Genomic DNA, 56,329 nt, shown 5'->3' on the forward strand with positions numbered 1-56,329 from the left:
GGCTACGCGACCGTTGGGGCGTGCTGGATTCCTGGCTCTACTGGCTGACGGCGTTCGCCTTCCGGCTTTCCTGCATCGTCTATCCCCTGCTCTACTGGTATTTCGGGGTCATCGTGGTCGATGCCGACATCAACGGCATCCTCGCCCATTTCATCCCCTATTACCTCGCCTCGATGCTCTACATGAACTTCGTGTCGCGCGGCATGTTCGTGCCGCTCATCAACGACATCAGCCAGCTCGTCGGCGCCTGGGAGATCTCGCGGGCTGCCGTCATCGGCTGGCTGAGGCCGCACGGGCATGCCTTCAAGGTCACGATGAAGGGGGGCGAGCGCAACCGCGTCACCGTCCACTGGTCGATCCTGCGGCGGTTCCTCGTCCTCTTCGTGCTGACGCTGTTCGGGCTCGTGATTGGGCTTTTGTCCGACTATGCGTTCGACGNTCCTCGCCGGAACGATCCTCGTCTGCATCGACCTGCCGCGCACCGCCTCGATCCTGCGCTCCAACCCTGAGCAAATCCGCGTTCTGCTGCCCTCGGGCGAGCGCCAGGCCTGGCTCGTCGACGTCCATCAGGAAGCGCTGCGCCTGCGCGGGCTCGACCTGGCCCCCGGCACGGTCTTCACGGCGATCGTGCCCGAAATCGGCGCGGTCGAGGCCGAAGTGACCCAGGTCGTGGGCGCAACGCTCGATGCGCGGCTCGATCTCGGCTTTGAAGCCCGCGAGCGCCTGATCGGCAAGCTTCACACCAAGGCGGGCGCTCCAGGCACGGGTGTCGTGGCGGCCGCGAGCCTCGGCGCCGGCCTCATCCGGCGCGTCATCGCAGGCACCATCAGGTGAGCTAGCGGGAGGCCCCCTCGCCGGGGCCCGATTGCAGGCGCACCACCGCTTCGCTCAGCGTGTTGACCTCGCGGAAGCGCGTGTGCTCGCGCACGTAGCCGACAGGTTCGCCCTTGGCGAGCTTGAGGAGCATGTCGGCGAGCGTGCCGAGGGGGCGCAGCAGCGAGATGAGGACGAGCGCAAAGGCGAGGATGGCCATCAGATAGGCGAGCACGGCGCCGAGCGCCATGGTCGACATGAACTGCCGCTGCGCCCCGAAGACGAAATCGGGATCGATCCGCGCGACGAGCCGCCAGCCGAAATCGGGCAGCGTCTCGTAGCCGAACTGCGGCACGATGCGGCTGAAATAACTCTGCCCGTCCGGCCATGTCTCGCTGTAGGTGCCGTCGACCCCGAGGGTGGCGGCGCGGAACACGGAGAGCTGTCCGGTCGCATCGCTGATCGAATCGGTCGCGAGGATGATGGTGCCGGCGCTGTTGACGATGAAGGCGTCGAGCTCGAGCTCCGCCGCCGCCTCGGTTACCAGCGAGCGCACCCAGCGCCAGTCGACATGCGCCCCGAGCACGCCCGTCACCTGTCCGCCCGGCCCGAGGATCGGGGCCGAAAAATCGACGAAGCGCAGGGGCTCTCCACCATCGTTGCCGAGCAATTGCGCAAGCAGCACCGCCTCGTGCACATCGCCTGCGAACGGACCCTGGAGCCCCGCCTGAAACCAGGGGCGCTGTGCCACATTCTGCCCCACGAGCAGCCCGTCGCGCGCCGAGACCACCGTGCCATCGGCGCGCGCAACCCCGATCCAGGAGACCTTGCCCTCGTCATCGGCAAGCGCGTCGAACCGGACCTGCAGGGCCTCGGGATCCTCATTGATCGCGATCTGGCCCGCCGTCAGTTCGACATCCCGCCACTCCTCATAGAGCGCGCGCGAGAGGAAGGTGCCGAGCGCCTGCGCGCGCACCTCGACCGCCCGCACCGCAGTCGCCGTGCCATAGTCCTGAAGCCCGCGCTGGAAGAACACGCCCAGCACCAGCATCGCCGTTCCCAGCACCAGGGCCACGATCAGCACGATCAGCGATTTCAACGACATGGCACACCCGCTCCTTGCTCGCGCACGGCGCGCCGATGACGGGCCGTCCAGTCTCCTGCACTGGCGCGATAGTCTTAAAAACGTCTCGCTGGATCAAGGGCCGAGAAGGCGTCTTCGCCGCGCGCAAGAGCCTTTCGCCCCATCTTCGGCAGATCCACGACGCTCCGCCACGACGTCCGCATCTGCCGGTCAGACTGTCACAGCGTTGCACACAAGGGCCGAGACTGTGTACGGTTTAAAACAGAACGCAGTCGAAAACGGAAACAGAGCACGCGTCGAAACGGAAGGCCCATCGATGACACAGTCTCGCCTGCGGCCAGTTCTTGGTGCCAATACTCAATATTCTGCGCGAATGATCGTCGCCTATCGCTATGGCGCCCTGGCGATTGCCGGGGTCGGCGTTGCATGGGCTCTGGTCTTTGGCGCGATGGGCTGGTGGTGGGTGGTTGCACTCGACATCGGCATCATCGCCTCCGGGCTGGCAATTTATCTGCTCATCCGGAAGGGCCATTTCACGTTCGGCCTCCTCGCTGCCCAGGCTGCGTTGATGGTGATCGCCATCGTCATGGGGCTCCTGCTCGATGTCCCGACCGAGGACGCGCCGCGGGTCAGCCACCTCTATTTGCTCGTCGTTGCCGCGCTCGGCTATCTCAACTACCAGCGCAACAGGTCCCGGATGCAGCTCGTGCTGATCGGGCTCTGTCTTTTCGCCTTCGTCGTCTTTGCGAGCGCCCCCCTCGCCTCGCCTTATGACGTGACGATGCCACCACTCGTGCGCAGCATCGGCACCTGGGCGAATGCCGCGCTCGCCACCGCCATGCTCGCGGCCTGTACGCACGCCATGCATGCCGATTTCGTGAGGCGCAACAGCTTCAGCCGCGATCTGGCGGCTGCGCTCTGGAATGACGAATTCCAGCTCGCCTACCAGCCCCAGGTTGACCTTAAAAAGGCAACGATCGGCGCGGAAGCGCTCCTGCGCTGGACGAGCGCGCATCGGGGAGCGGTCTCGCCCGCGGAGTTCATTGCTGAGGCCGAAAAGCTCGGCCTCATGGTTGGGATCGGTGGCTGGGTGCTCGAGCAGGGCTGCAGCGTTCTTGCCCAATGGGCAAGCGTCCCGCATCTGCGCCACCTCACGCTTTCGGTCAATGTCAGCCCCAGCCAGCTGATGCATGACGAGTTCGAAACGCTTGTCGGGGACACGCTCGCCCGCACCAGGGCGGATCCCCGGCGGCTGACGCTGGAGCTGACCGAGAGCATCCTCGTCACCGACATGGACCTCGTCGTCGCAAAGCTCGATCGCCTCCACGCCATGGGCATCACCTTCGCCCTCGACGATTTCGGCACAGGCTATTCCTCGCTCTCCTATCTGCGGCGCCTGCCGATCCAGCAGATCAAGATCGACCGCGGCTTCGTGCAGGACGCGGCCAGCACTGCGCGCAGCGCCGGGCTCGTGCGGAACGTCATCCGGATCGGCGCGGACCTCGAGCTCGACGTTCTGGCCGAAGGGGTGGAAACCGAAGAGCAGCACGCGTTGCTCGCGGCCGCCGGCTGCAGCCAGTTCCAGGGCTTTCTCTATGGCAGGCCGATGCCCCGGGCCACGTTCGAAGAGCGCGTCGCAGCAGAGGCACTGGCGGAAGACGCGGGCTCGGCGGCCTGACCGCCTGCCATCGCTAGCCGGCCTTGACGATATGGAAGCCTTCGACTTCCGCGACGACCGGAAGCCCCTTCCAGCGCTCGATATCGTGCAGGATCACGAGGCGCTCCATCTCTCCGGCAAGCTCCTTGTTGATCTTGTCGATGGTCTTGAGCTGCTCCCAGACATTGCCGGTGGCGTTGTTGAGCGGAACGTAGACGCCATCATTGCCACGCCCGGTCAGCTGCAGGCGCGAATAGACGCAGTCCCCGGAGATGACGAGCCTGCCGCGCGCGGTTTCGATGGTGACGAATTGCTGGCCCACCGTGTGGCCGCTCCCCAGCCGCACATGCAGACCGGGCAAGACGTTGTCGCAATCCCCGTCGATCAGCATCACCCGGTGCTCGATCGAGGCATCGAGCGCGGAGCGCAGATTGTCCGGATCGATGATGGCGGTCAGATAACCGAATTGTTTGGGGAGCGCGATCGCTTCGTACCAGCTCAGCAATTCGCTCTTTTGCACATGGATGCGGGCCTCTGGGAACTCCCCGACCGAGCCCATGTGGTCGAAATGGCAATGGGTGAGCACGATGTCGGTGACGGCCTCGGGGGCAACCCCGAGCTCGGCGAGGAGCCGCAGCGGGGACACCCAGTCCGGGATGCCGAACTTGTTGGAAAAGCCGTGCTCGTGCTGCATGAAGCCGGTGTCGATCAGGACGTTGCGATCGCCCTGGCGCGCGAGGATGAAGGAGAAGGGCAGGTCGACGCGGCCGTCCTCGTACATGCCCGAGATCAGATCGACCCAGGGCTGGTCCTTGGACCGCGCATACTCCATCACAAAGACGTCCCAGATATCGGCCATGGTTTCCTCCTCAGCTTTCTGCCAGCGACCGGCCGAGGCTCGAGAGCCCCACGGCGACGATCAGGATGGCGCCCTGAAACACATATTGCGAGAAGGTCGGGGCGCCGAAGATGTTGAGGCCGTTGAACCCGAAGGCGATGATCAGCGCGCCGACGAACGTGCCGAGCACGTGGAACTCGCCGTCGCGGAGCGTGGCGGACCCCAGGAACACCGCGGCGAATGCGGTGAGGAGGTAAGAGTCCGCGGCGCTCGCCGTGCCGCTGCCGAGCCGGGAGGCGAGGAGGATGCCGGTCAGGGCCGCGCACATGCCCGAAACGACGAAGCCGAGGATCTTGATGCGGTCGACATCGATGCCGGCAAGCCGCGCCGCGACGGCATTGCCGCCCACCGCCTGGATTTCCTGGCCGAGCCCCGTGCGCTCGACGAGGACCCAGAGCGCACCGAGCACCAGAACCATCACCACGATATTGTTGGGAATGCCGAAGAGCCACCGCCCCAGCGACAGCTGGAGGAAGGCCTCGGGCACGCCGGCGACGATCGGCACGCCGGAGGAATAGGCGAAGGCGAGCCCGGTCAGGATCGTGCCGACACCGAGCGTCGCGATCACCGAATTGACCTTGATCTTGGTGACGATGACGCCGTTGACGAGGCCGATCAGCGCCCCAAGTCCGATGACGATCACGACGGCGAGCGGGATCGGCAGCTGGTCCTGCACGATCAGCCCCGTCACGAGGATGCCGTGAAGGCTCGCGGCAAACCCGATCGAGAGATCGAGCTCACCCACGATGACCGCAAGCGTCAACCCGCCCGCGATGATCATCGCGAGCGAAGCCTGGTTGAGCACATTGGTGAAATTGCCGAGGGTCGGGAAGGCCCGAGGCGAGAGGATGGAGAAGGCGAGGAGCATCGCCAGCAGGCCGAGGATCGTCGCATAGCGCGCGAAAATCCCGAGTCCGGTCTTCATGCCCGGGGTCAGCCTGCGGCCCGACAGGGAACTCTCGCTCATGCCGGCACTCCTTGTCTTTGCACTTCATAGCTCGCCTGGACGATGGCGTTGCGCGACAGCGCCTCGCCGGACAGCTCCTCGACGATGCGGCCCTCGGCCATCACCAGCACCCGGTCACAGAGGTCCGGAAGTTCGTCGGGTTCGGACGAGATCACCAGCACCGCCATGCCCGAGCCGGCGAGCTCGCGGATGAGCTTGTGGATTTCCCCGCGGGCGCCGATGTCGACGCCGCGGGTCGGTTCGTCGAGGATCAGCACTTGCGGTTCGCGCCGCAGCCAGCGCCCGATGACCACCTTCTGCTGGTTGCCGCCGCTGAGCCGGCCGACCGGCTGGTCCACGCCCTGCGTCTTGATCGCGAGGGCCTTGATGGTTTCGGCGCCCATATGGACCTGCCGGCTGCGGCTGAGGAGAGGCAGCGCCCGCCCGATGACGAGGCGATCGAGATTGGCGAGCCCGAGATTAAAGAGGACGCTCTTGGAGAGCACCAGCCCTTCGGCGCGGCGCTCCTCGGGCACGAGGCCGAGGCCGGCCTTGACCGCCGCGGCCGGCGAGCGGGGCGCAAAGGGCTTGCCGGCAAGGGTCATGCTGCCGGCATCGGGCCGATCGGCGCCATAGATCAGGCGGGCAAGCTCGGTGCGTCCGGCCCCCACAAGACCGCCAATGCCGAGCACCTCGCCGCGATGGAGCGCCAAGCTCACGCCCTTGACCCGCGGCATCCTCGTCAGATCGGCGAGTTCGAGCACGGTTTCGGACCCGGTTTCGGACCGTGTCGGCCGAACGGCAGGGGCGAGACCCTTGCCGACGATCGCCTCGACCAGCGTCTGGCGCGTGAGGCCCGCACGGCTGAAGAGGTCGACCGAACGGCCGTCGCGGAACACCGACACCCGGTCGCAGAGATCGAGGATCTCGTCGAGCCGGTGCGACACGTAGAGCACCGTGACGCCCGAGCGCGACATGTCGCGAATGATGGCAAAGAGCTTCTCGCTCTCACTGGCGGACAGGGATGCGGTGGGCTCATCCATGACGATCAGCCGCGACTTGCGCACCAGCGCGCGGCAGATGTTGATCAGCCAGTTCTCGGCCGTGGAGAGACCTTTGACGCTGGCGTTGAGCGGCGCGGTGATGCCGACGCGGGCGGCGATGGGCGCGACATCGCGCGCGATGGCGGCCCAGTCGGTGAGCCCGAAGCGCGAGGGCTTCGGCACGCCCAGCATGATGTTCTGCAACACCGTCATGCCGGGCACGAAGGCCAGTTCCTGGTGGATGAAGCTCATGCCGTGCGCCGCGGCGGCTTGTGCGTTGGCAATCTGAGTGGGTTTGCCGTCGATCTCGATGCTGCCGGCATCGGGGCGGACGAGCCCGGCGAGGATGCGGATGAGGGTCGACTTGCCCGCGCCATTGGCACCGACCAGCCCGTGCACCTCGCCCGGGCGCAGATCGATCGAGACATCCTTGAGCGCCTGGGCGCCGCCGAACGCCTTTGCGATATGGCTCGCCACGATGAACGGGGACGCTTCGGGCGCCCCCGTCACTGGCGATGTGCGCGTCGTCGTGGTCACGAAGCCCCCTGGACCTACTGGATGGCTTCGGGATGCTCGGCGATGAAGGCCTCGACCGTATCCTGGGTGACCAGCACGGCGGGGACTTCGGCGGCGGTGGGCGTCCAGTCGTCACCGGCGGCGATGATCTCCTCGAGCATCTTCACCATCTGGTAGCCTTCGGTGTAGCTGTCCTGCCAGGCGGTCGCGGTCATGTGGCCGTTGCGGATGTTCTCGAGTGCCTGGGCATTGCCGTTGACGCCATAGACGGCGACGTCGGTGCGGCCCTGGGCGCGCAGCGAGCCGATGGCGCCGATCGCCGGATCGTCCCAGCAGCCCCAGATCGCAAGGTTCTCGCTGCCTTCGGGACGCGAGGCGAGCCAGGCATTGGCGTATTGCGCGCCGTCCTCGAAATAGCCCGGAATGCGGACTTCGTTCTTGGTGACGGTGATGTCGGGATATTGGGCGAGGATCTCGTCCATCTGCGTTTCGCGGTTGCGGCAGACTTCGCCCGTGCGATAGGTCAGCGCGAGAACCGAGCCCGTGCCGCCCATCCGCTCGACCATGGTCTCGATGACGGGCACGGCCATCGGCCCGCCCGAACCATTGGTGGCGGCGACGGTCGAACCCAGCCCGCCGCCCCATGTGACGACCGGAATTCCGGCCGAGCCGGCCGCGTCCAGCCCTGCTCCGATCGAGGAGAAGGGGAAGACCATGTCGATGATGGCGGTAGCGCCCAGCTGGGCGAAGTTCTGGATAGCCGCATTGGCCTGGTCGGCATTGCCCGCTGCATCGACGACGTTGACCTGCCAGCCGAGTTCCTCGGCAGCCTTGGCCGCGCCCTGGATGTAGCGGACGTTGTTGGCCTCGGTCGCGCTGATCGAGACGATGCCCAAGAGGGGCTGATCCTGTGCCGGAGCCGCCGCGCTCGAAGCGGCCAGGGCGAGTGCAACCATTCCCAGCGTCAGTGTTCTCATTTCCAACTCCCTTTGCTGGTCGGGCCCTGCCTCTTGGCTGGGGCATCTGGCCAAACCGTTTCGCCAGCGTTCTCCAACTTCGCTCGTCTTGCAACAGAAATCGTACTGGACAGCGGGCAATTTCTTGTCTCAGACTTAGCGAAACGATTAGCTATGGTGGGTCAGTGGCCACGATCAGGGATGTCGCGAAGGCGGCGCGCGTATCGACGGCAACCGTGTCGGCGGTGGTCAACGACACCGCGTTCGTCAGCCCCGAGCTGCGTGCCCGCGTGCAGGCGGCGATACGCGAACTGCGCTACTCCCCCTCGCTCGTCGCCCGCAATCTGCGCCGCGGGCGCAGCCAGCTCATTGCGCTGGCGGTCGCCGACCTCGCCAATCCCTTCTATGCGCGCCTCGTGGCCTCGGCCGAGGCTGCGGTGGCGGGCTGGGGGTATTCACTCGTCCTCTTCAACAGCGACGAGAAGCCCGAACTGGAGCGTCGCATCCTCTCGCGGATCCGGACGCTCGGTTGCGACGGGGCCGTCGTCGTGCCGGTGGGGGCGGCCAACCAGTACCGGCAGCGCGAATTCGCGGATCTGCCGACCGTGCTGCTGGGGCGCGCGCTCGAGGGCGACCCCGCCGATACGGTGACGGTGGACAATCTTTCCGCCGGCCGGCAGGCGGGCAATTTCCTCCTTGATCTCGGGCACACCCGCATCGGCTCCATCACCGGCCCCATGCAGGTTTCGACCGGCAAGGGGCGGCTCGAGGGCCTGCTTGAGGCGATGGCGGCGCGCGGCCTCGCCCCGCAGCCGGGGCATGTGCGTTCGGGCGAGTTTCGCGAGGACGCCGCCTATTCGGTAGCCCGCGACATGATGGGTCAGCCCGATCGGCCGACCGCCCTCTACATCGCCAACGGCATGATGGCGATCGGGGCAATGCGCGCCCTCTCCGACATGGGCCTGCGCTGTCCCGAGGACGTCTCGATCGCCTCCACCGACACCATTTCGGGCGCCGGCGGGATGAGGCCGCGCCTGACGCGCACCGAGCACCCGGTCGCCGACATGACCGATACCGCCCTGCGCATGCTGGTGGAGAGGATCGACAACAAGGTCAGCGACGCCCCCCGCCATCTCGTCTTCCAGCCCGCCCTCGTCGTCGGCGAAAGCTGCGCCCCCATCAGCCGGTGAAACGGGACCGCCGCCACGCCATCATGGCGAGCGGGGAGAGCCAGACCAGGATGGTGATCACTCCAGCGGTGCCAGCGATCGGACGGCTGAAGAAGACCAGCAGATTGCCCTGCGCGATGATCATCGAGGTGAGGAACGTCTCCTCGAGCAGACGACCGAGAACGAGGCCGAGCAAAGCCGGCGCGACCGGAAAGCCGTTCTCCTCCATGAACCAGCCGATCACACCGAAGATCAGCATGACGACGACGCCGGTCAGCGTGTTGTCCATCGCAAATGCACCGACGATACAGAACAGCATGATGATGGGCATGAGGATCTCGCGCCGCACATCGAGGATGTAGCGCGAAAGCTTGATCGCGCCATACCCCAGCGGCAGCATCAGGAGATTGGCGAGGATGAAGGAGAGGAATATCCCGTAAACGAGGGTCGGCTGCGCCGTGAAGATGGTGGGCCCCGGGGTCAGCCCCTTCATGAACAGAACGCCGATGACGATCGCAGTCATCGAATCTCCGGGAATGCCCAGGACGGTCGCCGGAATGTAGCTCGATGAGACGCTGGCATTGTTGGCGGCACCCGCGGAAGCGATGCCTTCGAGCGAGCCCTCGTCGAACTTTTTGGGTTCGCGCGTGAACTTGCGGGCCAGCGCATAGGATATCCACGCCGCGATGTCCGCCCCCGCACCCGGAAGAATGCCGGTCCCGGTACCAACGATGACGCCCGTGCCAATGCTGCGCTTGTATGGCCAGAGCGCGGGGATCAATCCCTTGAAGACATTGCCGATCCGCGCCGTCGTCCGCTGAGCGGCCGGTTCGGTGCTGATGGCGTAGCGCAGGATTTCAGCGACAGCGAACATGCCGATCAGGGCTGGCACGAGGGCGACGCCGCCGATCAGCTCGGTGCGCCCGAAGGTGAAGCGAGGCTGTCCGGTCACCGGAAAGATGCCGACGGTCGCAATGAAAAGGCCCAAGAGCAAGGAGATCACGCCCTTGAGCGGGCTGCCCGGGGAGATGAAGGCTGCGGAGGTCAGGCCCAGGCAGACGAACCAGAAATATTCGAACGCAGAGATGTTGAGCGCCACCCGGGCGATGGCCGGCGCGCCGAATATAAGGACCAGTGCGCCGATCAGCCCGCCCAGTGCTGAGGTGACAAGGCAGGTGCCCAGGACGAGCTCGGCCTTGCCCTGCTTGGTCAGGCGGTGGGCCGCATCGGTATAGGCGGCTGAGGCCGGCGTGCCAGGGATGCGCAGGAGCGTGCCGGGGATGTCGCCTGCGAAGATGGCCATCGCGCTGGCCGAGACGATCGCAGCAATCGCTGCGAGCGGGGCCATGAAAAAGGTTACCGGCACGAGCAGGGCGACAGCCATGGTGGCCGTGAGACCGGGAACGGAGCCGACGAAGAGCCCGAACATGGAGGCCAGGAGGACTGCCAGAAGCACGTCCGGCGCCATCAGGCTCAACAGTGCGGGCCCGATTACCTCCATGAAAGAATCCCCGCGAACGGGCTGAGGACACCGAGTGGCAGCGGGACGAGCAAGAGATCCTGGAAGATGTATTTGACCACGATGACGGCCACGATGGTGACCGCCAACGACATCACCGGCTGACGGGTGAACTGCCAGAGGGTCGCGAAGGTGACCATTGCGCCAGTGATCAGGAAGCCCAGGAAGCCGGAGGCAAGAATATAGACGATCAGGGCGGCGATCACCGTAGCGGCGTTGGCGAGGTGGACGGGCGACCGTGCCCAGGCCCCCATGACGAGCAGGGGACCGGTATCGCGACTACGCCAGCCGGTCCAGGCGAGCATCAATCCCGCCAGAAGCAGACCCGTCCCGATGAAGCCGGGAAAGAAGCCGCCACCATAGCCGCTGCCGAAGATGGGCCGGGGCTGCAGAGTTGCGGCGACCATGACGAGGACGCCGAACAGCGCAATAACCGGACCGAGGATGAGGTCTGACACTTTCACGGGACTTCTCCCCAGCCGGTTATCTGGACGTTGCGCCTTACTCGATGACACCGGCGGCGCGTAGAACCGTCTCGGTGTCCGCCTCGTGGATCAGCATCCAGTCGAGCAGTTCGGCGCTGTTGCGGTATTGCAGGCCGAAGCCGCGGGCGTTCATCGCCGTCTGAAAGTCATCGCCCTGGTAGATCTGCTCGATCGCCTCGGCGAGCTTGGTGGTTACCTCCTCGGGCAGCCCGGCCGGGCCCGCCACCGCACGGAACACGCCGCCCGGCGCTGCGCCTTCGATCTGTTCGCCGGCCGTCGGAATATCGGGGAATGTGTCGAGCCGTTCTTCGGAAAGGACCGCCAGCGTGCGGATCTCTCCCGCATCGAGCATGGATGCGGCCTCGGGAACGGAAGCGGTCAGCACGTCGACGCCGCCTGCAACCAGTTCCTGAAGGCCGGCGGCCGCACCCTGGCTCGGGACCCAGCGCAGGGCGGTGATGTCGATGCCCTGATCGATCAGCACCTTGGAGAAGGCCGAGCTCCAGCTGCTGGGGCAGGTCGCCGCGCAGCCGATGGTCAGCGATTGGGGGTTCTCCTGCAGTGCCGCGATCACCTCGTCGAGGGTCTGGATTTCGCTATCGGCCTTCACGTGGATGGCGGCGCTGTCGAAATTGTACTGGGCGATGGGGGTGTAGGATGCGCTCGTCAGATTGCCCATGCCCAGATGCCGATAGGGCGCATAGTTGAACAGGATGCCGATGGTGTAGCCATCGGGCGCGGCATTGGCGAGTTCGGTAATTCCGGCAATGCCGCCACCCTCGGCGCGGTTCACGACGTTGAAGGGCTGGCCGAAAATTTCCTCGAGATCTGCGGCGAGCAGGCGGGCGGTGGCATCGGTGCCCCCACCGGCACCTGCCGCGACGATCATGGTCACCGGGCGCTCGGGCCAGTTCTGGGCCAGAGCGGCCGAACTCGATGCTGCAACGGTCAGGACAGCCGTGCCGGCGAGCTTGAGCAGAGTATTCATGTGCGAAGTCCTCCTTGAACGTAGGCCGGGTCTAGAGGCGGGGCGGAGTGTGCCACCAATGGTCGAACGGGTTCGAATGGATGATCCCCTCGATCGTCTCGTTCGAGACTTTCGGCAGGGGCGTTCCTTCCACGAAGCGGTTGATGTTGCGCAGGTCGGCCAGAGATTCATCGACCTGGGCGAATGGGAAATCGGTGCCCCAGAAGATCTTGTTGCGATCGGCGATGAGATATTCCTGGGCCGAGATCATGGCCTGATAGAACTGCCAGGGTCGGTAGCAGATGGCCGAGACCTCGGCATAGACATTGGGGCGCTTGCGGGCGACGACGATGCACTCGTCGATCCAGGGATGGCCCATATGGGCCATGATCATCTTGAGATCAGGATAGCGCTGGGCGACGGCGTCGACATGGATCGGACGGCCCGCATCGAGCGGCGTGTCCCGCGCGAAAGTGGTGCCCATATGCATGGTCAGCGGCAGGTCGTTCTTCTGGCAGTAGGCGTAGACCGGATCCATGCGCGGGTCGTCCAGCGACACGCCATTGTAGATCGGACCGAATTTCACGCCCTGGAGCTTGAGCGTGCCCACGGCGTGCTCGAGCAGCTCCATATAGTCGGGGCGCCTGGGGTCGACGCAGGCGAAGCCGACGAACTTGTCGGGATACTTGGCGACGGCGGCGGCCGTCACCTCGTCATTGCCATCAATGCCGACTGAATCCTTGTACCGGGGCGAAAACAGGATGGCTTTGTCGACGCCCTGCAGCGCCTCGTAGATCGTGTCGGCATCCGCCAGCATCGGCACGCCGCCAGGGCGCGCGGTACCGGTGAGGTCGACTGCAGGCGGCGTGAACTGGTCACGCTCGAAGATATTGACATGACAGTCCACGATCATTGCTGCGGCTCCGGCTGTTGGATTGGGGATCGGGGCAGCGCGCCGGGGCCGGACGCAAGGTCCGCGGCAGTTGCTTGGCAGCAGATCATCGAGGAGGCCTCCCTGATCGTGTCGCGGCGCGCGCCGCAAGGCGGCGTTGCCCATCGATTGATTTAACGATACATCTTTTAGGTGGCTTGTCAAACGGTCGCAGGCAGGGGCGCGATGGCAGGAAAATCAGGTGTGTGCGCGCGTGGACCGGCCCGGCTGGAACGTGACGGGCAGCACGAGTTCGGATGCCGCGAAGGCTCCAACCTGGAGCCGATCGATGAGCAGTTCTCCGGCCCTCTCCCCAAGCAGATGTGCGGGGGAGATGACGGTGGTCAGCACCGGCTCCACGTAGCGCCAGAACGCAAAGCCGTTGAAGCCGCTGATCTGGATATCGTCGGGAACGGAAAAACCACGCGCCTGACAGGCTTTCATCGCGGCGATGGCCAGCTGGTCATTGCCCCCGACGATCGCGTCGGGAGCGCCACGCTCCTCGAGAGCGGCCAGGGTCGCCGCATAGGCGACGTCATAGCTCTCGTCGCTGCACTGGACGACCGTCGGCGGCGGAAGCCCTGCAGCCTGCAACTCTGCGGTCACGCCCGCCAGGCGCGCCTTCATCCCCGGCCATTCGGCCTGCGGGATCAGCATCCAGAACCCGCGCGCCCCGGTCTCGAGCAGATGTCGGGCTACCTGTTGGCCACCCGCGAAATCATCTTGCCGCAGCACCACGCAATCGGGCTCTTGCGAGGCCGCTTGTTCCTGGAGAAGGACAGTGGGCAGGCGCATACGCCCGATCTGGCGGATGCAGGCCTGCCGCTGAGGCTCGGAGCCGGAGAGGATCGCGACCATACCGTCCGCCTCGATCTGCTGAAAAAGGCCCGATGTCCGAAAATCGGAGGGGCGGATGCCACGGACGATGAGGCTGTAGGCATTTTGCGTGAGGTAGTTGGTGAGCCCGGTCACCTGAGCGGTAATGAACGGATCGCTGAGGAAATCGCGGTCCTCGACCACGATCAGCATGCCGATCGTCCACTGCCGGGAAAGCCGGAGCCGGCGGGCCGCCATGGACGGGCGGTAGCCCAGGCGCTCGACCACGGCGCGGATGCGTGCCGCGGTTTCCTCAGAAACCCGTCCGCGCCCGTTGAGCACGTTGGACACGGTCATCGCCGAGACGTCCGCTTCACGCGCAACGTCCTTGATGGTTACGGCCCTGTCATGTCGCCGAGGCTGGGTCATGGCAACAGCCTATCGGGGGCCCAAGCGGCGATTGCAAACCTTTTTCTCGTCCTGCCACCAACGCACCGGAGCATGCCATGTCCCCCGCAACGATTGCCGCGATCAACTGCCACCTGCTGACCCAGGACACCAGCCGTTCCGCGATCGGCTGGGCGGGAGGGCAGATCAGCCACTGGAATACCGCTCTGGTCGAGGTGCGCACCAGGGAGGGCGTCTCCGGCTGGGGGGAGGCCTACTATCCTGGCCTCAGCGCGCCCCTGGCAACACGGGCGATCGTCGAGAATTACGCGCCTTTGCTCCTGGGCGAGGACGCGACGGATGCCGCACGGCTCTTTCACAAGATGAGATCGAAATCGCTGGCCTGGGGCAAGGCGGGGCTACCCCTGATGGTGGCTGGCTCGATCGAGGTGGCGCTCTGGGACATCAAGGCGCAGATGCTCGGCGTGCCGCTGCACCATCTGTTCGGAGGAACGGCGCAGGACGCGATAACCGTATATGCGAGCGGCGGGAACGATGCGCCTCGCGCGCAGCTCATCGCTGAAATGGAGGCCTATCGCGAGCAGGGGTTCCGGGCAGTCAAGATCCGCATCGGCCGCTCGAGGTCCGAAGACGTCGCGAAGGTCCGGCTCTGCCGCGAAGTGCTCGGGCCCGACATCCAGCTGATGGTCGATGCGGTGATGGGCCATAACCCGCGTCCCTGGTCGGCTAGAGAGGCGCTCGATCGGGCGAATGCGATCGCCGAGTTCGACATCACCTGGCTGGAAGATCCGGTCGGCAATCGGGACTATGAAGGATGCGCCTTCGTGCGCGCCCATTCGCCCATCCCGATTGCGGCGGGCGAGACGGCGGTGGGCCTGCACGAGTTTCTCCCCTATTTCGAGAAGCAGGCGCTCGATTGGGTACAGCCTGATCCCACCCATTCGGGCGGGATCGGCGAATGTCGTGACATCGCGGCGCTCGCCCGGGCGCATGGCGTGCGCGTTGTCTATCATTCCTGGGGCATGGCTCCATGCCTTGCCGCCAATTATGCGCTCGCCTTCGCTGACCCCGATGTGCGCTATCTCGAATATCCCACCCATGGCCTGCCGCTGGTGCGCGAGTTGGCGGCCGACCCGCATGAGCTCGTCAACGGGCAGTTCCTCGCTCCGACCACACCAGGGCTAGGCGTGCGGCTGACTCCGGAAATTCTCGCCGCACACGGATTTGTCGAGGGCAATGTGTTCTGGCCTTAAAAGACGCCCCCGCCCCCGCGAGCGGCCGGCCGCCGCACCGGGGCGCGGCGGCATACACTTCAATGCGTGTCGGACAGCCTAAGATCCGGCTCAGCGCCTTATGGCCGCGTCCTCGGAGGCCATGTACTCGAGCTTGGCGTCCATATCCCGGGCAACGCCGATGACCATGAGCTCGAGTGGCTCAGTGCCGGTACTGGCGAACGCCCGCGTCTCGCCGAGACCCGCGGGCACGACATAGCCCTCTTCGATGCTGACGGTTTCGCTCGGCATCGATCTCCTTGAAGACCACCCAGATATCGCCAAGACCGAGGCCGGTGACTTCGCTCACGGCGGTGCTGACGCGTTTGGCGACATCGTCGCGCTTCTCGGGGCTCTGGCCCGCGACCCAGTCGATATGAACATATGGCATGCTTGTCTCCCCGTTCGTTGCAGGGGCAGACTAGGGCAGCGCGATATGGCCCTAAAGCGGGATGGGGCGGTCAGGCAGTGCGGGTTTCCACACTGGTGGAGTTGCCTTTAGAGGGCAGCCTCTATCTGCCCGGCCCGCTTCACCAGATCGGCATTGATCATGCCGCGCAGGATGGCCACGCAGATGGCTCTGGTGCGCGGGTTGAAGACCGCGATCGCGCCTGCCTCGGCCCCGCTGTACTCGGTGAGAACGCCAAGCTTGGTGTAGAGTTTTTGGAGACGGCTCTGGACGCCACGCGTCGACAGGCCATGCCGTTCAGCGATCTTCTGGTCCGTGAATCCGAGCGAAATGTCGACCAGCATGTCGTATTCGGCATCATTCAGCGCTTCGCGCCAGCCCTGCGCCCGGGCCTGAATGCCGCGAATTTCCCGGTCGATGATGCATTGGCCATCGAGGAACACGCCATCGATCGCAACGCGCAGCCGTTCGGGCGCCGACGATTTGAGAAGGTAGCCATAGCTCGCTTCACGCGGAACGATGCGCGCAAGGCTGCGCACGTAAGCCTCGTCTCCGAAGTTGGACCAGAACAGGACACGGGTCTGAGGCCGGTGGGCCCAGATCTGGCGCGCGCACTCGACGCCCGACAGGCGCGGCAACTGAAGATCGAGAACGATGTAATCGCAGGCCCCTTCGAGCGCCAATGCGACCGAAGTCTCCCCATCGCTCGCCTCCAGCACCTCAATCGGGCCGAGACTGCTTTCGGCGATGGCATCGCGAATGAACGACCGGTAGACCGGATCGTCTTCGGCAATAAGAACCGTCATTTCGCTTATCCATTTCCCATCTTCAGACGAAGTTATGACACTATTGGGAAGAAACCGACAAGCACGGCCCGCGCGGAGCGGCTGACCTGCCGTTATCGCTCTCGCTGCATTTCGGCGACAAGCCGTGCAAAGCCGGCTGCGGCAGAGCCGGTCACGACCGGAGCGGCAATGCCGAATGCCTGCAAGGCCTGCCGATAGGAAGCGGCCAGTGGGGTTTCGCCCAGAACGGCCACGGATGCCACTTCGGGCTGTCCGGCCAGCGCCTCGATGATCTCCGAGCCGATCATCACTCCGCTCATATAGCCGGTGATCTCATCTGGCTTCAGCCGATCGAAGAGAACGAGCGACCGGGCCGAAAAGAGGCGCTGGAGCACGCCTCCTTGCATGGCGCGCTTGTCCGCGGCGATCGCTACCCCGCGCGCGAAAGCCTCCTCGCCGTGAGATGCACCTGCGGGGATCAGCTTTGAGAGAAGCGAGTCCTTGAGCAGCAGATCGAGGATTTCGCCCGACATATAGGTGGTCACGTCGACGATATGCTCGCCATCGGTCCGCACCCATTTGCTGTGCGCACCGGGCAGCACCACCCATTCGGGCAGATCGCCCTTGATGCCGAAAATCGCCATCTCCTCGCCGCGCATCACGTCCGGCAGAGGGTCGCGCCGCGCGGCACCCGCGAGGAAATAAAGGGGCGGCAGGCCCTCCATCTCCTTTCGCACAGCCTCTGCCAGAAGGTCAGACGCCCCGGCGGGCACGATCGCGAAGGGCGATTCCACCCAGCCCGTGCGGCTGGTCACCATGCCTGAGAGAAGCACCGCCCGCGCGGATGGCAGCCAGTGCCCGATCTCTGCTCGCAAAGCCGCTTCGAAGGCCCCGTTCAGGACGCTGTTCACGCCCGTCCGGCTCTGGTGCTCCGCCGAGATCGATCCATCGGCTTCGAGCAACCAGGCGTGGAACGCGCCCGATGTCCATTGTACCGCGATGAACATGAGGCCCCTCAATATGCCGGCTTTATCGGAAACCAGTCCTTGCGGGACGTATCGAGATAGGCCCCCGCGATGCCGTCGACCCGATGGCGCTCAAGGGCCTCGACATCCACCTCCACCCCGAGCCCGGGACCCTCGGGTATCGCGAAGCGCCCATGCTGCAGGACGGGGGGGTTGGGGCTGATGTCCCCCCCGAGATAGGCCCGCTCGGTATCGATGGCGAGGGACAGGTTCGGGATGGATGCCGCCAGCTGGATGTAGGCCGACTGGGAGAGAGCGAGTTCCGCCCCCGAATGCAGCGTCACCGGTATGCCGACGGCCTCGCAGATCGCCGCAGCCTTAATGGTCTGCCAGAGCCCCCCTGCTTCGTGCGGGTCGAGCAGCACCACATCGGCCGCGCCGGCCCGGATGATGTTGCCCACATCGGCGAGCGTATAGGCGCTTTCATCAAGAGCGATCGGCACCGAAGACCGGGCGACGAGCGCCGCGTGCCCTGCGAGGTCATCGAGTTCGAGCGGCTGCTCGACATAGGCCGGATCAAAGGCGGCAAGCTTTTCCAGTTGGCGCTTCGCGGTTCCGGGGGTCCACGCACCGTTCACGTCAAGGCGGAGGGCGCGGTCCCCGATAGTGTTGCGGGCGGCCTCTGCCAGCGCGATGTCGGTGCGTTCGTCAAATCCGATCTTGACCTTGAACGTCTCGTAGCCCTTGTCGAGAAAGCCTTTGATGCGCTCGGTGAGGCCGGCAGGCTCGTTGGTGAAGAGGTAGGCGGCAGCCTCCACATCCTTGCGCCACTTGCCACCCCAGAGCGCATGGAGGGGCTGGCCCGCTTTTTTGCCCAGGGCATCCCACATGGCCATTTCGAGCGCGGCGATGGCCATCACTGCGGCGCGCTTGTGATGGTAGAAGCCCGCGCCGAGCACATGTCGGTGCAGCCTTTCGACGTCGGAGACCGGATACTCGATGGCGAGCGGGGCGACGATGTCGGCGAAGACCGCAGGAACATTGGCGATGAGCGAGATCGTCTCGCCCCAGCCGGAAATGCCCGCATCGGTCTCGATCCGGCAGACGAGCCGCGTCGTCCCGATCCTGCGACCCGAACCCCAGAGGATGTCTTCGGTAAACGGCATGCGGACCAGCCAATGGTCCACCCTGGTAATGCGCATTGCTCCCCCTGGCGTATGTCGCGCCTCGCGGCGACTTGACATGGAACTTAGTTCCAACTTATGAGATTGGCAACACGGCGCAGGACGCCGGTACGGGAGGGGATGATGGGCAAGGCCCAGCTGTCGGTGACGACGCAGGATCGGGAGGCCGATGGGGAAAGCCATTCCACCCCCGGCGTCCAGGCGCTGACGCGCGGCATCCAGATTCTTGAATGCGTCGCCGCAGCGCCCAGCGGCCTGCGCTTCACCGAACTGCTCGACCGGACCGGCATGCCCAAGGGCACGCTCCATCGCCTCCTGCAGGCGCTCGTGGAAGAGCGGCTTCTTGGCCTTGATACCCGCAACCAGACCTACCGCCTCGCCGCGCGCCTCTTTCAGTGGGCGCACAAGGTCTGGGACGATTTCGACCTGCGTGGTGCGGCCGAGCCGGAGCTCGAGCGCCTGCGCGACCTCACGGGCGAGGCCATTCGCCTCGGCGTGATGGATGGCGGAAGCGTGCTTTACATCGACCAGCGCGAAGTGCCTCAGCCACTGCGCCTCAACAATGGCGTGGGCAGCCGCGCTGCGCCCCATGCCAGCGGCCTCGGGAAGGCCATGCTCGCGCATCTGTCGCTCGAAAAGCGGCGCGCCCTGCTCGCCGATATGGCGCTCGAAAAGCTGACGCCCCACACGATAACCGATAGCGAGGAGCTGATCCGGCAGCTCGATCTGACCAAGGCACGCGGTTATGCGGTGTCGGTGGATGAGCAGAACATCGGCATATCCTCGGTTGCCGCGCCGGTGCTGAACCATCGCGGAGAACCGATCGGTGCCGTGGGGATCATCGGCCCGTCATTCCGCCTGCCCGTCGACCGGCTGCACGCGCTCGGGCGGGAAGTCATCGAGGCGGCGCGCCGCACGTCCGGCAATTTTGGAGAGTTCGCCATGTCGCTGGGCATCCAGCCCCGTCCGCTCGGCATCGACCGAGCCGATGTGCGCTGCGTCATTCCTGCGAGCACCTTTCTGGGTGAAGGTCCGCATTGGTCGGAGCGCGACGGAAAGCTCTATTTCGTCGATATCCTGGCGCCGGCCGTCCATACGGGCGACACCGTCAAGGGGACGTATTCGAGCCTCGCCGTGCCGGAACTCGTCGGCTTCATCATCCCCCGCGCGCGCGGCGGGTTCGTCACGGCCATGCATGGGGAAATTCGCGGCCTCGACCTCCCCAGCGGGTCCATCACGACGATCGCCCGCCCCGAGGCCGACCGCCCGGGCAACCGCTTCAACGACGGCAAGTGCGATCGCAAGGGGCGGCTCTGGGCCGGCACGCTCGCCATCGACACGGCCCCCGACCAGGGTCGACTGTGGCGGCTCGATCCGGATGGCCGCACCTATGAGATGGAGCGGGGCCTTCACGTCTCCAACGGGCTCGGCTGGAGTCCCGACGACAAGACCTTCTATTTCACCGACACCGCCAAGCAGACCATCTACGCCTATGATTTCGACCTGGAGGCCGGCACGATCGCCAATCGCCGCGTGTTCGCCACGGTTCCTGCCTCCGAGGGCAAGCCCGACGGACTGACCGTGGATGCCGAGGGGTTCGTCTGGAGCGCGCATTGGGATGGCTGGTGTGTCACGCGGTACGACCCCGACGGCAAGGTCGAGCGCGTCATCAACCTGCCCGTGCCGCGCCCCACTTCGTGCGTCTTCGGCGGACCGGACATGCAGACCCTGTTCGTCACCACCGCGCGTATCCGCCTTTCGGCGGCACAACTCGCCGACGCTCCGCTTTCGGGCAGCGTCTTTGCCATCGATACCGGCATCAAGGGTCTGCCGGACCCCATGTTCGCCGGCTGACGGAAAGCAATCTCATGGCCAAGCTGGAACTGAGCGGCATTAGGAAAAGCTTCGGGGCGACCGAAGTGCTCAAGGGCATCGACCTCACTGTCGAGCATGGGGAATTTGTCGCATTTGTCGGGCCCTCGGGGTGCGGCAAGTCCACCCTCCTGCGCCTCATCTGCGGCCTCGACGAGATCACGGCCGGACAGATGGCGATCGACGGCGAACTGGTCAACGACGTACCGCCCGCAAAGCGGGGCATCGCCATGGTGTTCCAGTCCTATGCGCTCTACCCGCATATGAGTGTGGGGGACAATATGGGCTATGCCCTGCGTCTTGCCGGCACCCCGCGGGAGGAGATCCGGGCCCGGGTCGAAAAGGCCGCCAAGGTGCTGCGCATCGACAGCTATCTCGATCGCAAGCCCCGCCAGCTTTCCGGTGGGCAGCGGCAGCGCGTCGCCATAGGCCGCGCCATCGTGCGCGAGCCGCGCATCTTTCTGTTCGACGAGCCGCTCAGCAATCTGGATGCGTCGCTCAGGGTCGAAATGCGCATCGAGATTGCGCGCATGAAGGATCGGCTGGGCACCACCATGGTGTACGTCACCCACGACCAGATCGAAGCGATGACCCTCGCCGACAAGATCGTCGTCCTCAATGCCGGCCGCGTCGAGCAGGTGGGCAGCCCGCTGGCGCTCTACAACACGCCGCAGAACCGCTTCGTTGCCGGCTTCATCGGCTCGCCGCGGATGAATTTCATGCGCCTCGGCGCACCTGGGCAGGGCGGTCGATACGCCGTTGCAGGCGGCTCGGTGCTGGTGCCTCAGGGCCTCGCCGCCACACCGGCGGAGATCGGGGTACGGCCCGAACATCTCGAGCTCGTGCCGCTCGATCGCCCGCACGCCCTCGAGGGCGTCGTGACGATGACCGAGCACCTCGGTAGCGACACCTATGCCTATGTGACGCTGGAGGGCAGCGAGGACATGCTCGTGGTTCGGCTGTCCGGCGAGAATGCGGTGCGCCGCAATGCCCGGACGGGCGTCGCTTTTGATCCTGAGATGGCCCACGTTTTCGGCGCCGATGGCAGGACGCTCGCCTCGGCGCGCCCGGTGGCGCTGGAGGCCGCATGAGCGAGCATCCCGAACTGGTCGCGCGGGTCGAGGTGGACACCGCGCGCTACCCGAGCCTTGCGGGGCGTTCCGTACTGGTCACCGGCGGCGGATCGGGGATCGGTGCATCCCTCGTCGAGCATTTCTGCGCACAGGACTGCCGCGTCGGCTTCATTGATCTGGACGCAACGGTCGCTGCCGGCTGCGCGGATGTCATTGCGGCCAAAACCGGCAATCGCCCCGCTTATGCGGTTGCGGACCTGCGCGACATCCCGGCGCTGCAAGGGGCGATCGCGGAGCTTGCAGCGAGACTTGGCCCCTTCACCGTCCTCGTCAACAATGCCGGCAATGACGACCGCCGGCCAATCGAGGCGGTGACGCCCGAATACTGGGACGAGCGCCAGGCCACCAATCTGCGCCACCAGTTCTTCGCCGCGCAGGCGGTGCTCGAGGGCATGGAAGCCACGGGCGGCGGCTCCATCATTAATATGGGATCCATTTCCTGGATGCGCGGCGCTGCCGGGCTCATCTTCTACACGACGGCGAAGTCCGCGATCATGGGCATGACCAAGTCGCTCGCGCGCGAGCTGGGCGAGCGGAATATCCGGGTCAACTCCATCGCGCCCGGCTGGGTGCTGACCGAGCGGCAGGTCGTTCGCGCCAAGGCCATTTACCAGGGCAAGTTCGCCGAATACCTCGAGGCCCAGTGCCTCAAGGAACACCTTCTGCCCCCCGACATCGCCCGCATGGCGCTGTTCCTGGCGGCAGAGGATTCCCGCCTCATCACGGCACAGACCTTCATCGTCGATGGAGGCGTCGTCTAGTTCTGGCGGCCGGCGGAACGCGGTCGCACGTCCGATGGACGTTTGAAACACAGTTCCAAGCATCTTTGGGAGGAAACAGGATGAGATTACTGTCCAGGATCATGAGCACCGTCGCCATTGTCGGCGTGATGGGGCTCGGGACCGCACAGGCTCAGGATTTGAGCTTCATGAGCTTCACCTACGCCGAGGAGGCGAACACCGCGACCGTTCAGGCCCTGCTCGACGGCTTCAACGAAGCCGAAAGCCTCTCGGTCGAGCCGCTGGGCTTCGCCTGGGGCGACATGCAGCGGAACATCTTCCTGCGGGCCCGCTCCAACACGCTGCCCGACGTGGCCCAGTTGTCCGAGCGCTGGCTGCCCACCTTCGCCAATCTCGACAGTCTCGTCGACCTCAACACGGTCTACGGCCAGGAGACGCTCGAGGCGACCTTTGCGCCCGACGCCCTTGCCATGGGCAATATCGATGGGCGCCAGCTTGCCCTGCCGCTGATCTCGGGCTCGATCGGCCTCGTCGCCAACAAGGCGGTGCTCGAAGAAGCGGGCGTTGAAGCGCCCACCACGCTCGCCGAGTTCAAGGAGGCGCTGATTGCGGTCCGCGACGCCGTACCGAACTCGGTGCCCTACAGCATGGCCACCAAGAACAATGGCTCCATCCTCATCGACTTCATGATCTGGAACTGGGTCCATGGCGGATCGATCATCGATGCCGAAGGCAATGCAGTGGTCGATAGCGCGGAAAGCCGTGCTGCCCTGCAATTCATGGTCGATCTGATGAACGAGCGACTTGCCGCGCCCGAGATTGATCGCCCCGACAGCCGCCGCCTGCTCGCGCAGGGCGCCTCGGCCTTCTATTTCGATGCCCCGCAAACCCGGACCTTCCTGCGCGACTTCTCGGGCCAGGGCGAGGCCTTCGACGTCAACGTGCTGCCCCTGAGGACGCCGGTTCTCAACGAAGGCGACGCGTCCACATCGGTGCAGTGGGGTCATCTGCTCGTCCAGTTTGCCCCCGGCGGAACCGCGTCGGCCGAAGATCCGGCGGACAAGTTCCTTTCCTACCTGACTTCCGATGCCGTGCAGACCGATTTCCCGCTCAAGATGAGCGCATTGCCGGTCACCAATTCGGCGCGTGCCGCCGTCGCTGACGATGCCTATCTCACCGCTTGGGCCGAGGCCACCGGCGCCTCCCGCACGAACGAAGTGGGCATCTGGTCCAACGCCGCCGACATGACCACCATCATCGGCGAGGAAGTGCAGGGCGCGCTGCTGGGGCAGAAATCGGTCGATGACGCGATTGCCGCCATGCAGGCCCGGCTCACCGAATCCATGGCCAACGCCACGCCCGCCGGCTGATCCGGTTCGACGCGCCAGCCGGTCGCCAAGGGCGGCCGGCTCCATCGAGAGGTCCGACATGGCAGCCATCGACACCAAGCTTTCCCACTATCCGGTATCGCCCCGGGCCAGCCGCCGCGGCCTCAAGGCGGGTCAGTCCCGCATCGGCCTCCTGATGCTCCTGCCGGCGGCGATCGCGTTCGCCGCCATCATTCTCTACCCGTTCCTGCAGGCTCTTGGTCTGTCGCTCTACCAATACACGGTCGAGATGATGTCACCCCAATGGACCGGCCTATCCAATTTCGGGCGCCTGCTTGGCGACCGGGCCGTCTGGGGCTCGTTTGCGACCACCGCCATCTACGTCACGCTCACGACCCTCGGCACTCTGGTGCTGGGCCTGGGGTGGGCACTGCTGATGAACCAGCCTTTCCGTGGGCGCGGTGTGCTGCGCTCGCTGTCGCTGCTGCCCTGGGTCCTGCCCTCCACGGTCTCCGCCTTCATCTGGGGCTGGATCTTCAATTCGCGCTATGGGGTGCTCAACGCGCTCCTTCTGCAAATGGGCCTCATCGAGTATCCGCAGGCCTGGCTCTCGACCCCGCAGGGCGCGATGCTCGCAGTGGTGATGACCAAGATCTGGCTTTCCATTCCCCTGTTCATGGCCTTCTTCCTCGCCGGTCTGCAAAATCTCGATCGCGAGCAGATCGACGCCGCCCGCGTCGACGGCGCGGGAAACTGGGCGATCCTGCGTGATCACATCCTGCCCCATCTGCGCCCTGTGCTGATCATCGTGGTGGTGCTCGGGGTGATCGGCAATCTGCAGCAGTTCGACACCATCTACGCCCTCACCGGGGGTGGCCCGGTGCGCGCCACGGCCGTGCTCTCGGTCGAGGTCTATCGGCGCGCCTTCGAGCAATGGGATATCGGCATCGCCTCGGCGATCGGGGTGCTATGGGTCGCCACCCTCCTGCCGCCGGCCTTCCTCTACCTGCGCATGCTGATCAAGGGGAACAATTGATGTTCGACCTCTCCTCGACCACCGCCAAGGTCGTCTTCGGGCTGGCGCTGCTCTTTATCGGCTTCTTCCTGTTCTTCCCGCTCTACTGGCTCGTCATCTCTTCGCTCAAAGGCAATGCCGAGCTCTATCAGATCATTCCGACGCCGGCCCCCGTCATGCCGACGCTCGAGCATTTCGCCAACGCGATCACCCGCGGCAAGCTGCCGATGTATCTGACCAATTCGCTGATCACCTCGGGCGCCAGCGCCCTGCTGGTGACGGTCCTGGCGCTCTATGCGGGCTACAGCTTCGCCAAGTACCGGTATTTCGGGCGGCAGCCGGTCATGCTCTTCATGCTGAGCGCGCAGATGTTCCCCTTCGGGCTCCTGCTGATCTCCATCTATCCGATGATGAGCAGCCTCAACCTGCTCGACACCCAGCTCGGGCTCATCCTCAGCTACATCGTCTTTGCGCTGCCGGTCTCGACCTACATGCTCTACAGCTATTTTGCGCAGGTGCCCGACGAGCTGATTGATGCGGCGCGCGCCGATGGCGCAAGCGATCTGCGCATCTTCCACACCATCGTCATCCCCATCTCGATCCCACCGATCGTCACGGTCTTCCTCTACTCCTTCATGTGGAGCTGGAACGACCTGCTGTATTCGATGACCCTGATCGTATCGGACAGCAAGCGCACCATCGGGCCGGGCCTGCTGCTGACCTATCTCAACGAAGTCAATTCCGACTGGGGCGGCGCCATGGCCGCCTCACTGATGGCATCCGCGCCGATCGTCATCGCCTTCATGTTCCTCCAACGCTTCTTCATCCAGGGCGTCACCGCCGGAGCCGTAAAATAATGTCCAGAACCCTTTCCGGTGCCTTTCCCGTGCTGCCGACGCCGTTCCGCGACGATGGCCAGATCGACGCCGCCGACTTCCTCTCGGTCATCGATTTCGTCCTCGAAAGCGGGGTGGATGGAGTGGTCTATCCGGGCGTCGCAAGCGAGGTCGATACGCTCACCCCCGAGGAGCGCCGGAGCCAGGTCGTGGTGCTGGCCGAACGCATCGGTGGCCGGATCCCCATCATCATCGGCGCCAGCGATCCCGATCCGCAGATCGCGGCTCGCCATGTCGCGCAGGGAGCGGCTGTCGGCGCGGCTGCCGCCATGGTCATTGCTCCGCTCGGGCTCGGCAACGACATTCCAGCGCAGATCGCCTATTTCCGAGCCGTGGCAACGGGCGCAGAAATCCCGATCATGCTGCAGAACCAGCCTCGGCCCATCGGCGCCGGCCTCACGCCCGAAGAGACGGCGGCCGTGGCCAATGCGGTGCCCGAGATCCGCTACATCAAGGAAGAGACAGCGCCATGCGGCCAGCACCTGACGCGCATCAAGGCGGCGGCCGGTGAAACGGTAGAAGCCATCTTCGGTGGGGCGGGCGGACGCTATATTACCGACGAGCTTGCCCGCGGCGCCGCCGGCACCATGCCGGCCGCCGAACTTGCCGACATTCACGCCCAGATGATGCACGCCTGGCGGGCAGGAGACGTCGCGACGACGCGCAGGCTCTATTATGCCTCGCTGCCGCTCCTCAACTTCCAGGCCGTCTTCCGCATGCACATGACAAAGGAAGTGCTGCGCCGCCGCGGGGTCATCGCCAATACCTTCGTACGTGGCAAGGGTCCGAAATTCGACGATGGCGATCGGGCCGAACTCGCCCTGCTGCTTGCCGATGCCGACCTTCCCTATTCGAACCACAGGCCCAGCTGATGGCTAACACTGTGGACGCCATCGCGAAGGTCGAGACCTTCATCATCTCGATCCCGCGCGAAACGCCCTATCTCGGGCCCCTCAAGGCCGGCGAGACGATCAATGCCCGCGGCTATTTAGTGCGCAAGGGCAACCGGACGATCTATCCCTCGACCGACATGACGCTGCTTGTCCGGATTACAGGCGAAAGCGGCAAGGTCGGCTGGGGCGAGTGCTATGGCATCGTCGCCCCGGAGGCGACCAAGGCCATCATCGATGATGTGCTCGGTCCCGTGCTCATCGGCCGGGACCCGGCCGATGCAGTGGTCATCCACGAAGACCTCTATGATCTGATGCGCGTCCGCGGCTTCTTCGGCGGCTTTTACCTCGATGCCCTAGGCGGGATCGACATCGCCCTCTACGACCTCACCGGCAAGGTGCTCGGCGTCCCGGTCTCGACGCTGCTTGGCGGACGACGCCACGATACCCTTCCAGCCTATGTGTCGGGTCTTCCGCGCGCCACCATCCAGGAGCGCTGCGATCTGGCCCTCGAATGGATCGGCAAAGGCTACAAGGGCATCAAGTTCGCCGCAGCAATGTCCGACGAGGGCATCGTCGCCGAAATGGCCGCCTTGCGCGAAGCGGTCGGCCCAGCGATCGACATCATGGTTGATCTGCACTGGAAGTTCGAAGCCGCCGAAGCCATCCGCCTCATTCGCCGGCTCGAGGCCCATAACCTCTACTTCGCCGAGGCCCCGGTGCAGCCGGAAAATCTCGAAGGGCAGGCCCGCGTCGCGAGCGGCATCGGCGTGCCCCTGGCGCTCGGCGAGGAGCTCAGAACCGTTTTCGAGTTCCGCCCGCGCTTCGAAGCGCGCGCCATGAGCATCGTCCAACCCGAAATCGGGCATACCGGAATTACCGAGTTCGTCCAGATCGGCCGCATGGCGCAGGCGTTCCACATGAACGTCATTCCCCACGCCTCGATCAGCATCGGCATCTTCATGGCAGCGAGCCTGCAGGCCGCCTCCAGCCTGCAAAACGTGCCCTATCACGAATATCAGCATTCCGTCTTCGACCGGAACCTCGCCTACACGACGGGCGACATGGCCTGCAGTGGGGGTGCCTATACCGTCCCGACCGGAGCCGGCCTCGGCGTCGAGCCTTCCGAAGACATTTTCCGATACGTCATTCGTCGCCAGGATTGACCGGAAAAAAAAGGCGGCCCCCGCAGGGGCCGCCCGAGAGCTTAAGCCTCGTCGTCGACGATCAGGGTCAGATTGCCTTCGCCTGAGGCGGTGATGGCCACGACGTCCTCGAGCGTGAAGTCGCCTTCGGCACTCAGGGCGGCTTCGACTTCGGCGCGCAGTTCGCTGTTGGCGGTGATGGCAGCCCGGAGATCCGCGAGGGTCGAGGTCTGCGCGTTCACGGCCTGATCGAGCGCATTGGCGTTCTCTGCCGCATTGCCCTTGAGTTCAGAGAGGGTGATCACCTCCACCTCGATATCGGCGGCCAGCCCTTCGATGTCGGCCGCCGTCATGCTCGAGGTGCGCAGGCTCGAGATCACTGAGCCGTAATTGGTGCTTGCCGAAGCACCGAGCGCAGCGTTCCCGCTGGCGCCGGCGCCGCCGGCATTGGCGTTCGCCCCGGCATTTGCATTGGTGTTTGCGCCTGCATCGACGCCGACGCCACCGGCATCGACGCTGACGCCGCCCGATGCACCGACTGCGCCGCCCGCATCCGCCTGGGCCAGCGCCGCAGTGGAGGTGCCGACGAGAAAGGCTGCCGTGGTCACGATCTTGGCGAGAGTTTTCATTGTTCTTACTCCTTGTTGTCCGCCCGCCCCTTTCAACCCGTTCCCCGGGAGGACGTTGCGCAATTCAACAGGAGTGAATCTTTGTCATCGTATTGACAGCTAAGACCTATTTGGCCTCCACGCTGCGGAGGGCCGCGCCTCCGTCTTTTACCCCGAAAGAAAAAGCCCGGCTCGCGCCGGGCTCTTTGCTCAGTGGTGATGCTCGGGCATCTCCTTGAGCTGATCCTTGGTCCAGCTCGTCACGGCATGGACGTCGCCATCCTCGTCGCGCATGAACTGCAGGTCGCTCAGAGGCACCGCCACTGGCTTGGCGCCAATGCCCAGGAACCCGCCCACATCGACGATGACGGAGCTTCCGCCATGGACGTGGTCGACCTTGCCGACCTTGTGGTCGTCCGCGCCATAGATCGTCGCGCCCTCGAGGATGTCGGGGGTAAGCTCGCTCGGGGTGAGCCGCACGTGGTTGCTATGGTCCATTGGATGTCTCCTTTCGGTTGATAGAGGCAGAACCCCCCGGGGCCGGCATGCGTTCCGAAAAGCCTCGGGGCGCTTTGCCACATAGCTCACTCCAGCGCGTCGCTGAGGTCGCGGGCCCAGAGAAAACCGATGATGGCGCCCTTCACCGGACGCAGCAGAAGGAGCGGCACCAGAACCGAAAGCGGCACCATCACCATCAGATAGGCTGCCGGGCTCGATCGGCCGCTGAGTTCCATCTCGAGCATGACGAAGATCAGCACATGCGCCACGATCATGATCATGATGAAGGGCAGGAAGAGCCCGACCGCGTAGCGCGCGAGGGGTTCACCGCACACCGGACAGGCCGCGACCTGTTCGATGAAGCGGGGAAAGAGCCTGCCCTCCCCGCAGCGCGGGCACCTGCACCGCAAACCATTCCAGATCGCACGACCCGTACCGGGCTTCGGAAAACGCTCGAGCGACACTTTGCGCCTCCTCATGTTCGGCGTTCGTGACCGTCAGGCGACCAACCGCGTCAACGCGCGCAGGGTTCCGAAAATGACCTGGGCCGCATGCCCCCTCATGGCCTTGCCAACACCCCAGGGTCGTCAGGAGCGCGCCTCGACCAGTTTCCGGCTGGTGATCTTCATCAGCTCGAGCGCCGTCGTCACGATCGAGGGCGTCGGCGCATTGCGTGAGGTGATGGCGGCAAAGGTGTGCGGCAGGCTGATCTCGAAGCTGCGCACGGCGATGTTGGGGCGAACCTCGCGGCTGGCGATCAGCGCGTTGGCGAGGGTAATGCCGATGCCCGCTTCGACAAAGGACCGCGCCACATCCACCGCATGCGTCTCGAGCACGACATTGGGAACGATGCCGGCCTTCTCCATCGCTTCGTCGAGCTGGACGCGGAACGGGCGATGCCGACCGAGCAGGACGAGCGGCACGCCGCGCAGATCGCGTACGCGCACCATGTCGAGCCGCGCCAGCGGGTGGTCCTGGGGGATCAGGGCCACTGTCGGGGCCGTCACCAGTTCCTCGAGCGCAATGGCGGGGTGATCGACCGGGGTCTTGATGAGGCCGATATCGGCGCGACGCATGGCAACGGCGTTGACCGCCTCGTGATAGGTGAAGAGATCGACCGAAAACTTGAGCCGGGGATATCGCTCCTGCATGGCTCTGAGAACGGGCGGCAGGAGGCTGGTCGCCAGGCCGTGGGGCGTCGCGATCTTCAGGGGACGCTGGCCCCAGCGGTCGGCGCTGGCGACGGCCTCGACGCCTTCGAGCGCCCTGCTGACCTCTTCGATCAACTGTCTCGCGCTGTCGGTGGGATAGAGCCGCCCCTGTCGCCGTTCGAAGAGGACCTCCGCCCGCGCGGTTTCAAGCTCTGAAATCAGCCGGCTGACCGAGGGTTGGGACACGCTCAGCACCTTGGCGGCGTGGAGCGTCGAGCCCACCGTCATCACCGCGCGGAAGGCCCGCAGATGGCGCAGTTCAATCCCCGTTTCGGGCATCGCCTCAGCCCCGATCTATTTGTCCGGCAAATACACTCATTTGGGTAGATCATAAGATTGCACTGCGCAAGTGCATGGCCGAGGCTGGTTGGGCAAGGCACGAGCCCCCGAGGGCCCAAACGGAGAGAGGGTGCCGAATGGTCTTTATCATCAGGCGTCTGTTGCAGGCTGTGCTCGTCGCTCTTGTGATGTCGGTGCTGGTTTTCGCCGGTGTCTTCGCCATCGGCAATCCTGCAGATATATTGATCGACCCCGAAGCAACGCAGGCCGAGCGCCTGCGGCTGATCCAGCAGCTCGGCCTCGATCGCCCCCTTTACGAGCAATACTTCATCTTCCTCGGCAATCTGCTGCAGGGCGACTTCGGAACGAGCTTCGTTTTCAACCGCCCGGCGCTGCACATCATTTTCGAGCGCATGCCCGCAACGCTGGAACTGGCCTTCGCGGCCATCTTCATTGCCGTGGTGATCGGCATTCCGCTCGGGCTCTGGGCCGGCCTGCGCCCCAACGCCGTTTCCTCCAAGGCCATCATGGCAGGCTCGATCCTCGGCTTCTCGCTGCCCAATTTCTGGCAGGGGATCATGCTGATCCTCCTGTTCTCGGTGACGCTCGGGTGGCTGCCGGTCACGGGTCGCGGGCCTGTCGGGGAGTTTCTCGGCATGCGCTCCTCGCTCTTTACCCTCGAGGGGCTCCGGCATATCGCGCTGCCGGCCTTCAACCTCGCCGTGGGGCTCCTTGCGCTCGTCATCAGGCTGACGCGTGCCGGAACGCTCGAGGTGATGCCGCAGGATTTCATCCGGTTTGCGCGCGCCAAGGGGCTGCGCGAGCGTCGCATCATCTTCATTCACCTATTGCGCAACATCCTCATTCCGGTGGTGACGGTGGTGGGCATGAGCTTTGGCGGCCTCATCGCCTTCGCGGTGGTGACCGAGACCATCTTCGCCTGGCCGGGCATGGGCAAGCTCATCATCGATTCCATCAATGTCCTCGATCGGCCCATCATCGTTGCCTATCTCATGGTGATCGTTGTGGTGTTCATCACCCTCAACCTCATCGTCGACATTCTCTATTCGATCATCGATCCGCGCATCCGGCTTGAGGAGGCGGGACAATGACGATCGCAAGCGTGACGCCGACGCCAAATCCCGCGCCACCGGCCATCGAAGGCGAAGCGCCATGGCGGCGTGTCGTGCGCGAGTTCGCCAAGAGCTGGACGGCGATGTTCGGGCTCCTGCTGCTCGTGCTTGTCGTGCTGATCGCGATTTTCGCGCCGCTGCTTTCCCCGCAGAACCCCTATGACCTGGCTTCCCTCTCGATCATGGACAACCGGCTGCCGCCCGGCGAAACCGGATGGGGCGGCATGACCTATGTGCTGGGCACGGATGGTCAGGGCCGCGACATGCTTTCGGCCATCATGTACGGGCTGCGCATCTCGCTCGGGGTCGGGGTGGTGAGTTGTACGATCGCACTCTTCATCGGCCTCGCGGCGGGGCTGGCGGCGGCCTATTTCGGCGGGCGGGTCGATACGATCATCATGCGGATCGTCGACCTGCACCTCTCCTTCCCCGCCATTCTGATCGCGCTCATCCTGCTTGCGGTGCTTGGGCGCGGCATCGACAAGATCATCATCGCGCTGATCGTCGTGCAGTGGGCGACCTTCGCCCGCACCGTACGCGGGGCTGCGCTGGCCGAGCGGCGCAAGGAATATATCGAGGCTGCCCAATGCCTCGGCCTGCCGCAATGGAAGATCGTCTTCGGGCATCTGCTGCCCAATTGCATGCCGCCGATGATGGTGATCTTCACCGTGGAGATCGCCTCGGCCATCGCGCTCGAGGCCACGCTCTCCTTCCTCGGGGTCGGCCTGCCGATCACCCAGCCCTCGCTCGGGCTGCTGATCTCGAACGGGTTCCAGTTCATCCTTTCAGGCCAGTACTGGATCTCGGTCTATCCCGGCATCGCGCTGCTCGTGCTCATCGTCGCCATCAATCTCGTTGGCGATCAGCTTCGTGACATCCTCAACCCACGGAACGCCCAATGAGCGCGCTGCTGGAAATTGCGGACCTCCAGACCCATTTCCTCGCCGAGCGCGGGGCGGTCAAGGCGGTGGACGGGGTCTCCTTCAAGGTCAATCGCGGCGAGGTGCTGGCGGTTGTCGGGGAATCGGGCTCGGGCAAGTCGGTGACCGGGCTCTCCGTGATGGGGCTGATCGGCAAGCCGGGCAAGATCGTCGGCGGCAGCATGCGGTTTCAGGGGCAGGATCTGAGCGCGCTCAGCCCCGAAGCGATGCGCCAGCTGCGCGGCAACCGGATCGCCATGATCTTTCAGGACCCGATGATGACGCTCAATCCGGTCCTCAGGGTCGATACCCAGATGATCGAGACCCTGCGCGCCCATCGCAAGATTTCGAGGAAAGACGCCTGGACGATCTGCCGCGATGCGCTGGCGCGGGTGGGCATTCCCGCGCCCGACGAGCGCATGCGGTCCTATCCGCACCAGTTCTCGGGCGGCATGCGCCAGCGCGTGGCCATCGCCATCGCGCTCCTGAACGATCCCGACCTCCTGATCGCCGACGAGCCGACGACCGCGCTCGATGTGACCATCCAGGCGCAGATCCTCGCGCTCGTGCAGGGGCTGGTGGCGGAACGCGGCATGGGGGTGATGTGGGTCACCCATGATCTCTCGGTCGTTGCGGGTTTCGCCGATCGCGTCGTCGTCATGTATGCGGGCGAGGTCGTCGAAGAGGGGCCGGTCGACCGGGTCATCTCCCGGCCTGCCCATCCCTATACGTTGGGGCTGATCGGTTCGGTGCCTTCGCGCAACAAGCGCGGCGCGCCGCTGATGCAGATCCCCGGATCGACGCCCTCCCCGGTCAATCGCGGCACCGCCTGCCGGTTCAAGCCGCGCTGCCGGTTCGCCAGGGCAAAATGCGAGGACCATCCGCCGCTCATCGAAAGCGCGACCGGCGCTTCGCGCTGCTGGTTTCACGAGGAAGTCGCCCTAGAGAGCAGGGAGCCTGCATGATGGCCGAGCCGCTCCTCAAACTTCAGAACGTGTCCAAGCGCTTTTCCAAGCGCATCGATCTCGCCGGCAAGATCGCGCGCCGTCTGGGCGCCCGGATTTCCGAGCAGACGGTGCATGCCGTCGATGATGTCTCGATCGATATTCACGAAGGGGAAGTCGTCGGGCTCGTCGGGGAATCGGGATGCGGGAAGTCGACGCTCGGTCGCGTCGCCGCCGGCATCCACGCCCCGAGCGAGGGCACCATCCACTGGCGGGGCAATAAACTTGAAGGCGGGGGAAGCGCGAAGGACCGGATGCGGGTGCAGATGGTCTTTCAGGACCCCCTCTCCTCGCTCAACCCCCGCCACCGCATCGACCGGGTGATCGGCGAGGCCCCGCGCCATCATGGGCTGGTCAAGGGCAGGGCGGTCGACGCCTATGTCGCCGAACTGCTCGAGAAGGTCGGGCTCGATCCTTCCTATCGCACACGGTTTCCCCATCAGTTTTCAGGCGGGCAGCGCCAGCGCATTGCCATTGCCCGCGCGCTCGCGGTCAGGCCCGAGCTCATCGTCTGCGATGAGTCCGTATCAGCGCTCGATGTGTCGGTGCAGGCGCAGGTGCTGAACCTCTTCATGGACCTGCGGCGTGAACTCGGCCTCGCCTATCTCTTCATCAGCCATGATCTTGGCGTGGTCGAACATATCTCGGACCGCGTGGTCATCATGTATCTGGGGCGCGTCGTCGAAAGCGCCCCGACGCCGGAGCTCTACGCAAAACCGCTCCATCCCTACGCCCACGCGCTGCTCAACGAAGTGCCGCGCCTCGTAACCGGCAAGCGCGTCTTCGAGCCGGTCAAGGGCGAGATCCCCTCGCCTCTCGATCCGCCGTCCGGCTGCCATTTCCACCCTCGCTGCCCCATCGCCGACAGCCATTGCGCAAAGGTCAAGCCCGACCTGCGCGAGGTGGCTCCGGGTCGCAGCGTGGCCTGCCACAAGGTCTGACCGACCGCTGAATTTCAAAGGGAGAACCAAGCAATGAAGACGACGCTCAGAACATTGGCCCTCGGAACGGCTTTTGCCGCCCTGATGGCCGGCTCACCGGCGCTGGCGCAGAGCCTCACTGTGGCGCTGCAGGCCGAGCCGAGCTCGATCGACCCCCAGTTCGCGACCACCGGGCAGAACCAGCAGATCGCGCTCAACATGTTCGATACGCTGGTCCGCTTTTCGGACACCGGAGGCTTCGCGCCCTCGCTCGCCACCGAATGGAGCGTGGCGGAGGACGAGCTGACCTGGACGTTCAGCCTGCGCGATGACGTGACCTTCCACGATGGCTCGCCCTTCACGGCCGATGACGTGATCTTCTCAGTCGAGCGCGTTGCGGCGATCGAGAACAGCCCCGCACCCTTCGCCCAGCGCGTGGCCAACATCGCGAGCATCACCGCTCTGGACGACTACACGATCGAGGTGGTGACGACCGACCCCGCCCCGACCCTGCTCAACGATCTGGGCACGATCTATATCGTCTCCGATGAGATCGGCGATGGCGTCGGCTCGGACCAGTTCGGCTTCGGCGACGCTGCGATCGGCACCGGCGCCTACCGGTTCGTTTCCTATACGCCGGGCGACCGGCTCGTCATCGCCCGCAATGACGCCTATTGGGGCGATGTCCCCGATTTCGAAGAGATCGCCATCCGCTTCATCTCCTCGGACGCGTCGCGCGTGGCCTCGCTCCAGGCGGGCGAAGTCGACATGATCGATGCGGTGCCGCCCAATGACCTCGACCGCCTGCGCGCCCTCGATGGTGTCGAGGTCATCTCGGCTGCATCGGCCCGCATGGTCTATATGGGCTTCGACCAGGGCGGGGAAACCACCCCCATGGTCACGGGCACGGACGCCAATCCCTTCCTCGACAGGCGCGTGCGCGAAGCTCTGGCGCTCGCCATCGACCGGCAGGCCATCGTTTCGCGCATCCAGTTCGATTCCGGTGAGCCGGCCGGCCAGTTCGGGCCCGAAGGCATTTTCGGGCACAATCCCGATCTGGCGCCGACCGAATACAATCCCGAACGCGCCCGCGAGCTGCTCGCCGAAGCCGGGTATCCCGAGGGGTTCGGGTTGACCGTCCACGGCCCCAATGACCGCTACATCAATGACGGCATCGTCACCCAGACCGTCGGGCAGATGTGGGCGCAGATCGGCCTCGATGTCGGGGTCGAGACCCTGCCGTTCAACGTCTATTCGCCGCGGGCGACCGCACGGGAATTCTCGGCCTTCCTCTTCTCGTTCGGCATCACCACCGGCGAGACGAGCCTCGGGCTGCGCAATGTGCTCGCAACGTTCGACGAGGCGCGCGGCTGGGGTTCGAACAACCGCTTCCGCTACTCCAACGCCGAATTCGACGAGACGCTGGGGGCCGCTTTCGCCGAGTTCGACGAGGCCGAGCGTGAACGCCTGCTGCAGGAGGCGGCGCGCATCGCGATGGAGGATTTCGCCATCACCCCGCTCTACTGGGAAGGCAATAACTGGGCGGTGCGCGCAGGCCTCGTCTTCACCCCGAGCCCCGATGGGCGCTCGCTGATGACCAATCTCTCGAGCGCGGACTAGGCGTCATGGTATCGGCACTGCCCGCACCGTCCATCGTGGATACCGTCCTGCGCGACGTGATGGTGCCCATGCGCGACGGTGTGCGGCTGGCGACCGATATCTTCCTGCCGGAGGGGGACGGACCATGGCCCGTCCTCATGGAGCGCACCCCCTACGACAAGACCCAGCCGCGCGCCAATGAGTTCACCCTCGACCACCCCGGTGTGTTCGGGCGCGAGGAGCTCGCCGGCTTCTTCGTCGGGGCGGGGTTTGCGGTCGTCTTTCAGGACTGCCGGGGGCGCTACGCCTCCGAAGGCCGCTTCACCAAATATCGCGGCGAGGCCGAGGACGGCTTCGACACGCTTCAATGGATCCATGCCCAGGGCTGGTGTGACGGGCGCATCGGCACGTTCGGGCTCAGCTATTCGGCCCATACCCAGCTTTCCGCTGCCGCGCTCAACCCGCCGGGACTGAAGGCCATGCTGCTCGATTGCGGCGGCTTTTCAAACGCCTATCAGGGCGGCATCCGCTTCGGCGGTGCGCTCGAACTCAAACAGGCCACTTGGGCCTTCCGCCATGCGCTGCGCAGCCGCGAAGTCGCGGCGGACCCCGAAAAGCGCGCCGCGCTCGAAGCGATCGACCTCAAGGCGTGGTTCAGGACGATGCCGTGGTCACGCGGCAACTCGCCCCTCAGCGCCGTGCCGGGTTATGAGGACTATCTCTTCGAGCAGTGGGAAAAGACCCTGTTCGACGACTACTGGAAAATCCCCTCGCTCTATGCGGCCGGCTATTACGAGCGGATGGCCAAAATGCCGTCGGTGCACATTTCGGGCTGGTACGACCCTTATGCGGTGACCGCCGTCGAGAATTTTTCGGGCCTCAGGGCGCTCGGGCACCCCACCTCGCTCATCCTCGGCCCATGGACCCATGGCGCGCGCTCGAAGACCTATGCTGGCGACGTCGATTTCGGCGCCGCCGCGACGTTCGAGGCCGGCATGGGGCAGGATTTCGTCACCTGGCGCATTGCCTATTTCCGCAACGTGCTCGACGGCGAGCCCGCGCCGGGCATGCCGGTGCGCGTCTTCGTCATGGGCGGCGGATCGGGCAGGACGCTCGATAGTGGCCGCAGGGACCATGGCGGAGCGTGGATCAGCGCCCGAAGCTGGCCGCCCGAGCAGGCCGAACCGATCTGCCTCTATCTCGATCGTGGCGGCAGCCTCTCCCGCAGCCTGCCGACGGGCGAAGGCCGTCACGACTATCTAGCCGACCCGGCCCGGCCGGTGCCGACCATTGGCGGGCCGATCACTTCGGGTGCGCCGCTCATGGAAGGCGGCGCCTATGACCAGCGTGCCGATGCGCGCTTTTTCGGCGGGGACGACAGCGCGCCCGCCACCGCCGAGCGCGACGATGTGCTGGTCTTCGAAACCGAGCCCTTGAGCGAGGATCTGGTCCTCATCGGCGATGTGTCGGTCGCGCTTTTTGCCCGGTCGGACGCCGAAAATACCGACTTCACGGTCAAGCTGGTCGATGTCTATCCCGACGGGTTTGCGATGAACCTGTCAGACGGCATCCTGCGGGCCTGCTATCGGGATGGCTTCGAGAAGGCCGTTCCCCTCTCGCCGGGCGAGCCCGAGCGCTTCGAGATCAGGCTCTACCCGACCGCCAATCGCTTTGCCAAAGGCCACCGCGTGCGGATCGAAGTCGCGTCGTCCAATTTCCCGCGCTTCGACATCTGCCCCAATGTCTCTCCCGGCAACGACCTCGACCCCGACCGCAGGATCGCGCGAAACACCATTCTCACCGGGCCGGAGACCCCTTCTGCCCTCCACTGCTCCACCCTCCCCGTCGCGCACCTGGGGTGAGGGGCTTGGTCCTCGGCTGTGGCCGAGGTAAGCCTCTGGGTATCCTCCAGATTTTCATAACGTCCGCTGCAGCAGAAGGCCGACGCATGAAGATCTATAGGGTCAACAAAGAACAGATCGCCGCGATATGACTTCAGCAGGCGCCCGGACTGGGGACGGCAGCCCAAGCACGACATTTCACAGCTCGCATTTCATCCGAACGACCGTCCATGAGGCCGGTGGCAGGGTTATACGGCCTTTGTCGTCCGCCCCAAACGCCGGCAAGGGCGCTGGAAACACCGGCTGTTGATCACGGGTGTTGATCGCTTCGAGATCGTCGTGACGTAGCACGGTGGCGGTGTCGGGCGTGAGGGATGAGAAGCCGGTGCCATCGATGGCGACGGACATGGCTTCGTCGAGGCTGCGGTTAAGGAGGAAAAGCGTTACGATCTTCTCCTCGGCCGAATATACCACGGCCGCCTTTAGGAAGGGGACGGCCGGCATTTCATGCGCAAAGTCGTTTTCCCCTCGAGGGGCATGATAAACGGTCGCGTAGGTCGGCGAGTTTACGCTCGAGCGCAGAACATCGCCGCGGCCGAGGTTGGCAAAGTCCGCGAACGGCCAGAATATTGTCTGCCGCCAGGCAGGTCCTCCTGTTTCAGTGAGGATAGGAGCGATGGCGTTGACGAGCTGCGCGAGGCACGCGGATTTGACCCTGTCGGCGTGGTTCAGCAGCGAGATGCAGGCGCCGGCGAAGGCCAGCGCATCCTTCATCGTGTATCGTTCCTCGAGGATCGACGGCGCGACGGGCCAGCCGGGTAGCGTGCGGTCGCTGCCGCTGCGGGTCCGGTACCAAACGTTCCATTCGTCAAAGCTGAGGTCGATGCGCTTGTCTGATCCGAGTTCAGTCGCAACCTCGTCGGCGATACCGATGACCTCTTCGATGAAGTCATCCATCGCGTCAGACGAGGCGAGGAAAGCCGGCGTGTCCCTGGCCTGATCGTTGAGATAGGTGTGCAGCGAGATGAAATCGATCTGATGGAATGTGTGCCGCAGCACTTCGCGTTCCCATGCCCCGAAAGTCGGCATGTTGCGCCCCGACGACCCCACCGCTGCGAGCTCGATACTCGGGTCGATTGTCCGCATCATCTTGGCGGCCTCGACGGCGATCCGCCCATACTCGGTCGCCGTCTTTGTTCCCATCTGCCACGGACCGTCCATCTCGTTACCGAGGCACCAGAACTTTATGTCGTGCGGTTTTTCCCAGCCGTGCTCACGGCGCAAGTCCGAATATTTTGTTCCGGCGGGGAAGTTGCAGTATTCTAGAAGCTTTCGCGCGTCATCAGGCCCCCGGGTGCCGAGGTTCACCGCCAGCATCGGCTCCAGATCACCCTTGCGACACCAGTCGATGAACTCATTGGTACCAAACGTATTCGGCTCGATCGACAGCCAGGCCAATTCCAGCCGCTTTGGGCGATCTTCGACAGGTCCGACACCATCTTCCCAATCATAGCCTGAGACAAAGTTGCCACCCGGATAGCGGATAATGGTCGCGCCGAGTTCGCGCACGAGTTCGAGGACGTCACCACGGAACCCATCATCTGTTGCCGTCGGATGGCCCGGTTCGTAAATCCCGCCATAGACGCAGCGACCCAGATGTTCGACGAAGGCTCCGAACAATCGACGGTCCGTGGCACCGATGACGTCCGAGCGGTCGAATGTCAGTGTCGCCTCAAGCATTTTGGTGTCCTTCTGGGTGAGCAGTTTGCGGTAGAGTCTGATGACGTGCTCGTCTGGTGGAAGTCAGTGGCGCCTGGGCCCGGAACGCACGGATGGGGATCGGCGGGGTCGCAGAGTACTGGCGCGATGCCCCTGGTTTCGATGCCCCCCAGCTTTCGCCGATGCCAAAGCTGCAATGCAGCCTCTCAGGCGAAGGGTAGGGCTATCGTCAAGGATGGCCGTCTCGTCATTCGATCAGAGACACCATCTGCTCCTCGATCCAGTCTACGATTTCCCGGACATAGCGCTGCGGCTCGACGAGGTCTGCGAGTTGCAGGGTGCCGTCGCGATCTGCGAGCGCAGGGTGGGACAGGATGGCGGTCTTGAAAGATTGTCCGTGGTCCAGGGACTGGGAGACCGCGTCGTAAAGCACATGATGGGCATGCCCACGGCCAATGGCAGGGGCGAGCGCCATCATGATGCCTTCGGACATGATCATGCCATTGGTGAGTGAGAAGTTCTCCAGCATCTTCTCCTCGTCCACGGCGAGACCGGAAAGGACGAGGGCGAGTTTCTCGGCCAGGCTCGCTCCCATCACGGCGACTTCGGGGACCGTCACATCGGCCACATTGCTCGTGGCCGCGTCGGCGTCATTCAGTCGGACCAGCGAATCGAGCAGTATCGGAATGCGTGCCTTCAGGAGGCGGCAAACTCCAATGATGTTGTTGGATCGCGCAGGGTTGCGCTTCTGGGCCATGGTGGAGCTTCCCACGAGCCCATACTCGAACTTCTCGTGGACTTCGGCGATTTCGGTCCGCTGAAGGAACGCGATCTCTACCGCCATCTTCTCTATAAGGCCCGCAAGCACCCCCAGGGCGCTCATATAGTTCGCCATGCCGTCGAAGTTTGAGCGCGCGGGCACACGGACCGGCCGAAGGCCAAGAATTTCCGAAGCGCGCTGCTGAACCTCGCGGCCACGTCCACCCATCGCTCCGAACGTGCCGGCCGCACCTCCAAAGTGCCCCACGAGTGCATCAGCAGAGGCGTCGACAAGTCGCTCCCGCTGCCGTCGCAACTCGAGTGCCCAACCGGCAAGCCGGTAACCGAAGGTCACTGGCACCGCATGCTGACCATGGGTTCGGCCAGCCTGGATGGTCGATGCGTAGCGTCTGGCATCGCTCGCGAGCACCGACACGCAGTGGTCGAGATCGGCGACGAGTTTTTCGTGCGTACGCTTCAGCTTTAATGCAGCGCCGGTATCGAAGATGTTCTGTGTGGTGATACCCCAATGCAGGTAGCCTGCGACGTCGTCTGGGCACATCGCCTCGAACTGACGCAGAAAGGGTACCAGTGGATGCAGGATGGCCGACACGTCGGCCGCCATCTTGTCCATGTCGAACTTGTCCACGCTGACCGCAGCGGCCATTCGCTCATGGGTATCGGCGGGGATCATGCCCAACTCGCCCTGAGCTCTGGCCAACGCGATCTCGGCCTCGATCCAGGCCTTGATCGTAGCTCTGTCGTCCCACATGGCGATGGCGTCGGCGCTAAACCATCCACGAGTGATGGCCGAAGAGTACATGTCGAACACGGTACGGGCTTTCTGCTAGGGTCAGGAGCGAGGCACGGCATGGGCGGCGGCGAAAGTCAGGCCGACCCGCTGGCCGGCAGCGATGCCGGCGACATGCCGGGCGGGAACCTCGGCGCGCAGGCTGCCCAGCCCATCGCTTTCCAGGTCGACGAGAACCGTCGTGCCCTGAAAAATCATATCCAGGACGGTCGCGCCCGACCCGTCCGAACTCCCCTCGCCCGTGATGATGTGGATGTTTTCCGGACGCACACACATCCAGATGTCGGCTCCATCGGCGAGGCCCGGGACCACGGTATTGAGGCGGACGTGCACGTCACTGCCGGTCCGAGCGGCGGCCTCACCGTTTACAACCTCAAGCCGTGCCGGCACGAGGTTGTTGGCACCCACAAAGCGCGCGGCAAATTCGGTGGCCGGTTCGTCGTAGAGCATTTGCGGCGAGCCGATCTGCTCGATCCGTCCACTGTTCATCAGCACGATGCGATCACTCATGACCAGGGCTTCGATCTGGTCATGGGTCACGAATACGGTGGTCTGGTGCGACTGACGCTGGATATTGCGTAGATCCAGCCGCACTTCTTCTCGCAGCTTGGCGTCCAGGTTCGACAGCGGCTCATCGAGCAGGACCAGGTCGGGCGAGAAAGCCAATGCACGCGCTACGGCCACGCGCTGTTGCTGGCCACCGCTCAGCTGCTCCGGCTTTCGGTTTCCCATGCCCTGCAGGCGCACCAGCGCCAGCATCTCCTCGACGCGCTCGGCCTGTCTTGCGGCAGGCCACCTACGCATTCTCAGACCGAAAGCGATGTTCTCGCGGACAGTCATGTGCGGAAAGAGGGCATAATTCTGGAAGACGAGACCGATGTTGCGACGGCTGGGCGGCAGGGTGTCGATGCGCCTCTCGCCAAAGTAGATTTCTCCCGATTCCTGGGTCAGCAGCCCTGCCACGATCTTCAGGGTCGTCGTCTTGCCGCACCCGCTCGGGCCGAGGAAGGTCAGGAACTCGCCCGCCTCGATATCAAGCGACAGGTTTTCAAGGGCGACGAAGCCGCCGAAGCGCTTATGCAGATTGGCCAACCGGACGGGTCGCGCTTGCTCGGGGGACATGGCTTAACCCTTCCTCGATACAGTGCTTCCAGCCAGGTATTTCGGCCCCAGGGTCAGGGCGACGATGACGTAGAAGGCAATGGAAATGTAGATCATGATGGAGGCCATCGCGACGGAGTGCGGCATGATCCCGCGATCGATGATGTCGGAGAAAAGCCGTACTGCGATGGGCGAGGCGTTCGGCCCCGAGATGAAGAACAGCAACTCGAACGTGACCATGTTGCTGATGAATATGAAGAGGGCGGCCGTTGCGAGCCCGGGGGCCATCAGCGGCATCAGGATCAGAACGAGCGCCTGGAGCTTGTTGGCCCCCATGGTCTCGGCCGCCAGCTCATATTCTTCGGGCAGCCCTTCGAGCAGCGCCTCGGTGAAACGCAGGCCCATGGCAAGACTGAGTGAAAGCATCGCCAGCAGCATGCCGAGCCATGTCCTTGCCAGCCCGATCTGCAGGTAGAGCGTCAGCAACGCGATACCCAGGATAATGTGCGGCACGACATCGGGCAGCAGAACCACATTGCTGAGGAACCGCCGTTCAGCGAGCTTTCCGCGTACCATGGCCCAGGCCGCCGGAACCGACACCAGAAGGGCGGTCACCGTTGCAACGACCGAAATCTGAACGGTGAACCACAGGGAATTCCAGTAGCGGTCAGGGATTGCCTCGTAGGCTGACACGTTCAGGTTGCTCACGTCCGTCGTGATGCTGATGGTGCCCTGGAACGACGAAAGCAGGATCAAAGACAGCGGGAACAGCAGCCATGTCACAATCGCGACGACATAGACTGTCCATCCCAGATTGGCGAAGACGCGCAGAAGGCCACGGGGCATCAGGACCTCCGACCGTAGCGGACGAGCACCAACTGCGCGGCCACGGTTACGGAGATGGCGATAACCGTCACGATTATGGCCTGGGCGTAGGCGAGGTGGTGCTGCTGCAGCGTCAGCAGGTTGCTGGCGATGATTATGGAGATCATGTAGGGGACGCGCCCGTTGAGGATCACCGGCACGGAATAGGCCGTGATGATGGTGGTGAAGATGAGCGCACTGGCAGCGATGATCCCCGGCACGGCGAGCGGCAGAGTGATCTCCCGGAAGGCACGAAGCGGCGAAGCCCCCATGCTGACGGCGGCCTGCTCGAGCTGTCGGTCTACCGACATCAACACCCCGGATAGCACGGCCGTCGCAACCACGATCCCCGAATAGCCGAAGGCGATGGCCTGGCCTGGCCAGTCGAACAGGAAGAAAATGGGCCCATCGACTATGCCAAGGGCATTGAGCGCCTGGATCAGGACACCGGTGACCGGCGCCATGAGCAGGATCATGGCGTAGCCCACGACCACGAAGGGCAGCATGCGCGGCACGCTGATGACCGGCATGATGACGTTGCGCAGCAGCGTCTTGCGCGCCAGCAGATATGCCAGGGGCATTGCAAGGATGATGGAGGTGACGGTGACGCCCAGCGCGATCGACAGGGTCGTCCCCAGCGTGCGCAGGAAGAACGGATCCGTCAACGTCGCGATGTAGTAGCGGAGCGAGAAGCCACCGTCGCGCTGATCCTGAAGCGAAAGCCACAAGAGCAGCCCCATCGGCACCAGGGTGATGCACACCGTCGTAAGAATGGCGGGCAGGGCGCACAGCCGATAGAGCATCTCACGACGACGGCGCCGCTTTCGGGTCAGGTCGCTGATTGCGGTCGCGGCCCCGACGGCCATCGTCTTCCCGCTATCGGTCGTCATCTGGTGAATATCCCCAATATGGCAACTGGGCGGGGACCGGGCCCCGCCCTCTCGCTTGACCGTTATTGCCCCTGAATGACTACGCGGTTGTAGAATCCGAGGAAGGCTTGGTTGTATTCCGGGCTCTGCGCGAGATCTCGGAAGGTGTCGACCCAGATGATGTCGGCATTGGACCTGAAGGAATCCCATTCCTCGCTCGGATCCTCGCCCTCCTGGCGGAAGCGGCTGACCCAGCCCAGTTCGTCACCTGCTTTGCCGGCCTCGGCGGAGTGGAAGTACTTCACCCATTCGATCGCGGCGATCGGGTTCTGGGTCGAGCTGGCAACCACTGGACCGGTCGCAACGGCAGCAGGGACGCCTTCCACAGGATAGACGGTATGCACCTGCACGCCGGCCATGCGTTCCATGACGCCGCTGTGCCACCACCAGTTCGAGATCAGGGCCTCACCGCGGGCCAGCAGCGGACGGATGCTGCCGCTGCCCTGCGTGAGGGTCAAAGCGTTGTCGGCCCAGTCGCGCACTTTCTCGAAAGCAGGCCGGGCAGCCTCTTCATCGAACTCACCGTCGACGAACCAAGTATTCCAGTCCGAACCCACGACCGCCGCCGCTGCGGCTACGACATTGTAACCTGAACCCACCGCAACGGCCGACTCGAAAGTCGTGCGCCGGGCGAATTCCGGATTGCCCAGATCATCCCATGAGGTCACTGAACCTTCGGGCAGGCTGTCCTGCACGACAAGCACGGATGCGGCCAGTTCCATGGGAAGGCTAAAGCCGCCGGTATTCATGGCAGCCAGGCCGTCCGCATCGAACCGTGCCCACTCTTCAGGCGTGTACTGCTCCTGCAGGTTCAGCCAGCGGCCATCGGGCGCGCTCTGGCGCACATTCTCCGTATAAAGCTGATAGACGTCGCCGCTGGGATTGGGCCATTCGGTGTTGAAGGTCACCCACGAGGTTGCAGCCGATCCGGATACCAGTTGCACGTCGATATCGACGCCGTACTTCTCCTTCATCATGCTGACATAGCCGTCGACAATGGCATTGGACATCTCGTCGGGCGAGCCGGTGCCAGAGTAGACGTTGAGCTGGTTGCCCACCTCCTGGGCCATAGCCGAGCCCGCAAGCATGAGCGCAGCGAACAACGGCAGGATACGTCTGATAGGCTTCATTTCACTCTCCTCCTAGTGTGCTTCAGCAAACGACGCTATGCGCGACCCGGTACCGTTCGACTGCCTGGTCCTGAATCTCCACCCCTAGACCCGGCGTGCTGAATGGCGTGATTGAACCGTCCGCGTTGAGGTCCAGCCGCTGGTCGAACATGACGTCCTTCAGCCGGTTGAGGCTGTTGTCGTAATATTCGACAATCAGGCCGTTGGGCACGGCAGCCACCAGCTGTGTATGGATTTCCTGATCGCCATGCGGGGCGACCGGAATGTGCTTGGCCTGGGCATAGTGGGCGCATTTCGCCCATTCGGTGATGCCGCCCAGGATTTGCGCATCGGCGTTGATGACGTCGGCAGCGCTGGCATCGATCAGATCGCGAAAACCCCAGAGGGTGTATTCGTTCTCCCCGCTGGCCACCGGCGTCCGCGTCCGCCCGGCCAGGTCGGCCGCGCCCTTCAGATCATCAGGGCTGAGGGGTTCCTCGTACCAGTAGATATCGCGCTCATCGAGCGCTGCAGCCATCTTCTCTGCGGTGATCCGGTCATAGGCATTGTTGACGTCGACCAGAAGCCCGACATCGGGCCCGATGGCGGTGCGCACGGCGTCGATACGCGCCAGATCCTCTGCGACCGACACAGCGCCGATCTTCATCTTGAGCGCTCGCGCGCCCCCTTCGACATGACCTGAAACTTCACGCTGCAGGTCTTCCAGCGACTTGCCTTCGCCATAATAGCCACCGGCCTTATACGCGGGAACGGAGTCATGAAACCCGCCGAGCAGCCGGTGCACCGACATGCCCGCCTCTTTGCCGAGCCCGTCCCACACTGCGATGTCCAGCGCGCTGAGCGCCCGCTGCTCCAGCCCGCGGCGGCCGAACAGTTTGGGCTGGTACATCCGGGCCCAGAGCCGTTCTGCATTGAGCTCCTGGCCGATCAGCATGGCCGCAATTGCTTCAGCTGCCGTGAACACGATCTTTTCGCCGTGCGTCCAGCCGATGGCGCTGATCCCGTTACTCAGTTCGAGCCTGCATGCCACGATCTGTGTGGCCGTGTAGGTGTAGAGGCCGTTCGTGATCGGCGCTTCGAGCGGCGCGGAGTAAGCTGAAACGGCGACGGACTTGATTGTTGGCATGTTGCATCAGATGACCTCCAGTTATAGCTGGGTCACCTCTCCTCCCTTGATGTCGCGCAGGCGGATAGACCCGCCTCTTGTTTTGCACAGACGTTAGGGTGGACACAGATGCGCATCCAATACTAAGTTGGCCATAAGGTATAAGCTGAGGTTATACGGGCATGGAGCCGATCAAGGCCAGTTTCCGACACCTGGCTGGGCCGGTCATCGGTCATCAACGCCTATCGGTGCGGCACTTGGAAGTCTTCTGGGCGGTCATGCGCACCGGCAGCCAGAGCGGGGCCGCCGAGTTGCTGGGTATATCTCAGCCGGCCGTCAGCAAGATGCTGAGCTATGTCGAGCAGCGCACGGAAATTACCCTGTTCTTCCGGTCCAGAGGCAAACTTATCCCTTCGGATGAGGCGCACATTTTTTTTCATTCGATCGAGGAGATTTTTGACCGGGTCTACAAGACCGAAACGCTTCTCGACGATCTCCGTTATCGTGCGGCGGGCGAGATTTCGGTCGCGTTTGCCCCAGGCATCGGCGGCGAACTGATCGGAGCTTTCCTTGCTGCCTTCAGAGAAGCCCATCCGCTCTCCCATGTTCGCGTAAAGCTGCTTAACCCCCCGGTCATCCTGGAGCGGACCACGCGCCGCGAGATCGACATAGGCGTCTATCATGGTCCCATGGGTGACGTGTCCGTCACCTCCGTGGTTCTGTCGGAAGATGTGGTGGTCTGCATTCTCCCCCGGGGACATCGGCTTTGCGACGCGGATGTCGTCACGCCAGCCGACCTGCGTTCAGAGAATATCCTGTCAGGCTCATCCATCGGCCCGGAAACCTGGATGCACGCGCTTCATGGGGCGCTGAACGAACACGGTCTGCGCTGCAAACCCCTCATCGAGAGCATTCATCCCCATCTGCTCTACGAGTTCGTGAGCAAGGGGCTGGGCATTGCCCTTACGCCTCCTGTGCCTGTCCTCGCTGAACGACTTGGCGTGGTCGAAAGGCCTTTCGAGCCGACGATCAAAGCACCGCTCTTTGCCGTCATGCCGGTCGGACGTCCCCCGGCGCAGACCGCGACCTCGCTTATCCGCAGCATGCAAAAAGTACTCGAGAGACTGAGCCGCTGAAACCCATGTCCGCTGCGGGTGCCTTGAGCACCGCTAGTCGTGTGGCAAGTTGTTCAGACACGGTCATGCAGCCCGTCCGAAAGCTGGGTGACGTCGTCGATTGACGCGGGTCAACCGCCATAAGGTCCAGGCGCACTAGCATGGCAGGGCGTTCGTGGAGAAAACCCATGGCCCTGACACGCGTCTTACTGGCATGCGGCATCGTCGGCGCGGTCTTCTTCCTCGCGATGGATGTCGTCGCCTCGTTCTGGCTTTACCCCGGCTACGACTATACCGCGCAGCAGGTCAGTGAGCTGTCCGCCATCGGCGCACCGTCTCGCGACTTCTGGATGACGATGGGCATTCCTTACGCCGCGCTGTCTTTCGCCTTCGCTCTGGGCGTGTGGCGGGCCGGCGCGGGGCGGAGGCGCATCACGGCCACCGCAGTGCTGCTCGCCCTCTTTGCCTTCAATTCCCTCGTCTGGGGCTGGGTCGCACCCATGCACATGCGCGGCGCGGCCTTTTCCGGTACGGATGCCATGCACATTGTCCTGACCGTCGTGGCCGTCGCGCTGATGGCCCTGTTCATGATTGTTGGTGGCAGCGCGTTCGGGCGCGGCTTTCGCCTGTTCTCGATGCTCACGCTGGCGGCAATGCTTGTCGCAGGCGGCGTGGTCGGCACGCAAATCCCCGCCATCGCCCAGGGCCTGCCAACGCCGTGGATGGGCCTTGTCGAACGCATCAGCGTCTACGCGCCCTCGCTCTGGATCACGGTGCTCGCCTTCATGCTGCTGCGTGAGACCGCGCCGGATTGGCCGGCAAAGTCCAGGACAGTGAACGCATAGCCCCTGGTCCCGCGGCCGATCAGATTGCGGACGCTTCGAGTACTTGGGAATGCCGATGAGGGAGGCCGACTATTTTCTGGGTTGTGGCAGGTGTCGGCCTTCTGGCCCTCGGCTACGGTTTGACGGCCCGGATGACCAGCCTGACCCGGGCCTTCGAGACCCGAAGAACCGAAGCGATCGCCGTTCCCCGCAAGGCGGCTGGCCTCTTGACTGAAGCCGACATCGCCCATCTGCCCCCGCCCGTCCGGCGTTACGTTGCGCTGACCGGCTCGATCGGACGGAAAATGGTCACCGAAGTCACGCTCGGGTTCGATGCAACGATGTATTCTGCCCCCGGCGCGGCCGGCATGACCGGGCCGGTGACGCAATATGAGCGTTTCGATCTGCCCCAACGGCTATTCCTGATGAGAACGAGGATGAACGGTCTGCCCGTCGCGGTGCTGCATGACTTCGCCGCCGATCACGCGACAATGCGCGTGCGCCTCGCCGGGCTGGTCAACATCGTCGATGTCGCCGGGCCGGAACTCACCAGAACCGAAACGGTCACGATCCTGAACGACCTCTGCGTCTTTGCGCCCTCCCGCCTTGTCGACCCCCGTCTGACCTGGATCCCGATCGATGACACACGGGCCCGTGTGGCTTTCGCCCTTGGGCCCAATACCGTCTCGGCGGAACTGATATTCAATGAGGCGGGCGAGCTCGTGGATTTCGTCTCTGATGACCGCGGCATGCTCGAAGAGAATGGCGCCCTGCGCCTGTTGCGCTGGACCACGCCGCTCTCGGTCTATCGCAATTTCGGCGGATGGCGTCTGGCCAGCGAAGGCGAGGCCATATGGCATTTGCCCGAGGGGCCGTTCAGGTATGGCCGCATGCGGCTCACGCACTACGAGGCGCGGTGATCAGGGTCGCAGAGCGCTGGTTTTCGATCGGCCGGCTCCCCGCAGAGTGCGCTCGGCAAGGAGCCTGATAGAGCTCAGAGATTGACCAGCAGTCCGAGCAGGTTGTCACGGGCGACGGCCTGCTGCTGGCTTTCGTCAAGGCCCGCTGCGGTAAGCGAGGCGCGCAGCCGCTCCCGGATGGGCGCCTCGGAAACGATCGGCCAGTCGCTCCCGGCGATGATCTGCGAGGGACCGAGCGTGTCCACGAAGGCCCGTATCAGCACCGGATCGAACCCCATCGTCTCGACATGGACCTGCCGCCGCAGGATCGCGAGCCGGTCGAGATCGTCGGCCTGCTCGGCGCCGAAGGCAGCAGTCAGCAGGATCGACGCGACCGCGAGCCCGGTGAGGACGATGCGCAGATCGGGCAGGTCCCTCAGGATGCCAGCCTCGAGCAGCGCGATGAGGGTCGCGCTGTTGATCGTGCCGCGCGCAAAGAGCGTTCCAAGCCGTCCATAGGGCTCCATCCGGTCCGTCAGGGGTTGCAGGTTGATCGGATGCACGAAAACCGGCACCCCGAGCGCCGCTGCCGTCTCGAGCACGGGACGCGCCTCAGGCGCATCGAGCAACAGGTCGCCCCGGGCGCTTGGCACGAAGAGGCCGTGCAATCCCAGATTGCGGATCGCATGCTCGAGCTCGCGCGCCCCGTGGTCACCCCCGAACGCATCCACGCTCGCGAGCGCATGGATCTGGCCGGGATGGCGCCCACAGAGCGCCGACAGGTGCTCGTTGATCTGTCGATAACGGTCCGGCGGGACCTCGCCGTTCTCGTCGGCGAGAAACTCGGCCGGGGTGGAGACCACCCGTCCGACGAGGTCGCCGCTCCTGACATGGGCCAGCAGCGCCTCTTCGTCCTGAACAAGACGGTTGAGGCGCGCCCAGCGCCGGCGGTTCTCGCTGTTGCCGCGCCGGTCGGTCGTGAGCACGAGATCGGGATGGGCGTAATGGGTATGGAAGTCGATGATTTCGAGGGTCATGTAATCTGGCCTCAGGCTGCCAGGTCGGCGGCACCAAACAGGGTTTCGAGAATTTCGGCCTTGTGGGCCTGGAATGGCGCCCCGGTGCGATGTCTCGGCTTGGGCAGATCGATGGCGATGTCGCGCACGATGCGCGCGGGCGGCCCATCGAGCACGATGATACGATCGGAGAGCACGAGCGCTTCCTCGATGTCGTGGGTGATCAGCAGCACATTGGGTACCTCGTCCCCGACGATATCGAGCAGGTGATCCTGCATCTTCACCCGTGTCAGCGGGTCGAGCGCGGCAAACGGCTCATCGAGCAGCAGCAGGCGCGGCTTTGCGACGAGGGCCCGGGCGATGCCGACCCGCTGGGCCATGCCGCCGGAAAGCTGCTTGGGCAGTGCGTCCGCGAAGTCAAAGAGGTTGACGCGCCTGAGCGCCGCATCGACCGCTTCCTGGCGCTGGGCGCGCGGCAGGTGCCAGAGCCCGAGCCCGACATTGTCCCGCACGCTGGCCCAGGGCAGCAGTCGCGGCTCCTGAAAGACCACCGCGATATCGCTGCGCGCCCCGGTGACCGGATCGCCATCGAGTTCCATGGTGCCCCAGGTGATCGCCTCGAGCCCGGCGATCAGCCGCAGCAAGGTGCTCTTGCCACAGCCGCTCGGCCCCACGACACCGAGCACGTGCTCGGTCCCGAACGAGAAGCTCAACGGGCCCAGGGCCCGGAAGGCGTCGAAGGATTTGACGAGGCTCTTGGCTGAAAACAACTCACTCTCCCGTATGCAGGGTGTCCTGCCAGGCAAGGACATGGCGGGCTATGGTGGAGATGGCGATGTCGGTGATCTTGCCGCACAGGGCAAAGATGATCATGCAGGCCATGACGAGCGCCGGGCGCCCCGTCATCTGCCCGTCGAGCAGGAGGAAGCCGATACCGCTGCTGGCGCCCATCAGTTCAGCGGCGACGAGCACGATCCAGGCTATGCCCATGGATTGGCGAAGCCCGACGAAATAGGAGGGTAGGCTCGCCGGCAGGAGGATCCGCGTCATCATGCGCAGCCCGGACAAGCGGTTGACCCGTCCCACCTCGATCAACTTGCGATCGACCCCCGCGACCCCGGCCATCGTATTGAGATAGACCGGAAAGAAGGTGACCAGGGCGATCAGCGCATATTTGGAAGACTCTCCGATCCCGAACCAGAGGATGAACATGGGCGACCAGGCAAGCCCCGGAATGGTCCGGAGCGCATGGATGGTGGGATCAACGACCCGCCGCCAGCCGAGCAGATAGCCCGTAAGCACCCCGAGCACCGTCGCCGCCGACACCCCGAGCGCAAACCCGATGCCCGCTCGCGCGATCGAGGTCGAGAGATGGCGCTGCAGCTCGCCCGTCGAAACGAGCCGCACGAGCCAGTTCAGCACCTCGAGCGGCTGGGGCAGCAGATAGGCCGGCACGCGTCCCGATACGGCCGTCAGGTGCCAGGCTGCGATGATCGAAGCCGGCAGGATCAGTGCTATGCCGAGACGCCTGAGACGCTCCAGCAGCGCCCCGTTGAACTGTCCCGACCGCTTGTCGATTGCGATGGCCTGGTCGCTCATGCGCTGGCCCGCAATCTGGCCGGCGCCGCGTCGAGCCGTTCGCTGACCCGCCGGAGCGGGCCGTGATCGATGAAGGCGCCGAAATCGACGGGCGCGTCGATGAAGCCGTGCGTCAGCAAATGGTCGTGCTGGCTCTGCAGCTTGGCGACGCGTCCCTCGGAGAGGTCGAGATCGAGCCGCTCGTGGATCGTGCCGGTAAAGGCGGCATCGACGAGATCCTCGGCGAGCCCGGTTTCCCCGGCAATGATGCGCTTGGCCTCGAGCGCGTTGCCGGCGGCCCATTGCGAGGCGATGATGGTCTCTTCGAGCCATGCATCCACGATATCGGGTCGCTCGTCGAGCAGTTCCCCGGTGACCGTGAGCGGCAGCGGAGCGTCATTATTGACCCAGGCGTCGGTGTCATGGCTCGCAAAGATCGCGCGCGCACCGGTGAATGCCTGCACGATCGTGCCGATGCTGCCCTGGCTATAGATCGCATCGACCTCCCCCCGGATGAGCGCCAGTGCTTCCTCGCGCTGGTGCCCGAGCATGAACGAGCCGTCCCAGAGGCTGTCATCGGCGCCGCCGCTGCTTCGGGACCCCGACACATAGCTGCGATCGATCAGGATTTGCGTCTCGAGCGTTTCGGCGAGATCGATACCCGCCGAGCCCAGCACGTCGACAAACCCCCGCAGGACGGTCGTGCGCCAGAAATCGGTCGGATCATTGCGTCGCACCGGGATCGAGATGCGTTTGCCACGCAGATCGGCCAGAGTGGTGATATCGCTGTCGGGCCGGACGAGGATGACGCGAAGGCTTGGATTGTCGGAAAGCCCGATCACCCGGACATCCTTGCCGCGTGCCCGCGAGAAGATCGGCGGGGTGTTGCCGCCCTGCCGGAAGAAGGCGGAGAGGGTCTGATCGAAGTGGGACTGCCGCACGGCCGGATCCTTCGATTCCAGCAGCGAATGGGCACTGGCGCCAAGCCCGGCGAGCGCGGCCTGGATGCGGCCGGTGCGGATGGCGATGCTGAATGCGGTGGGAACCGGGCAGCGGGTGTACCAGACGGCCTTGGTCATGAGCGTGTCCTCGATGAATGAACGGGGGGCCGCCGGCGGGGCGCCGACGGCGCACTTTCAGCGCGCAAGCACCGCATCGATGAATTCGGGCGCGAAGAGGCTTTGGGCCGTCGCCTCGAGATCGGCATCCTCGGGGATCGAGCCCGACTGGCGCAGGACGTCGCCGGCCGCGACGACATTGGCGAAGTCGGCGTCGGTGATCTGGTACTGGTCGAGGATATTGCGGGCGAAGGCGCGTTCGGCCACATCGGGCTCGAGCCCGCCCGCCTCGGCATAGAGCGCTTTGGCTTCGTCGGGGTTTTCGGCGATGTATTCTGTCGCCCAGACAATGCCCTGCAACACCAGCTCCACATATTGCGGGTAGCGGGCGACGAAATCGGCATGAGCATTGAGGACGCCCCCGGTGATCAGGTTCTGATCGCGATGGAAGACGACTGCGCCGCGTAGCTCGGCGATCGAGAAATCCGGATCCAGCGCAGCCCATGCATCGACCTGGCCGGATTCCAGCGCCTGCCGACCCTCCGGATGCTGCAGCGGCACCACTTCTACTTCGCTCTCGGCAATGCCGGCCTCGGCAAGCGCGCGCTGCAGGAACAGGTAAGGCTCGGTTGCGCGGGTTGCGGCGACCTTGCGTCCGGGAAGATCCTCGACCGAGCTGATGCCGGAATCGGGGAGGGTCAGCAGGGCGGTGGATTCCCCGCGCGAGAGCCATGCGACGATCTTGTTCGGCGCGCCGTTGGCATGGCCGAGGAATGCCGCCGAGCCTGCCGACGAACCAAAATCGATACTGCCGCTGCGCAGGAATTCGAGCGTCTGGTTGCTGCCGCGGGTCAGAATCCACTCGACCGCGATGCCATCGTCCGCAAGCTGCTCCTCGAGCCAGCCGGTTTCCTTCAGCACCAGCGTGCTGGGGGTGGCATAGCCATATCCGATCGCGATGCGCTCGGGATGCTCCTGTGCGGAGACGGGCATGGCGACCAGCGGCAGAAATGCCAGGCCAAGGGCAATGAGGGTACGTCTTCTGATCGTCATGAAATTCGTCCTTGCGATGATCCCCGCTCCGGCGAGGCAGCTCGAACGATACGAAAGAGCATTAAGTCTATAAAGATTATATAGTTTAAGCTTGGAGCGATCGGGAGAGTTTTTTCCTCAGCGTTCGCGGCTGCGAGAAAAGCCCGCGTTCCCGCTGTGCCGCCCTTTGCGCAGGCCGTTGCCCGGCCTCGCCGTCACGCCCGATCGGAGCGGAGCGTAATCCCGTCGATGCCGGCAGCGACCTCCCGCATCCGGTCAATAATGGCCCTCGTGGGCGAGGCCAGAGGCCGGCCGAGGGCCGTAACGATGCTCCATCGAAACGGGATCGAGAACGAGAGCGGGATCATCCGCACGCCCTGAAGCGGCAGCCCCAAAGCAGTCAGCCGCCTCGCAGCAAGACTTGAGACATCGCGAACTCGCGCATGAACCGCTGCGGGGCCGTGACCGGACTGACGGGTTTGGGCAAATAATGCAGAAAGCCGCCGATCAGCAAGAAACCGAAAGAGGTGACAGTATGCAGCCGCCCCGAGCGCTTCAGCGAGAGGCCGGCTTGTGGCGTGAGAAAAGTGGACGCACCCCCCAAAGGAGCAGAGCCAGCGTCACGAGCAGAACGACAAGGCTGATCGGCCGCTCGATAAACGTTGCGGGGTCCCCTCGTCCAAGAAGCATTGCACGGCGAAAATGCTCTTCCATCATCGGACCCAGAACAAATCCGAGCAGCATCGGTGCCGCGGGGAATCCTAAAGTTCGGAGCGTGTAACCCAGGCCACCGAACAGGGCGACGAGCACAACGTCGAACCAGCTATTGTTCACGCTGTACGTACCGATGCACACAAACATCAGCACCGCCGGGAACAACCACTGATAGGGCACTTGCAAAAGGCGCACCCAAAGTCCGATCAGGGGTATGTTGAGCACCAAAAGCAAGATGTTGCCAATCCAGAAGCTCATGACTAATCCCCAGAACAACGACGGTTGCTCGGTCATCAATTGTGGTCCGGGGGCAATGCCATGGATCATCAAGGCACCCAGCATCAGCGCCATCGTGGCGCTGCCTGGGATACCCAGGGCGAGCGTTGGAATGAATGAGGTCTGGTCAGCAGCATTGTTGGCACTTTCGGGGGCCATGATGCCCTCGATGGCCCCCTTGCCGAACCTTTCAGGGGTTTTGGAGCTTCGCTTCTCAACGGCATAGGCCATGAAAGCTGCGATTGAAGGGCCCGTCCCCGGAAGCGTGCCAAAAAACGATCCCACCGCAGATCCACGTATCATCGGCAGCCAAGATCTCCTCATCTCGCTGCGGGATGGCTTCATCGCAGCGAATGACAGTGATTTCGGGTCAAGTTTGGCGACATCTACCTTGCCGACGCTCGCAATGACCTCCGCCACCCCGAACAAACCCATGGCCAGTGCGATGAGGGCGATTCCGTCTGCGAGTTCGACGACGCCGAATGTGAACCGCCGCATGCCCGTATAGATGTCGGAGCCGACAATCCCGAACAGAACGCCCAAACAGACCATGATGAGGCCCTTGAGCATTGAGCCATTGGAGATGTTGGATGCGGCGACGAGGCCCAGCAGCATCAAGGCGAAATATTCGGCTGAGGAAAACTGCAGAGCGGCGCTGCTGATGACCCCCGAAAAGGTCATCAGCAGGATGATACCGACCGAACCACCGAAAAACGATGCGATGGTGGTCATAAAGAGCGCAACTCCGGCGCGGCCTTGCTGGCTCATCGGGTAGCCATCAAGCGCCGTGATGGCGTTGGCCGGGGCCCCGGGCACATTCAATAGAATTGCTGCGGTACTGCCACCATAGGTGGTTCCATACCAAATGCCGGCGAGCATGATGAGGGCAGCCGTTGCATCGAGCTGAAAGGTAAGCGGGAACAGCATCGAAATCGCTGCAAGAACACCGATTCCGGGGATCACCCCAAGAAGGGTGCCCAAAAAGACACCGACAAAACACCACCACAGATTTGACAGCGAAAGGGCTGTCTCAAGACCCAGTATTATATTGTCGAAGTAGGTCATGCACCTGGCCAAATCAGGAGAGGTAGGTTCAGACCCAACGCCAGCCTGAACAGCACGTATGCCAAAGCGCAAAGCGCTACTGCCAGCACTAGTGTGGATCTCAAAGTCGCCGCTTTATCGGCAAAGGCAGACAGGGACACTACGGCGATCACAGCCGGAACCAAGCCGGCCGAACGGATGAGCAACGCGAAGGCGGCGACACTGACGATGACCAGGACCGCAGTTCGTGACTCGAACCGAAAGGGAATCGCAACATGCCCGCGCCGAAAGAGTGCCGAGAGTGCCAACGCCCCTCCCAGACAACTGATCAGGCCGCCCAGGCCGACAGGGAACATACCGGGCCCCATGCGGCGAAGGGTCCCCATAGGGTAATGGTTGAAGGCATAGATGGCGACGATCAGGCCGAAAAGCGCGACCAGCATGCCCGATATGAGGTCAGGATCAATTTTGTGCACTGAGGGCGCTTTCCTGAAGGCGTGA

The 56,329-nt window shown here is 64.2% G+C and carries 52 protein-coding genes and 1 pseudogene; 20 read left to right on the forward strand and 33 right to left on the reverse strand.

Features of this window, described 5'->3' with window-relative positions; all coding sequences use genetic code 11:
• Window positions 1-835: 835 nt before the first annotated feature.
• Window positions 836-1,918: a cache domain-containing protein gene (locus tag EMQ25_RS16825; RefSeq protein WP_127189776.1), complete on the reverse strand. Its 1,083-nt coding sequence runs from the start codon at window positions 1,916-1,918 to the stop codon at window positions 836-838.
• 295 nt (window positions 1,919-2,213) lie between these two features.
• Between EMQ25_RS16825 and EMQ25_RS16830 the strand changes: the two genes are divergently transcribed.
• Window positions 2,214-3,575, forward strand: coding sequence for a putative bifunctional diguanylate cyclase/phosphodiesterase (locus EMQ25_RS16830; RefSeq protein WP_158626122.1), 1,362 nt, complete (start codon window positions 2,214-2,216; stop codon window positions 3,573-3,575).
• A gap of 13 nt (window positions 3,576-3,588) precedes the next feature.
• Here EMQ25_RS16830 and EMQ25_RS16835 read toward each other — a convergent pair whose 3' ends face one another.
• The 4 genes from EMQ25_RS16835 to EMQ25_RS16850 are packed head-to-tail and all read right to left on the reverse strand — an operon-like array spanning window position 3,589 to window position 7,934.
• Window positions 3,589-4,413: an N-acyl homoserine lactonase family protein gene (locus EMQ25_RS16835; protein ID WP_127189778.1), complete on the reverse strand. Its 825-nt coding sequence runs from the start codon at window positions 4,411-4,413 to the stop codon at window positions 3,589-3,591.
• A 10-nt stretch (window positions 4,414-4,423) separates the two neighbouring features.
• Complete coding sequence (locus EMQ25_RS16840; protein WP_127189779.1) at window positions 4,424-5,419, reverse strand: ABC transporter permease; 996 nt, start codon at window positions 5,417-5,419, stop codon at window positions 4,424-4,426.
• Complete coding sequence (locus EMQ25_RS16845; RefSeq protein WP_244606633.1) at window positions 5,416-6,978, reverse strand: sugar ABC transporter ATP-binding protein; 1,563 nt, start codon at window positions 6,976-6,978, stop codon at window positions 5,416-5,418. Before EMQ25_RS16845 ends, EMQ25_RS16840 begins: the two co-directional genes overlap by 4 nt.
• Window positions 6,979-6,992: 14 nt before the next feature.
• Entirely contained in the window at window positions 6,993-7,934 is a 942-nt protein-coding gene (locus EMQ25_RS16850) for a sugar ABC transporter substrate-binding protein (protein ID WP_127189780.1), read from the reverse strand.
• A gap of 164 nt (window positions 7,935-8,098) precedes the next feature.
• Here EMQ25_RS16850 and EMQ25_RS16855 point away from each other — a divergent pair, with 164 nt between their 5' ends.
• A complete protein-coding gene (locus EMQ25_RS16855) occupies window positions 8,099-9,103 on the forward strand; it encodes a LacI family DNA-binding transcriptional regulator (protein WP_127189781.1) in 1,005 nt (334 codons plus the stop codon).
• Here EMQ25_RS16855 and EMQ25_RS16860 read toward each other — a convergent pair.
• The 5 genes from EMQ25_RS16860 to EMQ25_RS16880 form a co-directional block, all read right to left on the reverse strand.
• Window positions 9,093-10,583, reverse strand: a complete 1,491-nt coding sequence (locus EMQ25_RS16860) for a tripartite tricarboxylate transporter permease (RefSeq protein WP_127189782.1) — start codon at window positions 10,581-10,583, stop codon at window positions 9,093-9,095. The genes EMQ25_RS16855 and EMQ25_RS16860 overlap by 11 nt on opposite strands.
• On the reverse strand, window positions 10,574-11,065 hold the full coding sequence (locus tag EMQ25_RS16865) for a tripartite tricarboxylate transporter TctB family protein (protein ID WP_127189783.1): 492 nt from the start codon (window positions 11,063-11,065) through the stop codon (window positions 10,574-10,576). The genes EMQ25_RS16860 and EMQ25_RS16865 overlap by 10 nt, the downstream gene beginning before the upstream one ends.
• A 37-nt stretch (window positions 11,066-11,102) precedes the next feature.
• Window positions 11,103-12,074 carry a tripartite tricarboxylate transporter substrate binding protein gene (locus EMQ25_RS16870; protein WP_127189784.1) on the reverse strand — a complete coding sequence of 324 codons (972 nt, stop codon included), beginning with the start codon at window positions 12,072-12,074 and terminating at the stop codon, window positions 11,103-11,105.
• A gap of 31 nt (window positions 12,075-12,105) precedes the next feature.
• Window positions 12,106-12,966 (reverse strand): amidohydrolase family protein, encoded by an 861-nt coding sequence (locus EMQ25_RS16875; protein WP_127189785.1) that lies wholly within the window; start codon window positions 12,964-12,966, stop codon window positions 12,106-12,108.
• A 216-nt stretch (window positions 12,967-13,182) separates the two neighbouring features.
• Complete coding sequence (locus tag EMQ25_RS16880; RefSeq protein ID WP_127189786.1) at window positions 13,183-14,229, reverse strand: LacI family DNA-binding transcriptional regulator; 1,047 nt, start codon at window positions 14,227-14,229, stop codon at window positions 13,183-13,185.
• Between the two features lie 77 nt (window positions 14,230-14,306).
• Here EMQ25_RS16880 and EMQ25_RS16885 point away from each other — a divergent pair, with 77 nt between their 5' ends.
• Window positions 14,307-15,461: a mandelate racemase/muconate lactonizing enzyme family protein gene (locus EMQ25_RS16885; protein ID WP_127189787.1), complete on the forward strand. Its 1,155-nt coding sequence runs from the start codon at window positions 14,307-14,309 to the stop codon at window positions 15,459-15,461.
• Between the two features lie 90 nt (window positions 15,462-15,551).
• Here the strand turns inward: EMQ25_RS16885 and EMQ25_RS18220 are convergent, their stop codons facing one another.
• The 5 genes and pseudogenes from EMQ25_RS18220 to EMQ25_RS16910 all read right to left on the reverse strand — a co-directional run bounded on the left by EMQ25_RS18220 (window position 15,552) and on the right by EMQ25_RS16910 (window position 18,840).
• Window positions 15,552-15,731 carry a hypothetical protein gene (locus EMQ25_RS18220; protein ID WP_127189788.1) on the reverse strand — a complete coding sequence of 60 codons (180 nt, stop codon included), beginning with the start codon at window positions 15,729-15,731 and terminating at the stop codon, window positions 15,552-15,554.
• Window positions 15,732-15,783: 52 nt separating this feature from the next.
• Window positions 15,784-15,870, reverse strand: a pseudogene (locus EMQ25_RS18550) (tautomerase family protein); the annotation flags it as partial.
• Between the two features lie 107 nt (window positions 15,871-15,977).
• Window positions 15,978-16,694: a response regulator transcription factor gene (locus EMQ25_RS16900; RefSeq protein ID WP_127189790.1), complete on the reverse strand. Its 717-nt coding sequence runs from the start codon at window positions 16,692-16,694 to the stop codon at window positions 15,978-15,980.
• A 92-nt stretch (window positions 16,695-16,786) separates the two neighbouring features.
• The gene (locus EMQ25_RS16905; RefSeq protein ID WP_127189791.1) at window positions 16,787-17,680 is read right to left on the reverse strand and encodes a 2-dehydro-3-deoxygalactonokinase; all 894 of its coding nucleotides are present in this window, start codon (window positions 17,678-17,680) and stop codon (window positions 16,787-16,789) included.
• Window positions 17,681-17,688: 8 nt separating this feature from the next.
• Entirely contained in the window at window positions 17,689-18,840 is a 1,152-nt protein-coding gene (locus tag EMQ25_RS16910) for a mandelate racemase/muconate lactonizing enzyme family protein (protein ID WP_158626123.1), read from the reverse strand.
• A 105-nt stretch (window positions 18,841-18,945) separates the two neighbouring features.
• Between EMQ25_RS16910 and EMQ25_RS16915 the strand changes: the two genes are divergently transcribed.
• The 8 genes from EMQ25_RS16915 to EMQ25_RS16950 all read left to right on the forward strand — a co-directional run bounded on the left by EMQ25_RS16915 (window position 18,946) and on the right by EMQ25_RS16950 (window position 27,862).
• Complete coding sequence (locus tag EMQ25_RS16915) at window positions 18,946-20,676, forward strand: SMP-30/gluconolactonase/LRE family protein (protein WP_158626124.1); 1,731 nt, start codon at window positions 18,946-18,948, stop codon at window positions 20,674-20,676.
• Between the two features lie 14 nt (window positions 20,677-20,690).
• Entirely contained in the window at window positions 20,691-21,785 is a 1,095-nt protein-coding gene (locus EMQ25_RS16920; protein WP_127189794.1) for an ABC transporter ATP-binding protein, read from the forward strand.
• Entirely contained in the window at window positions 21,782-22,588 is an 807-nt protein-coding gene (locus EMQ25_RS16925) for an SDR family NAD(P)-dependent oxidoreductase (protein WP_127189795.1), read from the forward strand. Before EMQ25_RS16920 ends, EMQ25_RS16925 begins: the two co-directional genes overlap by 4 nt.
• Window positions 22,589-22,668: 80 nt before the next feature.
• Window positions 22,669-23,937 (forward strand): ABC transporter substrate-binding protein, encoded by a 1,269-nt coding sequence (locus EMQ25_RS16930; RefSeq protein WP_127189796.1) that lies wholly within the window; start codon window positions 22,669-22,671, stop codon window positions 23,935-23,937.
• 58 nt (window positions 23,938-23,995) lie between these two features.
• Window positions 23,996-24,931 (forward strand): carbohydrate ABC transporter permease, encoded by a 936-nt coding sequence (locus EMQ25_RS16935; RefSeq protein WP_158626125.1) that lies wholly within the window; start codon window positions 23,996-23,998, stop codon window positions 24,929-24,931.
• A complete protein-coding gene (locus tag EMQ25_RS16940; protein WP_127189798.1) occupies window positions 24,931-25,767 on the forward strand; it encodes a carbohydrate ABC transporter permease in 837 nt (278 codons plus the stop codon). The genes EMQ25_RS16935 and EMQ25_RS16940 overlap by 1 nt, the downstream gene beginning before the upstream one ends.
• Window positions 25,767-26,678 carry a dihydrodipicolinate synthase family protein gene (locus EMQ25_RS16945; protein WP_127189799.1) on the forward strand — a complete coding sequence of 304 codons (912 nt, stop codon included), beginning with the start codon at window positions 25,767-25,769 and terminating at the stop codon, window positions 26,676-26,678. The genes EMQ25_RS16940 and EMQ25_RS16945 overlap by 1 nt, the downstream gene beginning before the upstream one ends.
• Window positions 26,678-27,862 (forward strand): mandelate racemase/muconate lactonizing enzyme family protein, encoded by a 1,185-nt coding sequence (locus tag EMQ25_RS16950; RefSeq protein ID WP_192895692.1) that lies wholly within the window; start codon window positions 26,678-26,680, stop codon window positions 27,860-27,862. Before EMQ25_RS16945 ends, EMQ25_RS16950 begins: the two co-directional genes overlap by 1 nt.
• Window positions 27,863-27,903: 41 nt before the next feature.
• Here the strand turns inward: EMQ25_RS16950 and EMQ25_RS16955 are convergent, their stop codons facing one another.
• The 4 genes from EMQ25_RS16955 to EMQ25_RS16970 form a co-directional block, all read right to left on the reverse strand.
• Window positions 27,904-28,470 carry a nicotinate phosphoribosyltransferase gene (locus EMQ25_RS16955; RefSeq protein ID WP_127189801.1) on the reverse strand — a complete coding sequence of 189 codons (567 nt, stop codon included), beginning with the start codon at window positions 28,468-28,470 and terminating at the stop codon, window positions 27,904-27,906.
• Window positions 28,471-28,659: 189 nt separating this feature from the next.
• Window positions 28,660-28,947: a PRC-barrel domain-containing protein gene (locus tag EMQ25_RS16960; protein WP_127189802.1), complete on the reverse strand. Its 288-nt coding sequence runs from the start codon at window positions 28,945-28,947 to the stop codon at window positions 28,660-28,662.
• A gap of 86 nt (window positions 28,948-29,033) precedes the next feature.
• Window positions 29,034-29,411 (reverse strand): DUF983 domain-containing protein, encoded by a 378-nt coding sequence (locus EMQ25_RS16965; protein WP_158626126.1) that lies wholly within the window; start codon window positions 29,409-29,411, stop codon window positions 29,034-29,036.
• Window positions 29,412-29,534: 123 nt separating this feature from the next.
• Entirely contained in the window at window positions 29,535-30,437 is a 903-nt protein-coding gene (locus EMQ25_RS16970; protein WP_127189804.1) for a LysR family transcriptional regulator, read from the reverse strand.
• Between the two features lie 137 nt (window positions 30,438-30,574).
• Here EMQ25_RS16970 and EMQ25_RS16975 point away from each other — a divergent pair, with 137 nt between their 5' ends.
• Genes EMQ25_RS16975 through EMQ25_RS17000 form a run of 6 tightly spaced genes read left to right on the forward strand, consistent with a single transcriptional unit; the run spans window position 30,575 to window position 37,875 of the window.
• Window positions 30,575-31,549 (forward strand): ABC transporter permease, encoded by a 975-nt coding sequence (locus EMQ25_RS16975; RefSeq protein ID WP_127189805.1) that lies wholly within the window; start codon window positions 30,575-30,577, stop codon window positions 31,547-31,549.
• Window positions 31,546-32,472, forward strand: coding sequence for an ABC transporter permease (locus EMQ25_RS16980; protein WP_127189806.1), 927 nt, complete (start codon window positions 31,546-31,548; stop codon window positions 32,470-32,472). The genes EMQ25_RS16975 and EMQ25_RS16980 overlap by 4 nt, the downstream gene beginning before the upstream one ends.
• Complete coding sequence (locus tag EMQ25_RS16985; protein WP_127189807.1) at window positions 32,469-33,455, forward strand: ABC transporter ATP-binding protein; 987 nt, start codon at window positions 32,469-32,471, stop codon at window positions 33,453-33,455. The genes EMQ25_RS16980 and EMQ25_RS16985 overlap by 4 nt, the downstream gene beginning before the upstream one ends.
• On the forward strand, window positions 33,455-34,435 hold the full coding sequence (locus EMQ25_RS16990) for an ABC transporter ATP-binding protein (RefSeq protein ID WP_280177649.1): 981 nt from the start codon (window positions 33,455-33,457) through the stop codon (window positions 34,433-34,435). Before EMQ25_RS16985 ends, EMQ25_RS16990 begins: the two co-directional genes overlap by 1 nt.
• A 33-nt stretch (window positions 34,436-34,468) precedes the next feature.
• The gene (locus tag EMQ25_RS16995) at window positions 34,469-36,034 is read left to right on the forward strand and encodes an ABC transporter substrate-binding protein (RefSeq protein WP_127189809.1); all 1,566 of its coding nucleotides are present in this window, start codon (window positions 34,469-34,471) and stop codon (window positions 36,032-36,034) included.
• A 5-nt stretch (window positions 36,035-36,039) separates the two neighbouring features.
• The gene (locus EMQ25_RS17000; protein ID WP_127189810.1) at window positions 36,040-37,875 is read left to right on the forward strand and encodes a CocE/NonD family hydrolase; all 1,836 of its coding nucleotides are present in this window, start codon (window positions 36,040-36,042) and stop codon (window positions 37,873-37,875) included.
• Between the two features lie 177 nt (window positions 37,876-38,052).
• On the opposite strand, the gene arfA is transcribed toward EMQ25_RS17000, so the two are convergent.
• From arfA to EMQ25_RS17035, 7 genes are all read right to left on the reverse strand, one after another.
• Window positions 38,053-39,594: an arabinosylfuranosidase ArfA gene (arfA, locus tag EMQ25_RS17005; protein WP_127189811.1), complete on the reverse strand. Its 1,542-nt coding sequence runs from the start codon at window positions 39,592-39,594 to the stop codon at window positions 38,053-38,055.
• 226 nt (window positions 39,595-39,820) lie between these two features.
• Window positions 39,821-41,155, reverse strand: coding sequence for a class-II fumarase/aspartase family protein (locus tag EMQ25_RS17010; RefSeq protein WP_244606637.1), 1,335 nt, complete (start codon window positions 41,153-41,155; stop codon window positions 39,821-39,823).
• A gap of 30 nt (window positions 41,156-41,185) precedes the next feature.
• On the reverse strand, window positions 41,186-42,265 hold the full coding sequence (locus EMQ25_RS17015) for an ABC transporter ATP-binding protein (RefSeq protein ID WP_127189813.1): 1,080 nt from the start codon (window positions 42,263-42,265) through the stop codon (window positions 41,186-41,188).
• A gap of 3 nt (window positions 42,266-42,268) precedes the next feature.
• Window positions 42,269-43,090: an ABC transporter permease gene (locus EMQ25_RS17020; protein WP_127189814.1), complete on the reverse strand. Its 822-nt coding sequence runs from the start codon at window positions 43,088-43,090 to the stop codon at window positions 42,269-42,271.
• On the reverse strand, window positions 43,090-43,998 hold the full coding sequence (locus EMQ25_RS17025; protein ID WP_158626127.1) for an ABC transporter permease: 909 nt from the start codon (window positions 43,996-43,998) through the stop codon (window positions 43,090-43,092). Before EMQ25_RS17025 ends, EMQ25_RS17020 begins: the two co-directional genes overlap by 1 nt.
• 62 nt (window positions 43,999-44,060) lie before the next feature.
• Window positions 44,061-45,167, reverse strand: a complete 1,107-nt coding sequence (locus tag EMQ25_RS17030) for an ABC transporter substrate-binding protein (RefSeq protein WP_127189816.1) — start codon at window positions 45,165-45,167, stop codon at window positions 44,061-44,063.
• A 22-nt stretch (window positions 45,168-45,189) separates the two neighbouring features.
• Window positions 45,190-46,293, reverse strand: a complete 1,104-nt coding sequence (locus EMQ25_RS17035) for a mandelate racemase/muconate lactonizing enzyme family protein (RefSeq protein ID WP_127189817.1) — start codon at window positions 46,291-46,293, stop codon at window positions 45,190-45,192.
• 161 nt (window positions 46,294-46,454) lie between these two features.
• On the opposite strand from EMQ25_RS17035, the gene EMQ25_RS17040 reads away from it, so the two are divergent.
• The 3 genes from EMQ25_RS17040 (at window position 46,455) to EMQ25_RS17050 (ending at window position 49,131) form a co-directional block, all read left to right on the forward strand.
• Window positions 46,455-47,408, forward strand: a complete 954-nt coding sequence (locus EMQ25_RS17040; RefSeq protein WP_127189818.1) for a LysR family transcriptional regulator — start codon at window positions 46,455-46,457, stop codon at window positions 47,406-47,408.
• Window positions 47,409-47,575: 167 nt separating this feature from the next.
• Complete coding sequence (locus EMQ25_RS17045; protein ID WP_158626128.1) at window positions 47,576-48,232, forward strand: DUF998 domain-containing protein; 657 nt, start codon at window positions 47,576-47,578, stop codon at window positions 48,230-48,232.
• 131 nt (window positions 48,233-48,363) lie between these two features.
• Window positions 48,364-49,131, forward strand: a complete 768-nt coding sequence (locus EMQ25_RS17050; protein ID WP_127189820.1) for a DUF6544 family protein — start codon at window positions 48,364-48,366, stop codon at window positions 49,129-49,131.
• A gap of 74 nt (window positions 49,132-49,205) precedes the next feature.
• Here EMQ25_RS17050 and EMQ25_RS17055 read toward each other — a convergent pair whose 3' ends face one another.
• From EMQ25_RS17055 to EMQ25_RS17085, 7 genes are all read right to left on the reverse strand, one after another.
• The gene (locus tag EMQ25_RS17055) at window positions 49,206-50,147 is read right to left on the reverse strand and encodes an amidohydrolase family protein (RefSeq protein WP_127189821.1); all 942 of its coding nucleotides are present in this window, start codon (window positions 50,145-50,147) and stop codon (window positions 49,206-49,208) included.
• An 11-nt stretch (window positions 50,148-50,158) separates the two neighbouring features.
• Window positions 50,159-50,896 (reverse strand): ABC transporter ATP-binding protein, encoded by a 738-nt coding sequence (locus EMQ25_RS17060; protein WP_204570082.1) that lies wholly within the window; start codon window positions 50,894-50,896, stop codon window positions 50,159-50,161.
• A 1-nt stretch (window position 50,897) separates the two neighbouring features.
• Window positions 50,898-51,725 carry an ABC transporter permease gene (locus tag EMQ25_RS17065; protein WP_127189823.1) on the reverse strand — a complete coding sequence of 276 codons (828 nt, stop codon included), beginning with the start codon at window positions 51,723-51,725 and terminating at the stop codon, window positions 50,898-50,900.
• A complete protein-coding gene (locus EMQ25_RS17070) occupies window positions 51,722-52,783 on the reverse strand; it encodes an ABC transporter substrate-binding protein (RefSeq protein WP_127189824.1) in 1,062 nt (353 codons plus the stop codon). Before EMQ25_RS17070 ends, EMQ25_RS17065 begins: the two co-directional genes overlap by 4 nt.
• Before the next feature lie 57 nt (window positions 52,784-52,840).
• Window positions 52,841-53,815 carry an aliphatic sulfonate ABC transporter substrate-binding protein gene (locus EMQ25_RS17075; RefSeq protein WP_127189825.1) on the reverse strand — a complete coding sequence of 325 codons (975 nt, stop codon included), beginning with the start codon at window positions 53,813-53,815 and terminating at the stop codon, window positions 52,841-52,843.
• A 534-nt stretch (window positions 53,816-54,349) separates the two neighbouring features.
• Window positions 54,350-55,849 carry a tripartite tricarboxylate transporter permease gene (locus tag EMQ25_RS17080; RefSeq protein WP_192895693.1) on the reverse strand — a complete coding sequence of 500 codons (1,500 nt, stop codon included), beginning with the start codon at window positions 55,847-55,849 and terminating at the stop codon, window positions 54,350-54,352.
• On the reverse strand, window positions 55,846-56,304 hold the full coding sequence (locus tag EMQ25_RS17085; RefSeq protein WP_204570085.1) for a tripartite tricarboxylate transporter TctB family protein: 459 nt from the start codon (window positions 56,302-56,304) through the stop codon (window positions 55,846-55,848). Before EMQ25_RS17085 ends, EMQ25_RS17080 begins: the two co-directional genes overlap by 4 nt.
• Between the last annotated feature and the right edge of the window lie 25 nt (window positions 56,305-56,329).

The organism is Arsenicitalea aurantiaca (assembly GCF_003994485.1).
Classification (GTDB): domain Bacteria; phylum Pseudomonadota; class Alphaproteobacteria; order Rhizobiales; family Devosiaceae; genus Arsenicitalea; species Arsenicitalea aurantiaca.

Bases quoted from the DNA above. Each gene is read 5' to 3' on its own strand.
- EMQ25_RS16825 (WP_127189776.1), bottom strand. From the start codon at position 1,918: ATGTCGTTGAAATCGCTGATCGTGCTGATCGTGGCCCTGGTGCTGGGA.
- EMQ25_RS16830 (WP_158626122.1), top strand. From the start codon at position 2,214: ATGACACAGTCTCGCCTGCGGCCAGTTCTTGGTGCCAATACTCAATAT.
- EMQ25_RS16835 (WP_127189778.1), bottom strand. From the start codon at position 4,413: ATGGCCGATATCTGGGACGTCTTTGTGATGGAGTATGCGCGGTCCAAG.
- EMQ25_RS16840 (WP_127189779.1), bottom strand. From the start codon at position 5,419: ATGAGCGAGAGTTCCCTGTCGGGCCGCAGGCTGACCCCGGGCATGAAG.
- EMQ25_RS16850 (WP_127189780.1), bottom strand. From the start codon at position 7,934: ATGAGAACACTGACGCTGGGAATGGTTGCACTCGCCCTGGCCGCTTCG.
- EMQ25_RS16860 (WP_127189782.1), bottom strand. From the start codon at position 10,583: ATGGAGGTAATCGGGCCCGCACTGTTGAGCCTGATGGCGCCGGACGTG.
- EMQ25_RS16870 (WP_127189784.1), bottom strand. From the start codon at position 12,074: ATGAATACTCTGCTCAAGCTCGCCGGCACGGCTGTCCTGACCGTTGCA.
- EMQ25_RS16875 (WP_127189785.1), bottom strand. From the start codon at position 12,966: ATGATCGTGGACTGTCATGTCAATATCTTCGAGCGTGACCAGTTCACG.
- EMQ25_RS16880 (WP_127189786.1), bottom strand. From the start codon at position 14,229: ATGACCCAGCCTCGGCGACATGACAGGGCCGTAACCATCAAGGACGTT.
- EMQ25_RS16885 (WP_127189787.1), top strand. From the start codon at position 14,307: ATGTCCCCCGCAACGATTGCCGCGATCAACTGCCACCTGCTGACCCAG.
- EMQ25_RS18220 (WP_127189788.1), bottom strand. From the start codon at position 15,731: ATGCCGAGCGAAACCGTCAGCATCGAAGAGGGCTATGTCGTGCCCGCG.
- EMQ25_RS16900 (WP_127189790.1), bottom strand. From the start codon at position 16,694: ATGACGGTTCTTATTGCCGAAGACGATCCGGTCTACCGGTCGTTCATT.
- EMQ25_RS16905 (WP_127189791.1), bottom strand. From the start codon at position 17,680: ATGTTCATCGCGGTACAATGGACATCGGGCGCGTTCCACGCCTGGTTG.
- EMQ25_RS16910 (WP_158626123.1), bottom strand. From the start codon at position 18,840: ATGCGCATTACCAGGGTGGACCATTGGCTGGTCCGCATGCCGTTTACC.
- EMQ25_RS16915 (WP_158626124.1), top strand. From the start codon at position 18,946: ATGGGCAAGGCCCAGCTGTCGGTGACGACGCAGGATCGGGAGGCCGAT.
- EMQ25_RS16920 (WP_127189794.1), top strand. From the start codon at position 20,691: ATGGCCAAGCTGGAACTGAGCGGCATTAGGAAAAGCTTCGGGGCGACC.
- EMQ25_RS16925 (WP_127189795.1), top strand. From the start codon at position 21,782: ATGAGCGAGCATCCCGAACTGGTCGCGCGGGTCGAGGTGGACACCGCG.
- EMQ25_RS16930 (WP_127189796.1), top strand. From the start codon at position 22,669: ATGAGATTACTGTCCAGGATCATGAGCACCGTCGCCATTGTCGGCGTG.
- EMQ25_RS16935 (WP_158626125.1), top strand. From the start codon at position 23,996: ATGGCAGCCATCGACACCAAGCTTTCCCACTATCCGGTATCGCCCCGG.
- EMQ25_RS16940 (WP_127189798.1), top strand. From the start codon at position 24,931: ATGTTCGACCTCTCCTCGACCACCGCCAAGGTCGTCTTCGGGCTGGCG.
- EMQ25_RS16945 (WP_127189799.1), top strand. From the start codon at position 25,767: ATGTCCAGAACCCTTTCCGGTGCCTTTCCCGTGCTGCCGACGCCGTTC.
- EMQ25_RS16950 (WP_192895692.1), top strand. From the start codon at position 26,678: ATGGCTAACACTGTGGACGCCATCGCGAAGGTCGAGACCTTCATCATC.
- EMQ25_RS16955 (WP_127189801.1), bottom strand. From the start codon at position 28,470: ATGAAAACTCTCGCCAAGATCGTGACCACGGCAGCCTTTCTCGTCGGC.
- EMQ25_RS16960 (WP_127189802.1), bottom strand. From the start codon at position 28,947: ATGGACCATAGCAACCACGTGCGGCTCACCCCGAGCGAGCTTACCCCC.
- EMQ25_RS16970 (WP_127189804.1), bottom strand. From the start codon at position 30,437: ATGCCCGAAACGGGGATTGAACTGCGCCATCTGCGGGCCTTCCGCGCG.
- EMQ25_RS16975 (WP_127189805.1), top strand. From the start codon at position 30,575: ATGGTCTTTATCATCAGGCGTCTGTTGCAGGCTGTGCTCGTCGCTCTT.
- EMQ25_RS16980 (WP_127189806.1), top strand. From the start codon at position 31,546: ATGACGATCGCAAGCGTGACGCCGACGCCAAATCCCGCGCCACCGGCC.
- EMQ25_RS16985 (WP_127189807.1), top strand. From the start codon at position 32,469: ATGAGCGCGCTGCTGGAAATTGCGGACCTCCAGACCCATTTCCTCGCC.
- EMQ25_RS16990 (WP_280177649.1), top strand. From the start codon at position 33,455: ATGGCCGAGCCGCTCCTCAAACTTCAGAACGTGTCCAAGCGCTTTTCC.
- EMQ25_RS16995 (WP_127189809.1), top strand. From the start codon at position 34,469: ATGAAGACGACGCTCAGAACATTGGCCCTCGGAACGGCTTTTGCCGCC.
- EMQ25_RS17000 (WP_127189810.1), top strand. From the start codon at position 36,040: ATGGTATCGGCACTGCCCGCACCGTCCATCGTGGATACCGTCCTGCGC.
- arfA (WP_127189811.1), bottom strand. From the start codon at position 39,594: ATGCTTGAGGCGACACTGACATTCGACCGCTCGGACGTCATCGGTGCC.
- EMQ25_RS17010 (WP_244606637.1), bottom strand. From the start codon at position 41,155: ATGTACTCTTCGGCCATCACTCGTGGATGGTTTAGCGCCGACGCCATC.
- EMQ25_RS17015 (WP_127189813.1), bottom strand. From the start codon at position 42,265: ATGTCCCCCGAGCAAGCGCGACCCGTCCGGTTGGCCAATCTGCATAAG.
- EMQ25_RS17020 (WP_127189814.1), bottom strand. From the start codon at position 43,090: ATGCCCCGTGGCCTTCTGCGCGTCTTCGCCAATCTGGGATGGACAGTC.
- EMQ25_RS17025 (WP_158626127.1), bottom strand. From the start codon at position 43,998: ATGACGACCGATAGCGGGAAGACGATGGCCGTCGGGGCCGCGACCGCA.
- EMQ25_RS17030 (WP_127189816.1), bottom strand. From the start codon at position 45,167: ATGAAGCCTATCAGACGTATCCTGCCGTTGTTCGCTGCGCTCATGCTT.
- EMQ25_RS17035 (WP_127189817.1), bottom strand. From the start codon at position 46,293: ATGCCAACAATCAAGTCCGTCGCCGTTTCAGCTTACTCCGCGCCGCTC.
- EMQ25_RS17040 (WP_127189818.1), top strand. From the start codon at position 46,455: ATGGAGCCGATCAAGGCCAGTTTCCGACACCTGGCTGGGCCGGTCATC.
- EMQ25_RS17045 (WP_158626128.1), top strand. From the start codon at position 47,576: ATGGCCCTGACACGCGTCTTACTGGCATGCGGCATCGTCGGCGCGGTC.
- EMQ25_RS17050 (WP_127189820.1), top strand. From the start codon at position 48,364: ATGACCAGCCTGACCCGGGCCTTCGAGACCCGAAGAACCGAAGCGATC.
- EMQ25_RS17055 (WP_127189821.1), bottom strand. From the start codon at position 50,147: ATGACCCTCGAAATCATCGACTTCCATACCCATTACGCCCATCCCGAT.
- EMQ25_RS17065 (WP_127189823.1), bottom strand. From the start codon at position 51,725: ATGAGCGACCAGGCCATCGCAATCGACAAGCGGTCGGGACAGTTCAAC.
- EMQ25_RS17070 (WP_127189824.1), bottom strand. From the start codon at position 52,783: ATGACCAAGGCCGTCTGGTACACCCGCTGCCCGGTTCCCACCGCATTC.
- EMQ25_RS17075 (WP_127189825.1), bottom strand. From the start codon at position 53,815: ATGACGATCAGAAGACGTACCCTCATTGCCCTTGGCCTGGCATTTCTG.
- EMQ25_RS17080 (WP_192895693.1), bottom strand. From the start codon at position 55,849: ATGACCTACTTCGACAATATAATACTGGGTCTTGAGACAGCCCTTTCG.